The sequence below is a fragment of the Phytopseudomonas punonensis genome (assembly GCF_900142655.1).
In the GTDB taxonomy this organism is placed as follows: domain Bacteria; phylum Pseudomonadota; class Gammaproteobacteria; order Pseudomonadales; family Pseudomonadaceae; genus Aquipseudomonas; species Aquipseudomonas punonensis.
Genome location: NZ_FRBQ01000013.1, coordinates 1 through 56,291, shown reverse-complemented (window position 1 = coordinate 56,291; position 56,291 = coordinate 1). Strand labels below are relative to the sequence as shown.

Annotated in this window: 54 protein-coding genes, 1 other RNA gene and 1 pseudogene; 28 read left to right on the top strand and 28 right to left on the bottom strand. The window is 58.7% G+C overall.

Annotated features, from left to right (window positions below; genetic code table 11):
- The first annotated feature begins 30 nt into the window (after positions 1 to 30).
- From BUC40_RS21495 to cueR, 3 genes are all read left to right on the top strand, one after another.
- Positions 31 to 417, top strand: a complete 387-nt coding sequence (locus BUC40_RS21495; RefSeq protein WP_073268686.1) for a hypothetical protein — start codon at positions 31 to 33, stop codon at positions 415 to 417.
- An 83-nt stretch (positions 418 to 500) separates the two neighbouring features.
- Entirely contained in the window at positions 501 to 2,894 is a 2,394-nt protein-coding gene (locus tag BUC40_RS21490; RefSeq protein ID WP_073268684.1) for a heavy metal translocating P-type ATPase, read from the top strand.
- Between the two features lie 4 nt (positions 2,895 to 2,898).
- Positions 2,899 to 3,321, top strand: a complete 423-nt coding sequence (cueR, locus tag BUC40_RS21485) for a Cu(I)-responsive transcriptional regulator (protein WP_073268682.1) — start codon at positions 2,899 to 2,901, stop codon at positions 3,319 to 3,321.
- On the opposite strand, the gene BUC40_RS21480 is transcribed toward cueR, so the two are convergent.
- Together BUC40_RS21480 and tesB are read right to left on the bottom strand one after the other, a co-directional pair.
- On the bottom strand, positions 3,297 to 3,893 hold the full coding sequence (locus BUC40_RS21480; RefSeq protein WP_073268680.1) for an HAD family hydrolase: 597 nt from the start codon (positions 3,891 to 3,893) through the stop codon (positions 3,297 to 3,299). The two genes, cueR and BUC40_RS21480, sit on opposite strands and share 25 nt — an antisense overlap.
- A gap of 87 nt (positions 3,894 to 3,980) precedes the next feature.
- Positions 3,981 to 4,850, bottom strand: coding sequence for an acyl-CoA thioesterase II (gene tesB, locus BUC40_RS21475; protein ID WP_073268678.1), 870 nt, complete (start codon positions 4,848 to 4,850; stop codon positions 3,981 to 3,983).
- Between the two features lie 200 nt (positions 4,851 to 5,050).
- Here tesB and BUC40_RS21470 point away from each other — a divergent pair, with 200 nt between their 5' ends.
- Genes BUC40_RS21470 through BUC40_RS21460 form a run of 3 tightly spaced genes read left to right on the top strand, consistent with a single transcriptional unit; the run spans position 5,051 to position 7,628 of the window.
- The gene (locus BUC40_RS21470; RefSeq protein WP_073268676.1) at positions 5,051 to 5,971 is read left to right on the top strand and encodes a histone deacetylase family protein; all 921 of its coding nucleotides are present in this window, start codon (positions 5,051 to 5,053) and stop codon (positions 5,969 to 5,971) included.
- Between the two features lie 30 nt (positions 5,972 to 6,001).
- Positions 6,002 to 7,246 (top strand): TIGR03862 family flavoprotein, encoded by a 1,245-nt coding sequence (locus BUC40_RS21465; RefSeq protein WP_073268675.1) that lies wholly within the window; start codon positions 6,002 to 6,004, stop codon positions 7,244 to 7,246.
- Between the two features lie 19 nt (positions 7,247 to 7,265).
- Positions 7,266 to 7,628: a VOC family protein gene (locus tag BUC40_RS21460; RefSeq protein ID WP_073268673.1), complete on the top strand. Its 363-nt coding sequence runs from the start codon at positions 7,266 to 7,268 to the stop codon at positions 7,626 to 7,628.
- Positions 7,629 to 7,652: 24 nt separating this feature from the next.
- On the opposite strand, the gene rhlE1 is transcribed toward BUC40_RS21460, so the two are convergent.
- From rhlE1 to BUC40_RS21430, 6 genes are all read right to left on the bottom strand, one after another.
- The gene (rhlE1, locus tag BUC40_RS21455; RefSeq protein WP_073268671.1) at positions 7,653 to 8,981 is read right to left on the bottom strand and encodes an RNA helicase RhlE1; all 1,329 of its coding nucleotides are present in this window, start codon (positions 8,979 to 8,981) and stop codon (positions 7,653 to 7,655) included.
- A gap of 190 nt (positions 8,982 to 9,171) precedes the next feature.
- Positions 9,172 to 11,553, bottom strand: coding sequence for a TonB-dependent siderophore receptor (locus BUC40_RS21450; protein ID WP_073268669.1), 2,382 nt, complete (start codon positions 11,551 to 11,553; stop codon positions 9,172 to 9,174).
- A gap of 77 nt (positions 11,554 to 11,630) precedes the next feature.
- Complete coding sequence (locus BUC40_RS21445; RefSeq protein ID WP_073268667.1) at positions 11,631 to 12,548, bottom strand: FecR family protein; 918 nt, start codon at positions 12,546 to 12,548, stop codon at positions 11,631 to 11,633.
- Positions 12,545 to 13,057 (bottom strand): sigma-70 family RNA polymerase sigma factor, encoded by a 513-nt coding sequence (locus tag BUC40_RS21440; RefSeq protein WP_073268665.1) that lies wholly within the window; start codon positions 13,055 to 13,057, stop codon positions 12,545 to 12,547. Before BUC40_RS21440 ends, BUC40_RS21445 begins: the two co-directional genes overlap by 4 nt.
- 112 nt (positions 13,058 to 13,169) lie before the next feature.
- Positions 13,170 to 13,775: a 3'-5' exonuclease gene (locus BUC40_RS21435; RefSeq protein WP_073268662.1), complete on the bottom strand. Its 606-nt coding sequence runs from the start codon at positions 13,773 to 13,775 to the stop codon at positions 13,170 to 13,172.
- Positions 13,776 to 13,783: 8 nt separating this feature from the next.
- Complete coding sequence (locus BUC40_RS21430) at positions 13,784 to 14,263, bottom strand: NYN domain-containing protein (RefSeq protein WP_073268660.1); 480 nt, start codon at positions 14,261 to 14,263, stop codon at positions 13,784 to 13,786.
- 158 nt (positions 14,264 to 14,421) lie between these two features.
- On the opposite strand from BUC40_RS21430, the gene BUC40_RS21425 reads away from it, so the two are divergent.
- The 3 genes from BUC40_RS21425 to gudD all read left to right on the top strand — a co-directional run bounded on the left by BUC40_RS21425 (position 14,422) and on the right by gudD (position 17,973).
- Entirely contained in the window at positions 14,422 to 15,081 is a 660-nt protein-coding gene (locus BUC40_RS21425; RefSeq protein WP_073268655.1) for a YciC family protein, read from the top strand.
- 39 nt (positions 15,082 to 15,120) lie between these two features.
- On the top strand, positions 15,121 to 16,167 hold the full coding sequence (locus BUC40_RS21420) for a LacI family DNA-binding transcriptional regulator (RefSeq protein ID WP_073268649.1): 1,047 nt from the start codon (positions 15,121 to 15,123) through the stop codon (positions 16,165 to 16,167).
- 459 nt (positions 16,168 to 16,626) lie between these two features.
- Complete coding sequence (gene gudD / locus BUC40_RS21415) at positions 16,627 to 17,973, top strand: glucarate dehydratase (RefSeq protein ID WP_073268647.1); 1,347 nt, start codon at positions 16,627 to 16,629, stop codon at positions 17,971 to 17,973.
- A 128-nt stretch (positions 17,974 to 18,101) separates the two neighbouring features.
- Here gudD and hrpB read toward each other — a convergent pair whose 3' ends face one another.
- Positions 18,102 to 20,639, bottom strand: coding sequence for an ATP-dependent helicase HrpB (gene hrpB / locus BUC40_RS21410; RefSeq protein WP_073268645.1), 2,538 nt, complete (start codon positions 20,637 to 20,639; stop codon positions 18,102 to 18,104).
- A gap of 151 nt (positions 20,640 to 20,790) precedes the next feature.
- On the opposite strand from hrpB, the gene BUC40_RS21405 reads away from it, so the two are divergent.
- From BUC40_RS21405 to ssrA, 4 genes are all read left to right on the top strand, one after another.
- Positions 20,791 to 21,210, top strand: coding sequence for a polyribonucleotide nucleotidyltransferase (locus tag BUC40_RS21405; protein ID WP_073268643.1), 420 nt, complete (start codon positions 20,791 to 20,793; stop codon positions 21,208 to 21,210).
- 61 nt (positions 21,211 to 21,271) lie between these two features.
- Positions 21,272 to 22,189 (top strand): cation diffusion facilitator family transporter, encoded by a 918-nt coding sequence (locus BUC40_RS21400; protein WP_073268641.1) that lies wholly within the window; start codon positions 21,272 to 21,274, stop codon positions 22,187 to 22,189.
- A gap of 124 nt (positions 22,190 to 22,313) precedes the next feature.
- Complete coding sequence (locus BUC40_RS21395) at positions 22,314 to 22,589, top strand: hypothetical protein (protein WP_073268639.1); 276 nt, start codon at positions 22,314 to 22,316, stop codon at positions 22,587 to 22,589.
- Positions 22,590 to 22,694: 105 nt separating this feature from the next.
- Positions 22,695 to 23,086: a transfer-messenger RNA gene (gene ssrA / locus BUC40_RS21390) on the top strand.
- A 100-nt stretch (positions 23,087 to 23,186) separates the two neighbouring features.
- Here the strand turns inward: ssrA and BUC40_RS22970 are convergent.
- From BUC40_RS22970 to BUC40_RS21315, 15 genes and pseudogenes are all read right to left on the bottom strand, one after another.
- Complete coding sequence (locus tag BUC40_RS22970) at positions 23,187 to 24,014, bottom strand: hypothetical protein (RefSeq protein ID WP_167369189.1); 828 nt, start codon at positions 24,012 to 24,014, stop codon at positions 23,187 to 23,189.
- Between the two features lie 18 nt (positions 24,015 to 24,032).
- A complete protein-coding gene (locus BUC40_RS21380; RefSeq protein ID WP_073268635.1) occupies positions 24,033 to 25,031 on the bottom strand; it encodes a phage integrase in 999 nt (332 codons plus the stop codon).
- Positions 25,031 to 26,311, bottom strand: coding sequence for a hypothetical protein (locus BUC40_RS21375; protein WP_073268633.1), 1,281 nt, complete (start codon positions 26,309 to 26,311; stop codon positions 25,031 to 25,033). The genes BUC40_RS21380 and BUC40_RS21375 overlap by 1 nt, the downstream gene beginning before the upstream one ends.
- Before the next feature lie 132 nt (positions 26,312 to 26,443).
- Positions 26,444 to 27,751: a zonular occludens toxin domain-containing protein gene (locus BUC40_RS21370; RefSeq protein WP_073268631.1), complete on the bottom strand. Its 1,308-nt coding sequence runs from the start codon at positions 27,749 to 27,751 to the stop codon at positions 26,444 to 26,446.
- A gap of 2 nt (positions 27,752 to 27,753) precedes the next feature.
- The gene (locus tag BUC40_RS21365) at positions 27,754 to 28,113 is read right to left on the bottom strand and encodes a DUF2523 family protein (protein ID WP_073268629.1); all 360 of its coding nucleotides are present in this window, start codon (positions 28,111 to 28,113) and stop codon (positions 27,754 to 27,756) included.
- A 4-nt stretch (positions 28,114 to 28,117) separates the two neighbouring features.
- Positions 28,118 to 29,548, bottom strand: a complete 1,431-nt coding sequence (locus BUC40_RS22845) for a hypothetical protein (RefSeq protein ID WP_139272221.1) — start codon at positions 29,546 to 29,548, stop codon at positions 28,118 to 28,120.
- 83 nt (positions 29,549 to 29,631) lie between these two features.
- Entirely contained in the window at positions 29,632 to 29,865 is a 234-nt protein-coding gene (locus tag BUC40_RS21355; RefSeq protein ID WP_073268625.1) for a major capsid protein, read from the bottom strand.
- Between the two features lie 5 nt (positions 29,866 to 29,870).
- Entirely contained in the window at positions 29,871 to 30,116 is a 246-nt protein-coding gene (locus tag BUC40_RS21350; RefSeq protein ID WP_073268623.1) for a hypothetical protein, read from the bottom strand.
- Positions 30,117 to 30,126: 10 nt separating this feature from the next.
- The gene (locus BUC40_RS23275; protein WP_279627158.1) at positions 30,127 to 30,249 is read right to left on the bottom strand and encodes a hypothetical protein; all 123 of its coding nucleotides are present in this window, start codon (positions 30,247 to 30,249) and stop codon (positions 30,127 to 30,129) included.
- A gap of 19 nt (positions 30,250 to 30,268) precedes the next feature.
- Entirely contained in the window at positions 30,269 to 30,628 is a 360-nt protein-coding gene (locus BUC40_RS21345) for a hypothetical protein (protein WP_073268621.1), read from the bottom strand.
- Between the two features lie 464 nt (positions 30,629 to 31,092).
- Complete coding sequence (locus tag BUC40_RS21335; protein ID WP_073268619.1) at positions 31,093 to 31,290, bottom strand: hypothetical protein; 198 nt, start codon at positions 31,288 to 31,290, stop codon at positions 31,093 to 31,095.
- On the bottom strand, positions 31,290 to 31,484 hold the full coding sequence (locus BUC40_RS21330; RefSeq protein WP_073268617.1) for a hypothetical protein: 195 nt from the start codon (positions 31,482 to 31,484) through the stop codon (positions 31,290 to 31,292). The genes BUC40_RS21335 and BUC40_RS21330 overlap by 1 nt, the downstream gene beginning before the upstream one ends.
- Positions 31,436 to 31,805, bottom strand: a pseudogene (gene pflM, locus BUC40_RS21325) (lysogeny maintenance protein PflM). The gene BUC40_RS21330 and the pseudogene pflM overlap by 49 nt, the downstream one beginning before the upstream one ends.
- A gap of 3 nt (positions 31,806 to 31,808) precedes the next feature.
- Positions 31,809 to 32,033 carry a hypothetical protein gene (locus BUC40_RS21320; protein ID WP_073268613.1) on the bottom strand — a complete coding sequence of 75 codons (225 nt, stop codon included), beginning with the start codon at positions 32,031 to 32,033 and terminating at the stop codon, positions 31,809 to 31,811.
- Positions 32,033 to 32,197, bottom strand: coding sequence for a DNA-binding protein (locus BUC40_RS21315; RefSeq protein ID WP_172140312.1), 165 nt, complete (start codon positions 32,195 to 32,197; stop codon positions 32,033 to 32,035). The genes BUC40_RS21320 and BUC40_RS21315 overlap by 1 nt, the downstream gene beginning before the upstream one ends.
- Positions 32,198 to 32,394: 197 nt before the next feature.
- Here BUC40_RS21315 and BUC40_RS23195 point away from each other — a divergent pair, with 197 nt between their 5' ends.
- Together BUC40_RS23195 and BUC40_RS22835 are read left to right on the top strand one after the other, a co-directional pair.
- Complete coding sequence (locus BUC40_RS23195) at positions 32,395 to 32,667, top strand: hypothetical protein (protein ID WP_073268609.1); 273 nt, start codon at positions 32,395 to 32,397, stop codon at positions 32,665 to 32,667.
- 55 nt (positions 32,668 to 32,722) lie between these two features.
- The gene (locus BUC40_RS22835) at positions 32,723 to 33,271 is read left to right on the top strand and encodes a hypothetical protein (protein ID WP_073268607.1); all 549 of its coding nucleotides are present in this window, start codon (positions 32,723 to 32,725) and stop codon (positions 33,269 to 33,271) included.
- A 3-nt stretch (positions 33,272 to 33,274) separates the two neighbouring features.
- On the opposite strand, the gene BUC40_RS21300 is transcribed toward BUC40_RS22835, so the two are convergent.
- A complete protein-coding gene (locus tag BUC40_RS21300) occupies positions 33,275 to 33,499 on the bottom strand; it encodes a retron Se72 family effector protein (protein WP_208605797.1) in 225 nt (74 codons plus the stop codon).
- Positions 33,499 to 34,680, bottom strand: a complete 1,182-nt coding sequence (locus tag BUC40_RS21295; protein WP_073268605.1) for a reverse transcriptase family protein — start codon at positions 34,678 to 34,680, stop codon at positions 33,499 to 33,501. Before BUC40_RS21295 ends, BUC40_RS21300 begins: the two co-directional genes overlap by 1 nt.
- Before the next feature lie 961 nt (positions 34,681 to 35,641).
- On the opposite strand from BUC40_RS21295, the gene BUC40_RS21290 reads away from it, so the two are divergent.
- The 7 genes from BUC40_RS21290 (at position 35,642) to BUC40_RS21255 (ending at position 49,996) form a co-directional block, all read left to right on the top strand.
- Positions 35,642 to 35,890: a helix-turn-helix transcriptional regulator gene (locus BUC40_RS21290; RefSeq protein ID WP_073268603.1), complete on the top strand. Its 249-nt coding sequence runs from the start codon at positions 35,642 to 35,644 to the stop codon at positions 35,888 to 35,890.
- Complete coding sequence (locus BUC40_RS21285; RefSeq protein WP_073268601.1) at positions 35,887 to 37,392, top strand: YfjI family protein; 1,506 nt, start codon at positions 35,887 to 35,889, stop codon at positions 37,390 to 37,392. The genes BUC40_RS21290 and BUC40_RS21285 overlap by 4 nt, the downstream gene beginning before the upstream one ends.
- A 354-nt stretch (positions 37,393 to 37,746) precedes the next feature.
- Positions 37,747 to 40,647 (top strand): SNF2-related protein, encoded by a 2,901-nt coding sequence (locus tag BUC40_RS21280; protein WP_073268599.1) that lies wholly within the window; start codon positions 37,747 to 37,749, stop codon positions 40,645 to 40,647.
- A gap of 195 nt (positions 40,648 to 40,842) precedes the next feature.
- The gene (gene fic / locus BUC40_RS21275) at positions 40,843 to 41,964 is read left to right on the top strand and encodes a protein adenylyltransferase Fic (RefSeq protein ID WP_073268597.1); all 1,122 of its coding nucleotides are present in this window, start codon (positions 40,843 to 40,845) and stop codon (positions 41,962 to 41,964) included.
- A gap of 21 nt (positions 41,965 to 41,985) precedes the next feature.
- Positions 41,986 to 45,345: a site-specific DNA-methyltransferase gene (locus tag BUC40_RS21270; RefSeq protein WP_073268595.1), complete on the top strand. Its 3,360-nt coding sequence runs from the start codon at positions 41,986 to 41,988 to the stop codon at positions 45,343 to 45,345.
- A gap of 115 nt (positions 45,346 to 45,460) precedes the next feature.
- Positions 45,461 to 48,625: a DEAD/DEAH box helicase family protein gene (locus tag BUC40_RS21265; protein WP_244160680.1), complete on the top strand. Its 3,165-nt coding sequence runs from the start codon at positions 45,461 to 45,463 to the stop codon at positions 48,623 to 48,625.
- Between the two features lie 1,017 nt (positions 48,626 to 49,642).
- Entirely contained in the window at positions 49,643 to 49,996 is a 354-nt protein-coding gene (locus tag BUC40_RS21255; RefSeq protein ID WP_073268589.1) for a hypothetical protein, read from the top strand.
- A gap of 112 nt (positions 49,997 to 50,108) precedes the next feature.
- Here BUC40_RS21255 and BUC40_RS21250 read toward each other — a convergent pair whose 3' ends face one another.
- Entirely contained in the window at positions 50,109 to 50,726 is a 618-nt protein-coding gene (locus BUC40_RS21250) for a recombinase family protein (protein ID WP_073268587.1), read from the bottom strand.
- A 180-nt stretch (positions 50,727 to 50,906) separates the two neighbouring features.
- Positions 50,907 to 51,548 carry a hypothetical protein gene (locus BUC40_RS21245; RefSeq protein WP_073268585.1) on the bottom strand — a complete coding sequence of 214 codons (642 nt, stop codon included), beginning with the start codon at positions 51,546 to 51,548 and terminating at the stop codon, positions 50,907 to 50,909.
- 373 nt (positions 51,549 to 51,921) lie between these two features.
- Here BUC40_RS21245 and BUC40_RS21240 point away from each other — a divergent pair, with 373 nt between their 5' ends.
- The 6 genes from BUC40_RS21240 to BUC40_RS21220 all read left to right on the top strand — a co-directional run bounded on the left by BUC40_RS21240 (position 51,922) and on the right by BUC40_RS21220 (position 56,245).
- Positions 51,922 to 52,287 (top strand): hypothetical protein, encoded by a 366-nt coding sequence (locus BUC40_RS21240; RefSeq protein ID WP_073268722.1) that lies wholly within the window; start codon positions 51,922 to 51,924, stop codon positions 52,285 to 52,287.
- Positions 52,288 to 52,468: 181 nt separating this feature from the next.
- Positions 52,469 to 52,612 carry a hypothetical protein gene (locus BUC40_RS22965; RefSeq protein ID WP_167369188.1) on the top strand — a complete coding sequence of 48 codons (144 nt, stop codon included), beginning with the start codon at positions 52,469 to 52,471 and terminating at the stop codon, positions 52,610 to 52,612.
- A gap of 161 nt (positions 52,613 to 52,773) precedes the next feature.
- A complete protein-coding gene (locus tag BUC40_RS21235) occupies positions 52,774 to 53,949 on the top strand; it encodes a site-specific integrase (RefSeq protein ID WP_073268584.1) in 1,176 nt (391 codons plus the stop codon).
- A gap of 87 nt (positions 53,950 to 54,036) precedes the next feature.
- Positions 54,037 to 55,161 (top strand): hypothetical protein, encoded by a 1,125-nt coding sequence (locus BUC40_RS21230; RefSeq protein WP_139272219.1) that lies wholly within the window; start codon positions 54,037 to 54,039, stop codon positions 55,159 to 55,161.
- A 1-nt stretch (position 55,162) separates the two neighbouring features.
- Positions 55,163 to 55,561, top strand: coding sequence for a hypothetical protein (locus BUC40_RS21225; RefSeq protein WP_073268580.1), 399 nt, complete (start codon positions 55,163 to 55,165; stop codon positions 55,559 to 55,561).
- Between the two features lie 384 nt (positions 55,562 to 55,945).
- Positions 55,946 to 56,245, top strand: a complete 300-nt coding sequence (locus BUC40_RS21220; RefSeq protein WP_073268578.1) for a YajG family lipoprotein — start codon at positions 55,946 to 55,948, stop codon at positions 56,243 to 56,245.
- Positions 56,246 to 56,291 lie beyond the last annotated feature (46 nt).

The following is a 56,291-nucleotide window of genomic DNA, read 5'->3' as shown; positions in this document are numbered from 1 at the left end:
CAGCTCACTCAACCGTCATATGGTCTGACCATGACCCGCCTCCTGTTCTCATTGTTTCTTGCCCTGCCCTTGCCAGCACTCGCACAGGTGGTGCCCTCGCACGCCACCATGGGCGACGGTTACGCCGTGCTGATCATTTCTCGCGAGCGGCTGGAAGTGGCCTCGCCGTGCGAATTCGGCGTGTATCTGCAGGACCAGCTCGCCGCCCGGCTGTTCCAGGGCCAGTCGGTGTCGTTCAACCTGCCACCCGGCGACGTGTCGGTACGCCTAGGGATGATCGGCACAGAAAGCTGCCAGGCCGGCATCACTCCACTCGGCAGTCAGCAAGTGAACCTGATTGCCGGCGAGATCCGCCGTTACCGCATCGGCCTCAACCCTTCCGGCCCGTACCTGACACCGGCACCGTCCAGCCAATGACGTCAGCATGATGTGAGTGCTTGACCTTACCCATGGGTCAAGGTTGATCCTGTGCCGACAGGCCAGGATCACCGGAGCTCATCATGTCCACACCTCCCACCTTCGACCTGCCGATCAGCGGCATGACCTGCGCGAGCTGCGCCGGGCGGGTCGAGCGCGCCTTGCGGGGCGTATCTGGCGTCAGTACAGCCAGCGTCAATCTGGCCAGTGAGCGTGCCCGCGTAGAAGCGCAATCCGAACACCTGCCTGCGTTGGTGGCGGCAGTCGAGAAAGCGGGTTACGACGTACCACAGCAAACGCTGGATCTGGCCATTTCCGGCATGACCTGCGCCAGCTGTGTGGGTCGCGTAGAGCGCGTGCTGAGTAGGCAACCCGGCGTGCTGGCGGTCAGCGTCAACCTGGCGACCGAGCAGGCTCATGTGCAAGTGGTCACAGGTATCGATACCCAGGCGCTGCTCGCTGCCGTCTCGGCTGCAGGCTACTCAGCCAGCCCCGTAGCTGACCGCCAAGAAAACAACGATGCGGGTGATCGCCGCCTGCAGGCCGAGCGCTGGCGATTGGGGCTGGCCTTGCTGCTGGCTGCGCCGCTGGTACTTCCGATGCTGCTGACGCCCTTTGGCATGCACCTGATGCTGCCGGCCTGGGCGCAATTTCTGTTGGCCACGCCGGTGCAGTTCATCCTCGGCGCGCGCTTCTACCGCGCGGCCTGGAGCGCCCTGCGCAGCGGTGCCGGCAATATGGATCAGTTGGTCGCTCTGGGCACCAGCGCCGGTTATGGCCTGAGCCTCTATCAGTGGGCAATCACTCCGGTCGGGCACACGCCACACCTTTACTTCGAAGCCTCGGCGGTGATCATCGCGCTGATCCTGCTCGGCAAATACCTGGAAAGCCGCGCCAAGCGCCAGACCACAAGCGCCATCCGCGCCCTGCAGGCGTTGCGCCCCGATGAGGCGACCCGTCTGTGCGATGGCGTCGAACAGCGGGTAGCGGTCAGTGCGCTCAGCATGGGCGACCGGGTGCTGGTGAAACCAGGTGAGCGCTTTCCGGTCGACGGCAAGGTGCTCGAAGGCGATAGCCACGCCGATGAGGCGCTGATCAGCGGGGAAAGTCTGCCGCAAGCCAAGGCACTGGGCGATTCGGTTACCGCCGGTGCAATCAATGGCGAAGGCCGGCTACTGATCGAGACCACCGCCCTTGGCGCGGAGACTGTGTTGTCGCGGATCATCCGCCTGGTCGAGGACGCCCAGGCCGCAAAGGCGCCGATCCAGAAACTGGTGGATCGGGTCAGCCAGATCTTCGTGCCAGTGGTACTGGTAATCGCCCTACTGACGCTGATTGTCTGGCTGAGCCTGGATGCGGGCATGGAAACCGCGCTGCTCAATGCTGTAGCCGTGCTGGTTATCGCCTGCCCTTGTGCCCTTGGCCTGGCGACGCCGACCGCGATCATGGCCGGCACCGGCGTCGCGGCCCGCCACGGCATTCTGATCAAGGATGCCGAAGCCTTGGAGATCGCACATGAGGTGACGGTAGTGGCCTTCGACAAAACCGGCACCCTGACCTCTGGCGCTCCACGGATCGCTCACCTGCACCCGGTCGATATCGATTCGGATAAGGCGCTACGCCTGGCTGGAGCCCTGCAACAAGGCAGCGAACATCCACTGGCCAAGGCCGTGCTAGAAGCTTGCCGGGATGCCGCGCTCAGCCTTGCGCCCGTCAGCGCCAGCCAGGCATTGGCCGGCCGGGGCATTGCCGGTCAGGTCGAAGGCCAAGTGCTGCAACTAGGCAACCGCCGTCTGCTAGAAGAAAGTGGCGCCAGCGAGCCGGTTGAACTGGCGAAGGCGGCGCAGGCCTGGGAAGCCGAGGGGCGCACTTTGTCCTGGCTCATCGAGCAGAACTCCATGCCGCGAGTGCTCGCTCTGTTCGCCTTTGGCGACACCTTGAAGGACGGCGCCCGCGAGGCGATTAGCGAACTCGGCAGGCGGCATATCGTCAGCCACCTGATCAGCGGCGACAATCAGGGCAGCGCCACGGCAGTCGCCAGCCAGCTGGGCATCGACTCGGTGCACGCTCAGGTGCTGCCGGCGGACAAGGCCCGTATCGTCGGCGAACTGAAAGCTGCCGGAGTGGTAGCGATGGTCGGTGACGGCATCAACGACGCTCCAGCCCTGGCTGCAGCGGATGTCGGCATCGCCATGGACGGCGGCACCGATGTGGCGATGCAGGCAGCCAGCATCACCCTGATGCGTGGCGATCCGCGGTTGGTACCCGCCGCGTTGGATATCGCCCGACGCACCTACGCGAAGATCCGCCAGAATCTGTTCTGGGCGTTCATCTACAACCTGGTGGGCATTCCCCTGGCCGCTTTCGGCCTGCTCGACCCAATGCTCGCCGGCGCGGCCATGGCGCTGTCGAGCGTCAGCGTGGTGAGCAATGCCCTGCTGCTGAAAACCTGGCGCCCCCGCCCTATCGAGGAGTAACGCAATGAATATCGGCCAGGCCGCCAAGCACACCGGACTCAGCGCCAAGATGATCCGCTACTACGAGGCCATCGGACTGTTGCCCAGCGCCGGGCGCAGTGAAAGTGGCTATCGCGTGTACGCCGAGGACGACCTGCAACGCTTGCGTTTCATTCGCCGCGCCCGCGACCTGGGCTTTTCGCTCGCCGAGTCGGGCCGGCTGCTGGCGCTCTGGCACGACCGCGAGCGCGCCAGCGCGGATGTGAAGGCACTGGCGGTGGAACATATCGAGGCGCTCAACGGCAAGATCGCCGAACTCGAGGCGCTGCGCGATACCCTGCAGAACCTGGTCGATCATTGCCAGGGCGACCACCGCCCTGACTGCCCGATTCTCGAGGATCTGCAGGCTGGCAGCGGTTGCTGTCAGCCGGCCAGCGCCAAGCGCTGAAGTGCCGAACAATCGGCGACAAAGTGATCGGTCAATTCCGGCCAGGGGTTGCTCGGCAGATTGACCAGCACTGTGGCGGTACCCGCGGCACGGCCGGCAGCCAGATCATGGCTATGATCACCGACCATCACCATCTCCTGTGGCGAGACCTGCCAACGGTCGGCCAAGTGCAGAAGGCCACCGGGATCGGGTTTGGGCGGTGCTTCGTCGCGGCCAAGAATGTCGGCCGGCGCGAAGCAGTCATCCACACCGATGGCCTGCAGGGTCAGCAGCGCCAGCTCCCGGGCGTTACGGGTCAGGATGCCCAGGCGCAGCCCGCGGGCATGCAGGCCACGCACCAATGCCACGGCGCCGGCGGCCGGGCGTGAGGCGATGGCCAGTTCGCGCTCATGCTCCAGCAACCAGGCGTGCTTGGCCTTCGACACATCGGGCGGCAAGGCAGCCAGGTGGTGGAGGATGTCGTCTTCGGGCGGAATATCCAGCGCCACGCGGATGGCGGCGAAATCATGAACGGCAATCGTCAGGGTGCCGTCCATGTCGAAAACCCAGTGGTTGTAGCGCTGCAGGCTCATCGCCCCTCCGGCAAGAGTGGAATCGAGGCCGCAGCATACCTGCTCACTAGCGGATGTCACGACCGCACACGGTGCGCTCGGGGCGACTCAGCGCCAGTCTTCGCGCAGACGAATCAGCCCTTCCTGAGCCACCGAAGCGACCAATTGCCCCTGACGGTTGAACACGCTGCCGCGCGAGAAGCCTCGGGCATTTCCGGCCCACGGGCTGTCCATGGCATAGAGCAGCCAATCGTCCATACGCAGGTTGCCGTGGAACCACAGGGAATGGTCGAGGCTGGCGACCTGCATGAACTTCTGCCACACCGATACACCGTGGGGCAGCATCGAGGTGGTCAGCAGGTTGAAATCCGAGGCATAGCCCAGCAGATACTTGTGGATCGCCGGCGTGTCCGGCAGTTCGCCGTCAGCGCGGAACCACACGTACTTGACTGGCTCGCTGACCTGCGGGGCGAACGGGTTGTCGACGGTGACCGGGCGAATCTCGATGGGCTTATCGAACAGCACCCGCTCACGTACCCGCGGCGGCAGCGAGTCGGCCACCAGGCTGGCCAGCTCGGTTTCCGAGCGCAGGCCCTCAGGGCCCGGTACATCCGGCATCTGCGCCTGATGATGGAAGCCCTCTTCCTGATTCTGGAACGAGGCGCTGCAGGTGAAGATCGCCTTGCCCTTCTGCACCGCGGTTACGCGGCGCGTGCTGAAACTGCCGCCATCACGCACGCGGTCGACCTGATAGACCACCGGCAAGGCGGCGTCGCCCGGGCGCAGAAAGTAGCCATGCAGCGAATGCACATGGCGATCTACCTCAACCGTCTGGGTGGCCGCCGACACGCACTGGCCAAGGACCTGACCACCAAAGAGCTGACGAAAACCCAGATCCTGGCTGACGCCACGAAACAGGTTTTCCTCGATGGCCTCCAGACTCAGCAGTGCCACCAACTCTTTCAGGACTTGACTCATAAACGATCTCCATGGGCCCCACCCAGGGCAATGCTGCGACACGCGCGGGCTGCGCGGATGGTGAATGGTAATGCCTTTGTCGTCAGCCAGGAATCTTGGCATCACGACGCAGGTGACAGGTGCCCGCGACTCGGTCATTTAACGCCAGGCATTTCGCTTCTCATGCATACTGCCGTGGGTTCACCAAACGCCGCCATTGTATGCCCCTGCCGCTGATCTACCACGACGACTACAGCCCGCCGTCTCCCGACGGCCACCGCTTCCCGATGGAGAAATTTCGCTTGCTGCGTGACCACTTGGTCGCCAGCGGCCTGACCCGGGATGAGGACTTACTGCGCCCGGATATCTGCCCTGCAGATGTCCTCGCCCTCTGCCATTGCCCCGCCTATATCGAGCGCTACCTGAGCGGCGAGCTGAGCTATGAAGACGGGCGGCGTCTCGGCTTGCCATGGAGCCCGGCGCTGGCACAGCGCACCGTACGTGCCGTCGGCGGCTCGCTGCTGGCGGCCGAGCAGGCGTTGCAGCATGGCCTGGCCTGTCACCTGGCAGGCGGCACCCACCATGCGCACTACGACTACCCGGCGGGCTTCTGCATCTTCAACGACCTGGCGGTGATCGCTCGCTATCTGCTGGAAAGCGGCAAGGCGAGCTGCGTGTTGATCTTCGATTGCGACGTGCACCAGGGCGATGGCACCGCGCGCCTGCTCGAACAGGTGGATAACGCGGTCACCGTCTCCCTGCACTGCGAGCAGAACTACCCGGCGCGCAAGGCCAGCAGCGACTGGGACATCCCCCTGCCGCGCGGCATGGGCGATGCCGATTACCTGAAAGTGGTCGACGACACGCTCAATTACCTGCTGCCGCTGTACCAGCCGGATATCGTGCTCTACGACGCTGGCGTCGACGTGCACAAGGACGACGCCCTGGGTTACCTGCAACTCACCGATGCTGGCGTGGCCGCCCGTGACGAAGCGGTGCTGCAGCATTGCCTGGGCCGCGACATTCCCGTGGTAGGGGTGATCGGTGGTGGCTACAGCAAGGACCGCCATGCCCTCGCCCGCCGCCATGGCATTCTCCACCACAGCGCCGCGCGGGTATGGCGGGGGCGAGGGCTCGGGTAAACTTCGCCTCTTTGCCCAGCCGACGCCACCATGACCGATTTCTCCCCGCCCAACGCCCACTCGGTCGCCATCATCGGCGGCGGCCCGGCCGGCCTGATGGCCGCCGAGGTACTGGCAAACGCCGGTTTGCGCGTCGACCTGTTTGACGCCATGCCCTCGGTAGGCCGCAAGTTCCTGCTCGCTGGCGTCGGCGGGATGAACATCACCCACTCCGAGCCCTACCCGGCCTTCGTCGCACGCTACAACGAACGCCAAGGGCAGATCGACAGGCTGTTGCAAGGCTTCGACGCCGACGCGCTGCGTGAATGGATTCATGGCCTGGGTATCGAAACATTCGTCGGCACCTCGGGCCGGGTATTTCCTACCGACATGAAAGCCGCGCCGCTGCTACGATCCTGGCTCAAGCGCCTGCGCGAGGCCGGTGTGCAGCTGCACACCCGGCACCGCTGGATGGGCTGGAATAACGACGGCAGCCTGCGTATCGACACGCCCGACGGCGAGCGCGCGGTGCAGGCCGATGCCGTGCTGCTAGCCCTGGGCGGTGGCAGCTGGCCACGGCTCGGTTCCGACGGCAGCTGGGTGGCGCATCTGCAGCAGGCTGGCGTGCCCGTCGCGCCGCTGCAACCGAGCAATTGCGGATTCGATGTGGCCGCCTGGAGCCCGTTGCTGCGCGAAAAATTCGCCGGTGCACCGCTGAAGAACGTGGCGTTGGGTTTGCCGGATGAACCATCAAGATCGGGCGAGTTCGTGCTCACTGCTACTGGCATCGAGGGCAGCCTGGTGTACGCGTTGTCCGCCGGGATTCGCCAGCGCATCAATAGTGACGGCAGCTGTACGGTGCACCTCGACCTGCTGCCCCAGCGCAGTGAAGATGCGTTGATCAAGGCGCTGAGCAAGCCTCGCGGTTCGCACTCCATGGCCAAGCATCTGCATCGCCAGGCAGGAATGGACGGTGTGAAGGCGGCGCTGCTGCGTGAGCTGACGCCCGCCGAGCAGTTCGCCGATCCCCAGTGCCTGGCAGCCGCCATCAAGGCGCTACCGATCACCCTGCGCCAAGCGCGCCCGCTTCAAGAAGCGATCAGCAGCGCCGGTGGCGTGCCCTTCGAAGCCCTCGATAACAACCTGATGCTGAGCGCCCTGCCCGGCACCTTTTGCGCAGGCGAAATGCTCGACTGGGAGGCGCCCACCGGCGGCTACCTGCTCACCGCCTGCTTCGCCAGTGGCCGCGTGGCCGGTCAGGGCATCGCGCGCTGGCTAGAAGACAAACCTCGATAATCCACGGACAGGAAATCTCATGCTGAACAGCTTGCAACTCAAGACCTTCATCCCGGCCAAGGATTATCCGCTCAGCCAGGCCTTCTACACCGCACTGGGTTTCACGCCGGTCTGGCAGGCGGACGAGATGAGCTACTTCAGCAACGGTGAGCACTGCGCATTTCTGCTGCAGAACTTCTATGTGAAGGAGCAGGCCGAGAATTTCGTCATGCACCTGATGGTCGATGACGTGCAAGCCTGGTGGGCACATGTGCAGGCAGAAAACATCGGCGAGCGTTTTGGCGTGCGCACCATTGCCCCCGAAGACCAGCCCTGGGGCATTCGCGAATTTATCGTCTTCGACCCAAGCGGCGTGCTGTGGAAGATCGGCCAGGAAATCTGAGCCTGGCCGCCTCAAGCGCTGTTCCTAACGCCCGCCCTTCGGCTTGCCGCCGAAACTCGGCACCTTGCGGATGGCCTTGACTGGCGGCTCGGCCGGCTCGTCGCTTTCCATCCAGCGCCCTAGGCCACCGGCCTTGCCGCCGCCCACCACCTTGGGCTTTTTCGGTTTCTTGGGCTTTTTCACCACCAGGCCGCCTGCGACCGTCTGTGGCACGCGGTGATCGGGAATGAAGTCTGGTTCATCGACACGCTGCAGAATTTGCTGGATCAGCGCTTCGATGGCCGACAGCAGTTGCACCTCGTCAGCGCAGACCAGCGACACCGCCTGGCCAGTGGCGCCGGCACGGCCAGTACGGCCGATGCGGTGCACGTAGTCCTCGGCGACGATGGGTAGGTCGAAGTTGACCACCAGCGGCAGGTCGTCGATATCCAGGCCGCGGGCAGCAACGTCGGTGGCGACCAGCACATCGACCTCACCCGCCTTGAAGCGCTGCAGGGCGCGCAGGCGGGTCGGCTGTGGTTTATCGCCATGGATCGCGTCGGCACGAATACCGGCGGCCAGCAACACCTCCTCCAACTCGTCGACGCCCTTACGGGTTTTCACGAACACCAGCACCTGTGACCACTTCTTGCTGCGGTACAAATGCAGGAACAGCTCGGCCTTGCGCTTTTTGTCGACCGGAATCAGCCACTGCTTGACCGACTTGGCGGCGGCGTTGCGCGGGCTGACTTCGATGCTCAGCGGGTCGCGCAGCATCTCGCCTGCCAGGGTACGGATGGCCTCGGAGAAGGTCGCGGAAAACAGCAGGGTCTGGCGTTTCTTCGGCAGCGCGACGAACAGGTCATCAAGCTCACGAGAGAAACCCAGGTCGAGCATGCGGTCGGCTTCGTCGAGTACCAGCACCTGCAGCTGAGAAAACTTCACCGCATTCTGGCGGTATAGATCGAGCAGGCGACCAGGCGTGGCCACGAGCACATCGACACCTTTGCGCAGCGCCATCATCTGCGGGTTGATGCTCACTCCGCCGTACACCGCGTAGCTACGAAGCGGCAGAAATTGCGAGTAGGTTTGCACGCTCTGCTGCACCTGCTCGGCCAGCTCGCGAGTGGGCACCAGCACCAGAGCGCGCACCGAATTGCTGGCGACCACCGGGCCTTCCATCATCAGGCGCTGCAGGATCGGCAGGGTGAAGGCAGCAGTTTTGCCGGTGCCGGTCTGCGCCGCAGCCATGATGTCGCGGCCCTTGATGATCGGGCCGATGGCCTGGGTCTGCACGGGCGTCGGGGTCTTGTAGTCGAGGCCGTCGAGGCATCGCAGCAGGGGTTCGATCAGGCCGAGGGAAGCAAAGGTCATGGCGGGCAACGTGGTGGGCAATGGAGATGGCGCGCAGTTTAGCGCGTCCGGCTAGCGCCCGCCCAGCAACCGCAAGGCCCGCCGCGGTGAGCGTTATGCCCGTAGCCTGGGTCGAGCGCAGCGACACCCAGGAAATGCAAAACCTGGGTATCGCTGCGCTCAACACCAGGCTACGTGCTCCGGCTGCGGTTTAGAAATCGCCGCGCAGGGTCAGCATGTAGCTGCGCGGGTCGCCGTAGTAGTTGCCGCGCCGCAGCTCGCCTACGGACTTGTAGTACTTCTTGTCGAACAGGTTCTTGGCATCGAGGCCGATGGTCCAGTTCTGGTCGATTTTCCAGCTGGCTAGAGCGTCATAAACGGCGCGCCCCGAGTTGCTGACAGGCTGAATGTAGGTATCAGTGCTGTAACCGCTCTGCGCGGAAACGGCGCCGCCGACGGTCAGGCGATTGAGTGCGCCGGGCAACTGATACGTGGTCGAGGCGCGCAGCAGGTGCTTGGGCGTCTGGTAGTCGGTGGGGCCGCCACTGGCCTTGCTGGTCTGGTTGAAGGTGTAGCCGGCCGCCACTTGCCAACCGGACAGCAGCTCGCCGCTGGCTTCGAGCTCGTAGCCCTTGCTGCGCTGGATCTCGCTGTTGAGGTAACAGGACTGATCAATGTTATCTGGGCAAATTGCACCACTCGGGTCAGCGGCCGCTACGTCATCCTGCTTGATGTAGAACAGCGCGGCCGAGAGGTTCAGGCGGCCGTCATACAGCTCACCTTTGATCCCGGTCTCGTAGTTGACGCCCACTGCTGGGTCCAGCAGCGAGCCCGCTGCCGTACGGTAATCGCTCTGCGGCTGGAAGATATCGGCGTAACTGGCGTACCACGACCACTGCTCGTTGAGGTCGTAGATGACACCGACGAAGGGCGTGAATTGGTGATCCTGACGATTGGCTGCCTTGACCGCGCTGATGGTTTCCTCAGTCTCGTACTCGTACCAGCTCAATCGCCCACCGAGCACCACGCTCAGTGGCTCGCTGAGGTACAGCCGAGTGTTGGCATAAGCCCCATAACGCGTTTCGGTACTGTCGTTGATCGCTGTCCAACCGTTTCTTGTTGGTCTGGCCAGCGTCTGATGATCCGGATTGAACACATCGATGGCGCCAACACCCGTGGCGGTATTTATGTTGGCGTTCTTGCTGTACTGGTCTTCACGGGACCAGTTGGCGCCAACCATCAGCGTATGGCGCAGGCCAAAGGCTTCGAAGTTGCCGGAAAGGTTGCTGTCGATGCCGGTGTTGGTCACGTCATCGCTGCGATAAAGGGTTCGGAAAAGCCGCGATCCGGTGTTGGTCGCCGGGTTGATAGCACCTTGAGGCAACGCCACGCGCTGATCGAAACCACCCTCGGCGCGGGTAAGCGAGGTCTTACTAGTCCAGTCGTCGTTGAGGCGATATTCCAGGTCAGCAAACACTTCGGTCTGCTCGCTTTCGTGGCGGTTCCAGTCCTGCGCCAGCGAAGTGGAGCGAGACACGTCGAGGGCCTTGCCGTTGCTATAACGCGGCAAACCGAAGATCGAGTAACCGCTGGTAACGCCGGTCTGCCGGCGTAAGCCGACAGACAGCGTAGAAGTGTCGCTCAGATCGGCTTCGACGATGCCGTAGAACAGCGGCTTGCGGCTGGCTTCGAGGTCGTAGAAAAACTGCCGATCTTCATAGGCCACCAAGGCACGACCGCGAATCGTGCGGGACTCGTTCAGCGCGCCGCTGCCGTCCAGGTCCATGCGGTAGAAATCATTGGAGCCTGCACGGGTGGTCACCGAGAAATGCGGCTCGGCAGTCGGCCGTTTGCGTACCAGATTGACTGCACCGCCGGGGTTGCCATTGCCGACTAGCAGGCCGGCGGCGCCACGCAGAATTTCCACGCGGTCGTAAACGGCAGTGTCAGGCGTCATCCAGCCAGTGGGACTGTGGATCACACCGGGCATGCCATCGACCAGGTAAGCATCGGCGCCCAATTCGAAGCCACGCGAATTGTACTGGTGGTCGCCGAAATTGCGCGTTTGCAGGGTAATGCCCGGTGCGCTGTAGAGCACCTGATCCAGGGAGGTGAAATTGCGGTCATCCATCTGCTGGCGGGTGATCACACTGACTGATTGCGGCGTTTCACGCAGCGACTGCGCGCCCTTGCCCAGCGTCACGTTGCCAGTGGTGTAGGAGCCGGTGCCCTCGGTGGTGGTGCCGAGCAGCTCGCTGCTGATCGTCGTCGCTTGCAGATCGACGGCTGCCGAAGGCTCTCGTTCGATGATTAGCCACACATCGCCGCTGCGCTGCACCACCAGCCCCGAACCGGCCAACGAACGGGCCAGCGCATCGTCGATGGCGAAGGTGCCCTTCAACGCCGGTGCTGAACGGCGCGCGACTAGCCGATCATCGACGGCAAGCGTGACACCGGCCAGACCAGCCAACTGCTTGAGCGTGGCGGCCAGCGGCTGCGCTGGCAAGTCCAGCTCGATGGGCGCGGCCTGTACGCCAAGCGCCAGCGTCAGAGCGCTCGCGGTAAACAATGTTTTCAGGGATGTGCGCAGCATGGCTGGGTCTCGTATTGATCGCGGATACCCCTAGACGGAGCAGCTACCTAAAAGCCCAACCTGAAAATGCGAATAATTCAGCGCGGCAGCACCAAGGTGCTATCGGCACGTTCCTGCACGCGTATCCCGGCAAGCTGGGGCAGGGCCTGAACGAATGCCTCGACGTCGCTAATCTGCACGACAGCGGTGATGGTCTGCTGCGACGGCGGCAGCTCGAGGCGCAACGGCTTGTCGCGATAACGACTGAGCCCGGCCGCGACCTCACCTAGATCAGCCTGCTCGAATACCAGACTGCCAGTGCTGAAGCCGAAAGCGCCGGCAGCTTTACGATCGGAGCGAACCAGGCCACGACTCTCGCCATAAAGGCCGACCTGATCAGCTGTCAGCTCGATACGCTGCCCGCCTCCGGCCATTTCCACCCGTCCGCGGGCGACACTGACCTGCACGCGGCGGTCGAATCGCTCGACTACAAAGCGGGTACCCAGCACGCGCACCTGCGCCGCGCCAGCATCGACCACGAACGGGCGCTGCGGGTTATGTCGCACGTCAAAAATAGCCCGCCCGCGCAACAGCGTCAGATGGCGTACGCGCTCGTCGAACAGCACCTGAATTCGTGTGTCGGCATCCATCTGCACCTCGCTGCCATCGGCCAGCTTCATGCGCCGCAGTTGCCCAATGCCGGTAAACAGTTGCAGCTCCTGGCGCGCAGCATTGCGGACCAGCAGCAGGGAGCCCAGGCCGCCAAGCAGCAAGCCTCCGAGCATACCGTTGCGCAGCAAGCGCCGCCGCCCGACGTTTTCCATGGCGCCAGCCAAGGCTCGGGTTTGGTCGGTGCTGGAAAAGTCGCCCCACAAGCGTTTGAAACTGTGAAATTCCTGGGCGTTGCGCGGGTCGGCGGCCAGCCAGTTAGCGAATAACTGGCGCTCGGGATGTTCGTCCGGTAACTCCAGCAACCGCGCGAACCAGTGCGCCGCTTCGCGCCGGCGCGCACTCATGGCTGCAGCAGCTCGCGGGCCTCGTGCAGGTCGAGCAAGGCACGCACCAGGTGGCGCTCGACCATCGAGGTACTGATTTGCAACATGGCAGCGACCTCCACCTGGCGGTGACCTTCGATGCGAACCAACCAGAACACCTCGCGGCAGCGCGGCGGCAGGCAATCGAGAATGCGCTGCAGGGCATCGAGACGCTGCTGCAGATCGGCCAGGTGCTCGGCCGAGGGTACGAAAGCTTCGCCGTCGTCATGCTCCATGCGCGGCTCGCCGTCAGCATCGGGCAACGGCTGATAGCGCGAGGCGTCGCGGTAGTGGTCGATCAGAACGGAATGGGCGATGCGCCGCAGGTAGGCGTTGGGCTGTTCGATGACGCCACGCTGATTGGCGAGCACGAACCGGATAAAGGCGTCGTGCAGCACGTCATAGGCGCGCTGCACGCAATGAGTACGCCGACTCAGGCTCAGGAGCAGATCGGTGTAGGCCCAGCGCAAGTTGATTCCGCCCCACTCCATATCCACCTCGACCATCGTGCGACGGCGTCAACCATCAAAGGGCGGGCAGTATAGGGAGTGGCCAGGATTAAAGTAAATGAGAACTATTAGTACACATAGCTAGGTACGTTGCTCAGCCCGCTGCGGCGAGCAGAGCCCGCACCTTGGCAGCCGACATGCCTTGCAGCTGACGCAGGAAATCATGATCGACAGCGCTGCGCCCGTGCTGCTCACGCAGCACCTTGCACAGGTGCAGGGTCAGGTTAGCGGCCATTTCCGCATCGGCCAGCGCCCGGTGGGCCTTACCGGTATCGGGCAGGCACGCCCAGCGGTTGATGTTGCCAAGCTTGTGGCTCGGTGCGCCCGGTAACAACCGACGTGAGAGTAGCAGCGAGCAGGCGAAATGCTGCACCCGGGTGCGACCGATCAGGCCCAGCTCGGCGTCCCAGAACTTCTGGTCGAAGGACGCGTTGTGCGCCAGCATCGGAATGTCGCCTACGAACTCGGCGACTTCGTGCATCACTTCGGCCGCCGGCGGCGCGCTGCGCACCATGGCGTTGCTGATGCCGGTCAGTTGCTCGATGAACGGCGGCACCCAGGCCCCGCTGTTCATCAGGCTCTGGTAGCGGGCGGTGATCTGCCCGCCTTCGATGATCACCACGCCGATCTCGGTGGCGCGCGCCTGCTGGGCCGGCGACATGCCGGTGGTTTCGAAATCGATGACAGCGATGGGTTTCACGTAAAGCCTCAGTGTTTCAACAACAGATGGCCCTCGATGGGCACATAACGAGTGGCCGCGCGCACCAGTGACTGCGCGGTAAGCCCGGGAACGCCGTAAGCCACGGCCTCGACGCCATGGCGTTGGCGAATGCGTTCGAGCAGCAGGTCGAAATCGCCGTCACCGGAAGCCAGCACCACGCTGTCGACACCTGCCGCCGCGTCCATCACGTCGATGGTGATGCCCACATCCCAGTCGCCCTTGGCCGATCCGTCGCTGCGCTGGATGTAGGGTTTGAGTTTAACGGTGAAGCCGAGGTTACGCAGAATCTGCTGGAACTGCTGCTGCTTGGGGTCGCCGCGGTCGATGGCATAGGCGTACGCCTCGACGATCTCACCACCGGCGGCCAGCTCGTTCCACAACGCCGTGTAGTTGAAGTGGCAGCCATAGGCCTGGCGCACGGTGTAGTAGAGATTCTGTACGTCGGCGAACACGGCTATTTTCTTCACCGGACATCCTCAGGAGAGCTCGCGCGGAGTGCACGGGCGTCCAGTATGCCAGCCTCGCCCCCTTCAGGTCGAAAGCCGCGGCCAGGCGGTGGCCATCACTGGTCGCGCAACGGCGGCGCTCGTATGATGGCGGCCTGTTTTTCTGACCGCGACCCTCCATGAATCCCCTCGACGCCCTGCGTGACGCTTGGTTCTTCTTCCGGCAAAACCTGCTGCAGATCATCCTGCTGTGCCTGCCCTTCCTGCTGCTCGAAGCCTTTCTGAGCTTGCAGCTCGAAAACCTGGTGCCGGCGGCCAAGGTGCCGTTCTACGACATGCTGCTCGGTTTGTTCTTCTACCCGCTGTACAGCGCTGCGCTGATTCTGTTCATCGACGCCCGCAGCCGCGGCGAGCAGCCCGGCAGCGGTGGCCTGATTGCCATGAGCCTGAGCCTGTGGCCGCGCTTCGTGCTGCTGGCCGGCATCGGCACGCTGGCGATCATGCTCGGCGCCTCGCTGTTCATCCTGCCGGGGCTGTGGCTGATGGTGCGCCTGGTGTTCTCCGATTACCTGCTCGTGCTGCGCGGCCTCTCGCCGCTGCAGGCACTGCATGAAAGCCTGCAGCTGACCCACGGGCATTTCTGGCCGATCTTCACCTGTGTGATGCTAGTCATGGTGCCGCCATGGCTGGTGGGCTTCTGGGCCGGCGATATCGCCGCTGAGCCTGCCGGGCGCCTGCTGCTGGATCTGCTGCTTGGCCTGTTCCAGCTATTCACCACCGTGGTGGTGTTCCGCCTGTATATGCTGCGCACTGGCGACAACACCGCGTCTCATCCGTAACCTTCGGTCATTTACTGCATTCCCTATCGAGACGAGCCCGTGGCAAGAAAATCGCGCAGAGAACTGGCCAAAGACCGCGGTGACCTCAACGATTTGCCGGTGACGGTAAAGGATGTGGCGCTCAAGGCCGGCGTATCGCCGATCACTGTATCGCGCGCCATCCAGCGCCCGGAACTGGTCAGCGACGCCACCCGCGAACACGTGCTGGAAGTGGTGCGCGCCATGGGTTACGTGCCCAACCTGATGGCCGGCGGCCTGGCCACGAGCAAGAGCCGCCTGGTGGCCATCGTGCTGCCGACCATCGCCAACTCGATCTACGCAAGCGTGGTGCAGGCGATCATGGATCGCCTCGCTACAGCCGGCTACCACACCCTGGTCGGGCCGAGCGGCTACACCCCCGAGCATGAAGAAGCGCTGCTGGCCGCCATCCTTGGCCGCCGCCCCGACGGTATCGTGCTGACCGGCACCTTCCACACCCAGCCCAGCCGTGAACGGCTGGCCTCCGCCGGCATTCCGGTAGTCGAGGCGTGGGACCTGAGTGATGACGGCCTGGACATGCAGGTGGGTTTTTCCCATGAACAGGTCGGCGCCGCCGTGGCCGAACACTTCTTCGCCAAGGGCTATCGGCGCTGGGCGGTGGTCGGCGTCGACGACCCGCGGGCGCTGCGCCGCTGCAACGCGGTGATCGGCCGCCTCGCCGAGCTGGGTGTGGATAACGTGGCGGTGCAGACCCTACCGCTGCCCGCCACCTGGGAAGTCGGCCGCAAGGGCCTGGCCAACCTGCTCGATGCCGGCGAGAAGCCGGACTTCATCTTCTGCAGCTCGGACACCGTCGCCCTCGGCGTGCTGGCCGAAGCCTCGACTCGCGGGCTGAACGTTCCCGCCGATATCGCCGTGCTGGGCTTCGGCGACACCCTCAACGGCCAGTTCGCCAACCCGGCGCTGTCGACCGTCAGCGTCAATGCCACCGAGATGGGCCAGCAGGTCGCCGAAGCACTGCTGCGTCGTTTCGATGGCCAGAGCGCAGAGCCGAGAGTGGATACAGGCTTCACGATCGTTGAGCGCGGCAGCACGGCTCGAAACTAGATTCGTAGGCAATTGATGGGTTTCACCTACGCGGCCCGCCCCATCCACAAACTGGCCAACCGGCCGAGCCCCTTGTCGATACCCGATTCGCCATCATCGAGCGGGCCAGCACCGCCTAACGCAAAACCACCTCTCGTAGCCTGCGGTTGAGGGCAGCGATACCCAGGTTTGCGATGTTCGCGCCGCGATGCCCCCGGGCGTCGCTACGCTCGCCCCGGCTACGAACTGTGGGAACGGGCCATGCCCGCGAATGAACTGAGCCCCAATAAATCCCATCGGTGGGTTGCACCTAAGCGGCCCGACCCATCCTATCTTTCAAGACCACATGCGCATGCTTCGCACCCTAAATTTCCGCTTGAATGATAACGTTATCTGATTATGATGATAACGTTATCTTTAAATGCTGCCGGTGAGCAGCCAGACCCACCGCAACGCCCGTAACGGCACAGGAACCACGCGATGAACAATAACAACACCCATGCAGGTACCCCGGTCATCACCTCTTTGGAAGTCATCCCGGTCGCCGGGCACGACAGCTTCCTGCTCAACCTCAGCGGCGGCCATGCACCGTTCTTCACCCGCAACCTGCTGATCCTGCGTGACAACGCCGGCCACGTCGGTGTCGGTGAAGTGCCGGGCGGCGAAGCGATTCGCCAGACCCTGGAAGACGCTCGCCAACTGCTGGTCGGCCAGCCCATCGGCCAGTACCAGAAATTGCTCGGCCAGGTTCGCCAGGCCTTCGCTGATCGCGACTCCGGCGGCCGCGGCCTGCAGACCTTCGACCTGCGCATCACCATACATGCGGTCACCGCCGTCGAGGCTGCCCTGCTCGACCTGCTCGGCCAGTACCTGGACGTACCGGTCGCCGCCCTGCTTGGCGAAGGCCAGCAGCGTGATGCCGTGGAAATGCTCGGCTACCTGTTCTACATCGGCGACCGCAAGAAAACCGACCTGCCCTATCGCCAGGAAGCCGATGCCGACAACGCCTGGTTCCGCGTGCGCAATGAAGAAGCGCTGGACGCCAGAGGCGTGGTGCGCCTCGCCGAAGCCGCCTACGAGCGTTACGGCTTCAAGGACTTCAAACTCAAGGGCGGCGTGCTGCGCGGCGACGAGGAAATCGAAGCGGTCACCGCCCTGGCCGAACGCTTCCCGGAGGCACGCATCACCCTGGACCCGAACGGCGCCTGGTCGCTGGCCGAAGCCATCCGCCTGTGCCGCGACCAGCATCACGTGCTCGCCTATGCCGAAGACCCATGCGGCGCCGAAAACGGCTATTCGGGCCGAGAGGTGATGGCCGAGTTCCGCCGCGCTACCGGCCTGCCGACCGCCACCAACATGATCGCCACCGACTGGCGCCAGATGGGCCACGCGATTCAGCTGCAATCGGTGGACATTCCCCTGGCCGATCCGCACTTCTGGACCATGCAGGGTTCGGTGCGCGTGGCGCAGATGTGCAACGACTGGGGTCTGACCTGGGGCTCGCACTCCAACAACCACTTCGACGTGTCCCTGGCCATGTTTACCCACGTGGCAGCGGCCGCGCCGGGCAAGATCACCGCCATCGACACCCACTGGATCTGGCAGGACGGCCAGCACCTGACCAAGGAACCGCTGCGCATCGAAGGCGGCCTGGTACAGGTGCCGAAAAAACCGGGCCTCGGTGTGGAGCTGGACATGGACGCCGTGGCCAAGGCCCACGAGTGCTACAAGGGCATGGGCCTGGGCGCACGCAACGACGCGGTGGCCATGCAGTACCTGATCAGCGGTTGGACCTTCGATAACAAGAAGCCTTGCCTGGTGCGCTGAGCGACGCCATAGCGAGCTTGGCCCCTGTAGCCCGGGGTCGAGCGCAGCGATACCTGGGGCATTGCAATCCTGGGTATCGCTGCGCTCGACGCCAGGCTACGACTTGATGATTTCCACCCATGAAATTGCTAGGTCTTACGCGGCTTGGCCCGCGCGGTGGGCTCGGCGATCAATGGGTCGTCGGGCCAGTAGTGTTTCGGGTAGCGGCCCTTCAAATCCTTCTTCACCTCGGCATAGGTGGTGCGCCAGAAGTTGGCCAAGTCCTGGGTCACCTGCACCGGCCGCCGCGCCGGGGACAACAAGTGCAGCAGCACCTGTTGCCGGCCGTTGGCGATGCGCGGCGTTTCGGCCAGGCCGAACAGTTCCTGCAGGCGCACCGCCAATACCGGCGGGTGCTCGCTGTAATCCAGGCCGATGCGCGAGCCGGACGGCACTGGCAGGCTGCGCGGCGCCCATTCATCCAGGCGCTGAGGCAGCGGCCAGGGCAGCAGGGTTTGCAGCATCGCGTGCAGGTCGAGACTGGCGAAGTGGCTGAGCCGGGTGACCTTGCCCAGGTAAGGCGCCAGCCAGGTTTCCAGCGTGGCCAACAATGCGGCATCGGATACATCGGGCCATTCGCTGGCAGCCTGGCTTTGCAGATCGAGCCCGCGTAGCAGCATCACCCGCGCCTGCCACTGGCGCAGCTCCGGCGTCCACGGCAACAGCGCCAGCCCTTTGCGCCGCACCAGGCCGAGCAGCGCGGTGGTGCGCGCCTCGGCATCCAGCCCCGGCAATGCCTCGCTGCTCAGTACCAGATCGCCGACCTTGCGTTGCCGCTCTGCACGCAGCACGCCTTCGCGCTCGTCCCATTCGAGCAGATCCTGATTGCTCACCTGCTCGGCCAGCACCGAGTCGAACAGCGCCGGCTCCAGTTCGGCGGCGAGGTAGATGCGCTCCTCACGCTGGCCCTGGCGGCTGCCGAGGTCGGCGACCACCAGCCAGGTGTGCTTCATCAGCGCATCGGCCTCGGCGAACTGCGCGGCGCGGCCATTGGCCAGGCGGTATTCGGCGCCGCCTTCGCGGCGCTGGCGAGCGATGCGATCAGGGTAGGCGAAGGCCAGCAGTGCGCCCAGCCAGCGGCCATGCTCGGGATCATTTACCGGCTCGCTGACCGGCACGCGGCGCAAGTAACCCTGGAACTGCCGGGCCAGCTGCCGGGCGCGCTGCACACCGCCATTGGCGCCGCGCGCTGCCCGGCTCTCACCCGACAGCAGCGCCAGGCGACCGTGCAGATCGGCACCGCCGCCACGCTGGATGTCGCGTTCGCCCAGCAGGGCCGCCAGGTCACAGGCCAGCTCGCCGAGGCCAAGGGCCTGGCCGCGCAGCAGCAGGTGGGCGATACGCGGATGGGCCGGCAGCTCGGCCATGGCCTGGCCGTGGGAGGTCAGAACACCGCGTTCGTCGAGCGCACCGAGGCGCTGCAGCAGGTCACGTGCCTGGGCGTAGGCGGCCGCAGGCGGCGGGTCGAGCCAGACCAGCTCATCCACCTCGACGCCCCAGCGCGCCAATTGCAGTGCCAGGCCAGCGAGGTCGGCCTGGAGAATTTCCGCCGAGGAATAAGCCGGCAATTGCTCATGCTGGGCCTGCGACCACAGCCGGTAGCACGCGCCCGGCTGTAGGCGCCCCGCACGACCGGCGCGCTGGGTGGCCGATGCGCGGGAAATGCGCTGGGTGTCCAGGCGCGTCATGCCGCTGCCCGGGTCGAAACGCGGTACCCGCGCCAGGCCGGCGTCGACCACCACGCGCACGCCATCGATGGTCAGGCTGGTCTCGGCGATATTGGTGGCCAGCACCACCTTGCGCAGCCCGGCCGGCGCCGGCTCGATGGCCGCACGCTGGGCCGACAGCTCCAGCTCGCCGTGCAGCGGGCAGATGCGCACGTCCCCTCGCCCGGCCAGGGCCTCCTCCAACTGCTCGGCCACCCGGCGAATCTCCGCCTGGCCGGGCAAAAACACCAGCAGGCTGCCCCGCTCGTCGTCCAACGCCTGCACAACGGTTTGCAACACCCGCGGCTCCAGCCACTCACCAGCCTGCCAGGGCGCGCCCCAGCGGATATCCACCGGGTACATGCGCCCTTCGCTACGCAGCACCGGCGCATCATCGAGCAACCCGGCCAGGCGCTCGCCCTCCAGGGTTGCGGACATCAACAGCACCTTGAGCGGCGCCTCGCCACTGTCGGCACCGCGAAACATCGCCCGACCATTGAGGGTCAGCGCCAGGGCCAGGTCGGCATCCAGGCTGCGCTCGTGGAACTCGTCGAAGATCACCAGGCCGACGCCGTCCAGCGCCGGGTCGTCCTGCAGGCGGCGGGCGAGGATGCCCTCGGTAACCACCTCGATGCGCGTGTTCGGCCCCACCTTGCTGTCCAGGCGAATGCGATAGCCCACCGTCTCGCCGACCTTCTCACCCAGCTCGCTGGCCAGTCGCTCGGCGGCGGCGCGGGCGGCCAGGCGCCGCGGCTCGAGCATGATGATGCGCTGCCCGGCCAGCCACGGCTGATCGAGCACGGCCAACGGCACGCGGGTGGTCTTGCCGGCGCCGGGCGGCGCTTCGAGCACCACTTCATCACGCTCCGCAAGAGCGCGGCAGAGGTCGGGCAGCAGAGAATCGATCGGCAGGCTGTTCATCAGGGCTCCATTTCAGGCCGGCGATTATAACGGCGAACCGCAGCCACGCTCGCTCGGTCATATGCCGCTGAAAGCTGCGTATTGATGCGCCACAGCAGCTTTGCAATGCTGGCCTTGCTATAGTGGCGTCCACTTTTTCTGGAGGTGCTCGATGCGCACGAAATCCCGCGTTATCGGCGGCGTTCTCGCCGTTACATTGGTCACTCAACTCACTGCCTGCGGCACCATCTTCTTCCCTGATCGCCGTGGCCAGATCGAAGGCCGTGTCGACCCCCTCGTCGTCGGCCTGAACGCCATCGGCATTCTCTTCTACGTGATTCCCGGCCTGATCGCCTTTGGCATCGACTTCGCCACCGGCGCGATCTACCTGCCAGGCGGCCTGAACGCCCAGGTCGACCCGCAATCGCTCAAAGACGTGGTGGATGTTGACGGCAAGGTCGACAACGCCAAACTCAAAGCCCTGATCGAAACCCAGACTGGCCACAGCCTGCCACTCGACGACCCGCGCCTGATCCAGCACAGCGGCAGCAGCGAACAGCTGGCGGCCTATGGCCTGCGTCCTGCCGCCTGATTGACCCGCGCAGCCCGTCAGCGATGATGGGCTCACCCCCGCCACACCCCATGGATCGCCCATGACCCTCGACCGCCAGCACTCCCGCCTGATGCGCCAGGCCACTGCCGCCGCACTCTGCGTGGCGCTGACTCTGGTGGTGTGCAAGGCCGTCGCCTGGTGGGCCAGCGGTTCGGTCAGCCTGCTGGCCGGCCTTACCGATTCGTTACTCGATAGCGCCGCCTCACTGCTCAACCTGATCGCTGTGAACATCGCTCTGCGCCCCGCCGATGACGATCACCGTTACGGCCATGGCAAGGCCGAGGCGCTGGCCGGGATGGGCCAGGCACTGTTTATCGGTGCCAGTGCGATACTCGTCGCAGTGCAGGGCTTCGAGCGCCTGCATCAGCCGGAACCGCTGACTGCCCAGGCCCTGGGCATCGCGGTAATGCTGCTGTCGATGGTGCTGACAGTCGCCTTGCTGCTGTTCCAGCAACATGTGGTGCGCCAGACCAGCTCCACGGCGATCCACGCCGACTCGTTGCACTACCGCTCCGACTTGCTGCTCAACAGCGGCATCCTCCTTGCCCTGCTGCTCGCCTATCTGGGCTGGCAACAGGGCGATGCGCTATTCGCCATCGGCATAGCCGCTTACATCCTGTGGAGTGCGGTGAGCATCGCTCGCCAGTCGGTGGGCGTATTGATGGATCAGGAACTCGCACCTGACGTCAGCACGCGCATGAGCGAGCTGGCCCGCGCGGTGCCCGGCGTCATAGGCATACACGACCTGCGCACGCGCCTCTCCGGCACCCGCTGGTTCGTGCAGTTGCATGTCGACCTGCCTGGCAATCTCAGTCTCACCGACGCCCACGCACTTTGCGAACAGGTGGAGGACGCCATCCGCGGCGAATTCGCCCAGGCCGAAGTGCTGGTGCACGCCGACCCGGTCGACACCCGCGCCCCATTTGAGGCAGCCGTTAGGCAAGCAGAAAAACACTGAACCGCCATCGCGAAAGGCCAGTCAGCTTCAGTAAGCCCAAATGATTTGGGTTGGTCGCTCCCGGCTCTCCTAACCCTCAACAGGGGCGGCACCGGGGCTCAATTCGTGATGAGAGGATTACCACATGAAGCGCGTATCCATGTTCGTCATTGCCGCCGTTCTGGCTGCACCCGCATTCGCAGCCGATGACCTGTGCACCGTCAACCTGCAGAAGCTCGACAACGCCGTGGCCGCCAAAGCCACTCTGCCCGAGCCACTCAAGCAGCAGGTTCAAGAAGCCAAGAAAGAAGCCACCGACGCCCAGGCTGCTGGTGACCTGAAAGCTTGCGGCACCCACGCCGAGCGCGCTCTGCAACTGCTCGACGCACCGGGCGATGACGGCAGCGGCGCGACCAGCTGATCTCAAGTCAGGCCGGCCTCAACGCCGGCCTGATTGCAGCGCGCAGCGTACGTCCGGGTCGACGCCACGAACCCTTTTGACGTACACTGCACGTCTTGCAGTTTCGGGGCCGATTAGGATTCGACGCCGGTAGCGAAGCTCGAGGTGCATGCCGACTTGGTAACAGAAGTCGTAAATCCACTGTTGCAACTTTCTATAGTTGCCAATGACGAAAACTACGAGGGCTACGCTCTCGCTGCGTAAGCGGCGCGACTAGTCCTTCTGGTAGCTTCGGCTCCAGCGATCACTAGGGGATGCCTGTAAACCCGAAGTGATTGTCATGCAGAACAGGATCGCCGCGTAGTACGTTGTGGACGAAGTGGCTAAAACTTACACAACTCGCCCAAAGCACCCTGCCCGTCGGGCGGCTGAGGGTTAACTTAATAGACACGGCTAAGCATGTAGTACCGACAGTGGAGAACTGGCGGACGGGGGTTCAAATCCCCCCGGCTCCACCAAATAAACCCCTGATTTTCCTAGAGAAAGTCAGGGGTTTTTCTTTGAGTGTCGAAAAAGTGTCGAAAAAATGGCAGGCACAAAAAAGCCCCTTACGGGGCTTTAATAGAAAATTTCAGCTAAATCGCCTGCATCTATGAATTCACGCGACTCGCGTAGAATTTGCTCCAAAAGCTGGGATCTCGACTCGCTTTTTTGGCAAACCAAGGATCTGAGGAGTATGCATCTTTTAAGCGTACTGATCCCTGCGCGCGTCTTTCCGCTTCCTGCAAGGTGATCACTCCAGCTTCCCAAAACTGTTTCCAGTAACGGTCGGCCGTCAGGGTCGCAGAAGGCTTTGGCTGAAAAGTCGTAATAGACATCTTTGATCTCCGGGAGGTCGAACTCCATTGAGTCAACCGCAACGTGAATCATACTCTGAATATTGCTAACAGGATCACTACACCAGACCAAAGGGGGAACCCCAAGTTCCTTGGAGCCATCAAGCTGCCTTTGATGAGGAGCCAGATGGGAGGTGCCGCGATACTTGAGCGCAGATGATAGCATCGCATCAGTGCGCCGACGAAGCGCCATATCTGACAGACCTTGCGGGTCACCGATGAAAGTATATCGACATCCGTGAGCGAATGAGCCAACCGCTGCGTAGATGGCTGATCCACCTGAGCCGGGCTCAGACTCGGAGACATCAAGCCATACCTGAAACGTATTCCTGTAGACGTAAAAACTGGAGCCGCATCTGTCATAGCTATGGCACCAAGTCATTTTGTCTGGATCATCCTCAACACAGCCATCGAAAACAGCCTCAGGTGCCAGCACTAAACGACCGATTGCCTGATCGAGAGTGATCTCCTCTGTAAGGCGAGGATACTGAAAAATATCCTCCTCCCGCCTGGCGAGATGCATTAGCCATTCAGCAGCAAATCGTGACACCAGTGCCTCAGAATCGCATTAAAGGGCGGGTATGCTGGCTGAAATTGGACCAAATCGTAAAGCGTCCTGTAAATGATCGGGTGCCAGGTGTGCATACCGCATAGTCATCGCCAAGCTGGAATGCCCCAAGATGCGCTGCAGCGTGACGATGTTTCCGCCGTTTTGGATGAAATGGCTAGCGAAGGTATGGCGCAGTGCGTGTGCTGCCTGCCCCTTCGGTAGCTTGATGGTTGTACGGGCCAAGGCACGGCGGAATGCGGTAATGGCCGAGTTCGGCTGACCATGCTCACGCCAGTGACGAATGATCCTGGCCTCGAGCTCGGCAGAGATAGGCACCGATCGCACTTTGCCGCTTTTGGTGCCGCTGAAGGTGATCACCCGGTTACGCACCGAATGCTGCTTGAGCTTTTCAGCCTCAGACCATCGAGCACCAGTGGCCAAGCAGATCAGCACGATGACTTCGACGTGCGGGTTATCGCAGCCCGTCCGGATCGCCTCAAGCAGCTCGGCTATCTGCTCATTGGTCAGCCAGGACAGTTCACGTTCCTGGACACGCAACGGTTTCACCAACTCCAACGGGTTCGGATAGTCAATGACGCCAAGGCCACGTAGCTCGTTGTATACCGCACGCAGGTAGCCCAGCTCGTTGTTAAGCGTCTTGGGTGACGTGCCCGCTTCCATCCTCAAGCGCCGGTCATTGGCGTAGACGTGTGGGTCGAGTCGGATCGCAACAGGATCGCGCAGGCGCTTGGCCAGATACAGCAACTTTCTGAGTCGCCCGGCGGCATATCGCAGGGAGTGGCCGTGTAGGTCGTACCAGAGCTGCATAAGCTCAGAGAGCCGGCGTTTGTCCTTGGGCTTGGGTGACCAATCCTTGTTGTCGACCAGCTTGGCACGGCACGATGCCTCGAAGCGTTGAGCTTCGCCCTTGGTCTTGAAGATCTTGCGGAAGCGCTTGCCTTTGACGGGCTCAATATCGGCCTTCCAGCGACCGTCAGAAAGCTTTTCGATTGCCATCAGACAGCACGCCCCCATCGCACATGCCTTTCCGTCAGCAGATCCCTAATGTGTTTATAGAGATCGTCCTGGGTCATGTCCTTGGCGGCGTAGTGATCGCGGATGACCGGCCAGCAGTCCCATTGCTGCAAGGTCTTAAACGCCTTTTTTGCGCCCACCTTTTCCCTTGCCAGCAGGCTGACGAAGTTTCCCAGGAATAGCTCCACGTTCTTGCCGGAGAAGCCACGCGAGGTCTTGTAGTAACGCTTGTACTCGGTGTCATCGAGCAGGGAGTCCACCGGCAGATCGACGCGCACGTCTTCACGGATCAGCGTCCAGATGGGCTCGAAATAACCAGGGCGGCAGAGCAACTTGAATTGACGCAGGCCATAGCGCCACAGGCCGTCCAGATGCCCCGCGAAGGCGGCATAGGAACTGGTGTCGATAATCGCCCCTGTCTCGAGGTCGACAGAGCCGCTGGCGAATTGCTGGATAACGGAGTGGTGATAGCGCAGCTCTACGCGCCATACGTCAGCGTCAGGATCGTAGTTGTCCGGATCTTGCGGGTCGAAGCTGTCGCGGCGCTTCCAGACACTTTCCCAGTAGTCGAGCTTGTCGGTTGCGCGGGCTTGCTCGGTCTTGTTGTAGATCGCCAATTGCACGCCGCTGGCCGAACCGAACATGAAGGTTTCGCCACGCCCGTAGGTGCTGGATTTGGTCGTCCAGTTGATTTCGTTGATGCCGGAAATGTCACGCTGAGTGCGTGCACGACAGTGCATGCGGGCGACCAGATCCACGGGCGGTTTCCAGCCCTGCAGGTCTAGTGCGAGATGGACGGCGCACTGGTTGATTTCACGGTGGCTCAGAACAGCCGAGGCGTAATAGTCCATATGTTCCTGCAGGCGCTCGGGTGACAGGGCGTCGATGGCATGGGGCGAGACTTCGATTTTCAGGTGGGCGCCGATGGAGTCGATCTTCGCGTTGAAGTTCTTCACCAAGAGGATGATGCCGAGGTCAGCGTTCTGGAGTTTGTACTGGTAGCCAGAATCCTTGCTGACACGGCCCGAGTGCCAGATCTGGTCAGCGAATTCGACCATGGTGCCGGGCTTCTCGAACAGGCTCATGATGTCCGGTCGGATCATGCCCCGATACAACTGGCGCACGGTATCGACACCACAGCGCAGCAGGCGTACACCCGAAAGATCAGTCAGTGCTGCTGATGCAGCATCCATGAAGAGACGACCCGTCTTACTCTCAAAGCCGGTAGCTCGGTCAATCCGTCGCTGGTCTTTAACGCTCATCTGTTTTTTCCTTTATTGACCAGCAATGGCCACTTTCACTGAGTTTTATCTGACGTGTTACAGGGACGTCGCCGAAGGCGCGTGCCTCGCTCGCGCCTTCGTTCTGAACTGAACCACTCCGGCGCTCGCTCGTTAGCGCCACGGCCGTGACGCGTATTCGCCATCGGGAACCACGTTCACGCTCTGTCGTGCTGGGGCGATGCTTGCGGCTGATGCTGGTTGCGAGGGCGTTGCGGGCACTGGCGAGCCGTTATCGAAGCGGCGCGCGCTTTCTTCCCGCTGAACCGGCCGCCCAGGGCAGAACGCTTGCCCCTTGAAGCCCATAGGGTGGCTGATATCGACGATGCATTGGCCGCGTATGTGGATCTGGTAGCCGAGCTGCTGCAGGTCAGCGAGTGACTGCTGTAGCACAAGCCCCTGTTGGTCGATCAGGTCGAGCTGGCCGATCTGCCGAACCTTGCCGTCGGTGTTGGCGACCATCACCGCCCGGATGGCGAACGAGCGAGGGGCAAAGGGGTGGTTCAGCTCAGGAGGAGGTACAACAGCTTGTTGACGCCCCAAAAAAGGAACAGAAAGAGGATTGCCCGTATCAGCAGAAACTGGAGCACTTTCAGCAGCAGGCGCAGGATCTGCCGCAGGGGCTTTAGCAGCGGGGACAGGCTCTGTCTTAGGAGCCGTAGCAGGGCCGAAGTTGATTCCACCAAGAGAAAAAATAGACCCAATAAGAAGGGCCATAAATACCAGGAGAGCCAGAAGCTTAGGCGACCGGAGGAGGCTTTTGCCTGCCTTGGTGTCTTGGGCGATTCCGGTAGCGGTGGACTGGTAGAGCTTGAAGGTTTCAGGCTTGATCTTTCGGAACTCGACAACGGTTCCTTTCTCGGGTGGTCGGTTGAGCTGTGCATCATGCTGCGCCTCTTTGTAGCGGCCGCCGATGCCAATCACGGCCAGGTTCGAATGCTTGTACGCCATCTCGCAGGTCATGCGGATGTCGTCACGGATGTAGCTGATGTTCGGGGTGGTCAGAACGATGTCCCAGTTCCAGTGGCGATGGCGTGTCCAGCCATCGAGCCAGGAGATAGGCCGGTCTGCCTTCTGCGCTGCCTCGGAGCCGCCAGGGAAATCGAAGCGCTCGAGATCCTTCTCGCGCCATGCCTTGGGGAACACCAGCTGGGTTTCGTCGAAGATCAGAAACGCGCCCCGCGGTGCCCACTGAAACCACGTGCGCATGCGCTCCATGTCATCAAGCTTTTCGAGGTCGAGATTGATGATGTCCACGGAATCGGGAAGATCGGGCATCACCTGCAGCACACGCTCTAGGGTGAAGCCGCGTACGTTGGTGATGATCAGCCGACCCTCTTTGAGAGCACGCACGGCATCGTCCTGAATCGCGCCGCTGGTCTTGTAGGAGCCGTTCGGGCCGTGGTGGATCTTGATCGACATGGTTAGCGACCAATGAACGGCACGAACTTCAGGGCGAAGCGCGTAGATAGGGCGGAAAAGATGATGTTCAGGGCTTGGGGGATGCCGAAGAACGACAGAGTGCTAGCCACATCACCGGGCAGATCGCCGTAGCGCTTGCGGACAGCCTCAGCAACGCCAATATCAGCTATGACATCCTGAGCAGCCTCATACGCGACTTCCAGGGCAAGCAGCTGGATCTGAAACCATGAGTACATGGCGGCTTTGGTGAGCAGCACCAAGCCATCTTTGACGAAGGTGTAGATACCGACAGTGAGGAAATCCCACACCCACTGGAAGAAGACGATTATCTGGTCAAGGAAACCACCGAGCCATTCGAGCATTTGTTTAGCCTCGCAGGATGATGACGGCCGCCAGCGCAGCCGCACCGAGCAGCAGCGCATAGCGCAGGTAGGAAAGAGGGTCGGAGTAGTCGGCCAAGCAGAAGCGCAGCGTGGTCGAGGTGCTGCCGAAGGACACCGGGATGTTGTCGCAGGGCAGCGAGCCGCCACCTGTGCCGAGGTTGAGGTCAAACACGCCTTTGAACAGGTTGGAGTACTGGCCTAGCTTTTGATCGAGCTCGCCACGTACATCAGCGATGCGCTGATCCCACTCGGTGATGCCTTCGGAGAAGTTGCCCACCTCGCCCTTCTGCAGGGTGCCTTGTGGGCCGGCCGGGCCTTCGCCTTCTTCACCCTCACCTTCGCCGTCTCCATCGCCTTCGCCCTTGCCATCACCAGACCCAGTTGATCCGGTGCAATTGGAACCGGTGCAGGTAGAGGACTCGCTGCCCTTGGTGCCGTCGGCATTGGTGTTGTTGTGGTTTACGTTGGTGGTGGTGTTGGAGCTGCAAGCACCGGCACCGGAGCAGTTTTTCTGTTCGGTGGTCTTGGTGGTGGTTTCGCTTTTGGAGCCGTCCGGGTTGGTCTTGCTCTCTGTTTTGGTGTTGGTCTTTGTCTCGGTTGCCTTGGGGCCTTTATTGGACGCTACGCACTGCATAACGCCGTTGACGCTACCAACAGAGCCGCCCTTGGCAACACAGCCTTGGTTGTCTACTTCGGTTTCGGTTTCGGTACAGCTAGAAGTCTGAGTGCCGTCAGCGGAGGTGCTGGTCGGTGTGCAGTCGCGGTCGGATTTGGATTCAGTGGGCGCGGGTGGATTCGTGTCCGGGCCATTGGAGGTAGCGCACTCTTCACCCGAAAAAACGCCAGTGACCCACCAGTACGTTTTAGAGATATCGGCGGGCTTCTTATACGCAGTAATTGCATTGGGAGAGGAAGCATCTACAACAACAGTACAACCATCAGCGCAAGACTCCATTTGGCCCATATCAGTGCCAAAAGAATGGCTTTGGCCAATCTTTGATTCACAACGGTTAGATTCGGGAGGATCGCACTTTCCAGTTTGAGAGTTATATGTCGAGCCGGGCTGGCATGCATTACCGCCGCGGTTAGCGTTTACAAAAGAGGTGTCTGCACGAGGATACTGAGTGCTGTCCTGCTGCTTAACCCAGCAGTTAAAAATAATTTCAGTCGCACGTACGACATGTGAATGCGTTGTAGTCCAGCCAGTTCGAGATGAATAATCAGCAGCTTGGCAGGCCTGTTCAGGGCTTGAGAATTTACCGGGAACGGCAAACTGACCACTCAAGTACCAATAGTAATCCTCAGCAAAGACAAATTGCCCCCAGCCCAAAAGGGTGAGAGCCAGAACAAACCGATAAAAAGAAATTCCCATACGCCATAAAAGAAGGGGCTTATTAAGCCCCTTCGACCCCATCAGAAAAACTCGCCGATTCGGAAGCCGGTGATGAATGCCCCGGCTATGAACGCGCCGAGCATTACTGACCAGAGCATGTGGGGTTACGACTTGCGCAGCATGCCGAAGATGACGCCAGCGCAGGCCAGTACAGCGAGGCCCAGGGCGACATAACCGGCAACGGTGCCAGCGCTGGTAGCGCCTTCGTTGATCTGCGATTCGATACCGCTGATGTCGATTGGCACGGCGAAGGCAGCCGGGGCAGTGGCGACGGCAACGAAGCCACCGATAACGGCGTTACGGGCGATGGTGCGGGTGTTGCTGAACAGTTGTTTCATGGGTACTACCTCATACGTCTTAGGATGGTTGCGACCATTCCACCGGAAAGGCCGATTGCAAAAACCAGTAGCGTTCCGCCAAAACCAACGGCGAAGGCTTCCGGCGAAAATCCCCCTGACACCAGGATGTCTACATAGCCAGCGGCATCAGGAGGGATCAGGTAGGCCTGTTGCCAGCCAAGCTGGGTGCAGGTCATGGATGAGTCGGAGCTGACCCACTGCATGCACACTTGAACGGCAACGACCGACATTCAGATGCCCTCAGTACGGGGAGAACTGGCCGGCTACCGGGGCCATGCGCACGGCATAGGCAAACCCGTCAGCGTTGCCCCAGGCGTAACCGCCAACGAAGCCCAGTGCAGCGATGAACAGATAACGGCGCATGGCTCAGCCTCCCCGATGCTTAGGGCTTGGGTTGTTCAGTGGGTTTGGCGGCGTTGGCAGCGGGTGCGGCTGCAGCAGTGGCGGCAGGCTTGGCCTGGGCCTTGGCGGGCTCTACATGCAGGACGATGAACTTGCCCATGTTCTTGGAGCCGCGTTCGATTTCGGCGGTTACGCGGACGGTTTCGAGTACGTCGAGTTCTTTGCAGGCGGCCCACACTTCGTCGCGGACATCCTCGGAAACCTGCATGGAGAGCAACGAGATACCGAGGTCTTTTTCGCCGTCCGGCTCATCACCGAAATAGAGTTTGATCAGGTCGACGTTGTCGAACTTCACGCGCTCGGCGCTGATGAATTCCAGATCCATAGTTGTACGTGCCATGTGTGTTGCCTCGCTAAGTTGCGCGTTAAATGCGCTTTTCAGGTTTTTCAGGCCGAGCAGTCCCGTTAAGCCAACTTTGTGTTTTTTGGCTCTGTTCGTTACTGGTGCCTGGGTCGGTTGTTGCGGTTATCAGGTAGTGCGGTTGGTACGTTGAAGTCTGTTCACACCAAGGGCGTTGCCCTTGTCATCCCACTCTTGCCGCCGAGGGCTCAGGAGCGCGGGGCGGAGGAGCTGCCCCACACTCATGAGCGGAGGCTGGTTTGTCCGGGGGGCGTTCAATAGTTCGCTCTGCCCGTGCTTCCGTTCGACGGAACGAAGTAGCGTGTTCCGACGAGCCGGGAGCGCGGCTATTGACCGATCCAGAGCGGCGGAGGAAGCCCAGGCGGATAAGGCCGTACATGAAGAACGGGAGCAGCAGCACGGCGCCGAACAGCATGAGGCTCAATTCAATGAGGGCCGGGTATTTAGCTGACATAAACCACCCCATGAACGACCGGGCCTTGTAGGGCCATTACGATTTCCTGCCATTCCTGAACGTCCCAGCGTTCGGGAATGCCCTTTTGGTCGGCAGCGTCCTGTTGGATCTGCGCACGGCCTAGCTGTTGGCTGGCCAACGGCAACAGCTCAGCGGCTTGGGCGACGGTCAGGACGATGCCGGGCATTACTCAGCCACTCCGCAGGCCAGGACGACACGGCCCAGGGCATCGGCGAAGGCCTGATCCATCACCTGGGCGAGTTCGCTTAGCTGCCAGACGCTCAGGCCGGTGCCGATGGCAATGCCCATAACCAGCGGGATCGACCACTCGCCTAGCAGAGCCATGAACCAGCGGGCGCGGCGGATGCGATTAATCTGCATGGCTCAGTTCTCCAGCTCGAACAGATCCCAGCGCGGGACGTAGGGCGTTGGATTGCCGATGTTCTCCACCACGTACCAGTACCGAGGCGGGCGCGGGGTTGGTGAGTGCTGGGGACAGGTAAAGCCCGAGACCCAGCGGTAGGTACTGCTCACGTGCAGCCAGTGCCCGTTCACCAGCCGCATTTGGCCAACGACCGGAAAACAGCGAACGGGGCGGCATTGGGCGCAGCGTGGCGACAGGCTGATAGGCCCCTGTTTTTTGACATAGCAGACAGAGCAATCGCAGTCCGGACTGTGCGGACGGTGCAGGTACTTTTGCATTCATCACCGCCATTTCTCCGTAACGATCCGAATACCGATGCAAATAAAGGCAATGAACGCTGCCAGCATTGAGAAAGCCGCTTCGAACGTGGAATCCAGCAGCAACGCCCAAAGCTGTTTAAGCAGGTGGGTGAACAGCACGCAGAAGGCGGCGTAGGCCGAGAGCCAAAAGAGCCAGATACAGAGGTCTTTGAAGTGCTGGACGGAGAACAGAGCGCTAGCTTTCATCACTCCCACTCCTCTTCCATGAGCTGCTTGGTCAGCAGTGCAACGTTCACCAGAACGTATTTGCCGATCTTCTTGGACGGCAGGTAGCCGTTGCGAATCCAGCCCCGCACGGTGTCGTGCTCGTTCTCCATGCGAATCCAGTTAGCGAACTCGCGCCATGGCATCACGGGCGGGGCTCCAATCACACGGCTTAAAGTCAGGTCGGTTCCTTCCACAATCTTGCCCTTTGTTGCACTATGAAGGTCTTTATCGGGGCGATACTAAAACGCTGGCAGACCAGCGCTTTACGTAATCTACATTCGTAATATACAACGATAGTAGAGCCATTTGTATATTACAGACGTAAATTTTATAGACGATTATGGAATCAATAGACGACCGAGTTAGAACTCTTGTCGATAAGGCAGGAATGGACGAATTGGTCAAAAAGACTGAAATCGGGAGCACCCGATGGAGAACGGTTCGCTATGACAAGCGAACCAGGATCAGCACGCATGAAGTCGAAGCGCTGACCAAGCTCTACCCGCAATACGCACTGTGGCTAGCGTTGGGACAGATTGCGCCGGAAAGCGGCCAAACGAGCCCCGATTACGACGAGGCCAACCGAACCTTGACCGGTCAAAACGCGGGATAGCGATCACTCAGGAAGTAGCTAGGCGCTGGTACGCCCGAACGACAAGGATGAAGGAATGAAAGCTGACAGGGATGATGCACCCACTTACGCAAGGCAAAGCGCCCGCAGAAGCAACAGAACCACCTGGATCGTTGCTTCGTTCATGGGAAGCGCCGTCACAGTTGGGCTGCTGTACACGCTGAGCTCGCTTTATATGCAGGGCAAGGTTGATCGGCTTGCGAACACCCCTAAGCCAAAGCCAGCTCCCATTGCAGAAATCACCAGATCTGCGCCCGCCGAAAAAGACTGGGACAAGATCGTTGAAGACGTGGCTAGGCGTTCAAGAGAATCAGAACGCATACAAAATGGCACGCAAACTGAACTGAAAAAACAAACCGAATTCAATAGTGCAACTTATTTACCTGCGCATGCAGTTAATTCGATACCTAACACTCGCAGTTACGCGCAGCCTAAATCGACACCACAAAGAAAACAGCAAGAAATAGTGATTATAGGAAAAGCAGCACCAAAATTAAGTGACTATTGCCCATACAGTGAAGGAAGCATTCAAAGAAGGAATTGCAAAACAAACATCAATCTTTCGACACGCAACAATGGGAGATAAATCTCAGGAACCAGCCCGCCTGAGATTGTATGCTTTGGGCCCTCGTGATTCTATACGAACCTCAAACTCGACTATATCGCCCGGGATAAGCTCTTCCTGACCTTCAACGAGATCAGAGTAAAAGAAGAAAACATCTTTACCTTTTGACCTGCGGATAAATCCAAAGCCTTTAAATGCGTTGTAAACAGTGACAAAGCCGCGCTCCAGCTCCTGATTTTCAACTGCCATCAGATCCCCCAGTGATCGGCCTTGGACAGAACGCGAGGAAATTTCGCCCTGAGCGATTTCCTATAATGACGAGCCAAGTGCGCATCGGTTCTTGAAAGTATACCAATAGAATGAATTAACTTATGAAAACTCTTTGAAAAGCCCAACGTAGCAACATCTGCAACGGGACGGTTTATTAACTTCTTGTATTCAAAAGATAATTGTTTGATTCGCGCAGCACTATACTGCGGAAGAATTTTGGATAGGCGATCACGAAGCTGTCGAGCCTGAGCATGATCAAGCCGTGTCATTCTAGCTACATGGGCAGAGCTCTTATTCCAGAGCGCATGGTAGGCATCAGACGTATAATCTTTCAGATATTCTTTCGTACAAATATAAACAAGCTGGCGAGCGTAATCTCTGTCTTTACGCCGTATTTTTGGAACGCCGTGGCCAACCCAAACACCTGTTACCTCATAAGGGCTGCGGCTATCTGAAGATGACTCAATTTTCTTTTTATGGGGATGAACACGGAGGCCATGGCGCTTAAACATGCCGGCAACCTTTGATATCGCCTGCTCAAGTTTTTCAGGTGGAATAGGGTGAGATGACGACAGGGTAACATCATCTAAGAGGCGGCTATATTCAATCCCGAAACTTCTGAGGTAACTAACCACAGAATACTCGGTGTTATGAAAAATCAGATTGGCGACATAGCTAGAGGTACAACCGCCTTGGGGAACCTTGCCGCGCATTGTGACGACATTGGTAAGAAGAGTTGAGACCTCATCTGGAAATCTAAAGAAACTCTTAAAAATATCAAAAACACTGTCACGCTTTATGTTGTCATAAAAATTTTTAATATCGAGACTAACTAGAACTCGGGAGCCAGCATGAATGCGACTGTTATTTATATAATCTCGAGAATGACTGACATCGCGTATACCGCCATGCAGATATTGAGGGAATACAACATGCTCGAAAATACGAGAATTTATTCTTTTCTGTAATTTTTTTAAATTGTACTTAGGATCATAAACTGTACGATCTTTATTTTTTGAAGATACTGAAAACGCAGTATATGAATCATCCGCAGAGGATGAAAGCTTAGACATCACCTGAGGTGAAACGCCAAGACTCTTAGCAAGAACATCAAGCGTTGATATAGGTGCATGCGGATAAAACGGCTTATCCTTCGCCATAAACTCCATTCCATAGAAACAACAGAGAACCAGTTAGCTATTACTCATCACCGAAGAGGTAATGAAGCAGTTTACCAACCCAAGGTACGGCAGCTATAACAGCTACTTTCCACTTTGCACCTGAATTAACCCTTTTCGCTTCGGGGCGGTCTCCCACTTCCGGGCGAATGCTCTCTTTTTTACAACCAGTCACGTTGATGACGACATTGACAACTATCATCTTATTACCCTCTCGATATGCAAGTGACGATTGTCACCTGTCGCCAGACCAAGAGTTGAAGCACAAGGAACAATATTATTAACTCAGGTGGACTCTCTGTTTTTACGCCAGACAAAGGTCGCTAAGAACGGACGTTGCAATACAGCCCAGAGGCCAATCCGCGCACTAGGGAACCGGGGTGCCGGTCATGATCCCGAAGGATCGCCATGAAGCTAGCTTCAAGGCATCGCTTTCCTTGTAACGTGACTTTAAAGAGCAGGACAGGTGAGATACACCTGCGCAACCGAGGCTGCACGAAGACATTACAAAAATGGCCGTGATGATGTCAATACGACACCAAAAAATAGTGTCGAAAAAACGTCGTAAACGCTAGGCAGCAAAGGGCAGCCATGGGCAGGAGCGACAAGACGGATGGTGCGCATTTACTCACGTTGGTCGAAGATGGGCAGCTATAGGCAGTAGTTGAAACGGATTCAAATCCCCCCGGCTCCACCAAATAAGTTATACAAATCAGGCACTTAGCGATTATCGCAAGTGCCTTTTTTGTGCCTTTTGGGGCTGTTTTGGCTGGGTTATGCCAGCTTTATGACAGCCTCCTCTGCCCATGTCCCATCTGCAGGGCACGGCCGTCAACGCAACAACCGACAATACGTTTTCCGACGCTTTTCCGGTTTGAAATCGCGCCACAGCGGTCTGTCAGGGGTATTAAATCTGTGTCGGCTTACACACAGAGACCCACACATGCCGACACATGCCCCCAAGAAATACCTGATCAGCCACACCTCTCTGCAGCACTGCTTTGATAAAAGCCGTTCCGGCCTCGAAAAGCTGCGCGAAACCGATCCCAGCTTCCCTCGTCCCATCAAATTTGGGCCGAGCAAACAGGCTGGCGTCTACTTCGTCGTCGCGGAGGTGGAGGCCTGGCTGGAGAGCAAGATCAGCGAGCGTGATGGAGTCACTCAGGATCTCGCCGAGCGAGAAGACCAATGACCACACACGAGCAGATACCGTCGTTCTTGGCAGAGATGCCCGAGCCGGCCCTTGCCTCATACCTGAATCCAAGCATTGTGCCAAAGCCGCTCCCGAGCGGGTTGGCCAGGGTCATGCCCTGGCGTGGGGAGCTACTACCTGCTGCTCTTCAGGAATACGTTTGGGATGTCGCTGAGCGCACCCAGTGTCCGCCAGATTTTGTTGGAGTCGCGCTCGTGGTTGCTGTCAGCGCAGTGGTCGGGCGCAAATTTACCATCCATCCAAAACAGCACGATGATTGGACAGTCGTTCCCAACCAGTGGGGCGTCATCATCGGACGGCCGTCTGCGATGAAAACACCGGCGCTTAAACAAGCGCTACGTCCCTTGGACGCCTTGGAGACAAGAGAGCGAAAACAGCACAACATGGCGGTGGAGGAGTACAGGACCAACAGTGAGCTGCTGGATATCGAGCGCAAGGCCGCGAAGAGCAAGGCCACAAAACTTGTTGGCAGCGGCGACAAAATTGGAGCGCGGGAGGAACTCACTAAGGTTTCCGGCGACGTGCAGACTCCAGTCCAGCGCCGCTACACCGTCAACGACTCGACGGTCGAGAAGCTCGGCGAGCTACTCAACGAAAACCCGAACGGCCTGCTGCTCGTGCGTGACGAGCTGGGGGGCTGGCTCGCAACAATACAAAGCGAGGAAGGCTCAGTCGCGCGCGCCTTCTACCTGGAGTGCTTCGATGGCAACGGCTCATTTACCTACGACCGTATCGGCCGAGGCACCATATTCATCGAGTCATGTTGTTTATCGTTGATCGGCGGCATTCAACCCTCACGAATCGCATCCCTGGTGAGCGCCGCGATCAGCGGCGAACTGGATGACGGCCTGATTCAGCGCCTGCAACTCGCCGTTTACCCCGACGATGTCCGTGACTGGTGTCTGGTCGACCGCTGGCCGAACAAAGCCGCCGCTGAATGTGTGGAACGGATTATTGACCACCTCGATCGACTACCCGCCGAGCCTCGCACTGCACTCAGGTTCAGCCCGGAGGCACAGGAAATATTTAACGCCTGGTATACCGGCCACATGCAACAAAGTCGGAGCGAAAATCTTCACCCGGCATTGCAATCTCATTGTCTGAAAATGCCGAAAACCATTGCGGGCTTAGCCCTACTGTTCGAACTGATCGAAGGTGGGCTGAAAGCCGTGGGTGCAGAGTCCACTGCCCGCGCCATTGACTGGGCGGTCTACCTGATGAGCCATGCTCAGCGGCTGTACGGCGCAGCAATCAACGCCCCGCTACTGGGGGCACGGTTGATCCTGGAGCGTCAGCAGAAATTACCCGAGCCGTTTACCCCTCGTGAGATACGCCTGAAAGGCTGGACAGGGCTCGACTCTCTGGATGCGGTCAACAATGCACTCAACGTCCTGATCGAGCACAACTACATCGTCGGCTACGAGGTCGCCGGCGAGAAAGGTGGACGCCCGTCAACACGCTATGTCTGGCGCAAACAATAGTCTCAGCCTGGCGGATTATTTTCATAAACAGCGGTGAGGCCAGCCTACAAAACCTACGAAACCAGGTTCTGTAGGTTTTGTAGGCTGGCTTGGGGCGCTGTTTGTAAAAATGGCAACAGGCGAGCAGTAGGCTTCCGGAGCGATCCGGCCATAGCAGTGACAACGCCCCAACCAGGAGAAGCGCATCGTAATCCTCCCTTGGTTGGGATACGGCGGCCAGCGCAATAGAGCTACAAACCTACTCATCACATCGGTACAGTTGGGCAGCAGTCGCAGCTTAATTAAGCGACCCAACACAAACCCCGGATGCAGGATCTGCATCGTTCGGCTCATGGACATTACCGAGGGCAATTGATGCCGACGCTCAATCCCACAAGCAGCCTCACACCCCACCACGCCAAGTATTTCGCCTGGGAGCTGACGCGCCGCCGTGCAGCCAGCGAAGAAGACCGGCTTTCCCAGTCGCTGTTCGATGCCAGTGTCGATCTCAACCCACACCAGATTGATGCCGCCCTTTTTGCCCTACAAAACCCTCTGAGCAAAGGCGTGATACTGGCTGACGAAGTCGGCTTGGGTAAAACGATTGAAGCCGCCTTGGTTCTAGGCCAGCTCTGGGCCGAACGTCGCCGTCGTCTCTTGGTCATCTGCCCAGCGGCGCTGCGCAAACAATGGGCGCAGGAGCTTTCAGAAAAATTCAATTTGCCCACCCAGGTCTTGGATGCCCGCACCTGGAAACAGCTTCGCCAGGATGGCATCTACGACCCGCTGGATCGCGATGTTATCAGCATCATGTCGCTCCACTTTGCCGCACGTATGGAAGAGCAGCTGGGCAATATTCCCTGGGATTTAGTCGTCATCGACGAAGCTCACAAGCTGCGCAATGCCCATCGCAAAAGCAATGAAACCGGTCAATCGCTCAAACGCTCACTGGCTGGACGGCGCAAGCTCCTACTGACCGCTACACCGCTGCAGAATTCGCTGATGGAGCTGTATGGTCTCAGCTCGCTGATTGACGAGGATATCTTCGGCGATGAGCGCAGCTTTCGCGCTCAGTACAACAACACCGATGGTGACCTGGCAGCTTTGCGCCGCCGTTTGCAGGCCTTTATCAAGCGCACCCTGCGCAGGGATGTTCTGGAGTACGTGCCCTATACCCAGCGCCATGCGCTGACCACACCATTTACCCCGAGCGATGACGAGCAGCGGCTTTACGACCTCATCTCATCGTATCTGCACCGCGACTTCAGCTACGGCTTCCCACAGCGTCAGAAGCATCTCGTCGCGCTTATTCTGCGCAAGCTGCTGGCCTCGTCGACTGAAGCCGTTCTCGCCACCCTAGAGGCGATTAAAGCCCGCTTACAGAAGCTGCTGGATCGCCAGAGTATCGATGAGGAATGGTTCGAGCACCTGATTGAAGAAGACGACCTGGAGGAAGACCTTCTCGAAGCAGCGGAAGAGTCAGCCAACTACGAGGCCCATGACACAGCCAACAAAGTCGACTTTGAGCTGCTGAGTAAAGAAATCGCCGAGCTCGATGTTTATATCGAAATCGCTCACAGCATTCGTGAAGACCAAAAATCCTTCGCCCTTCTGAACGCGCTGGAACAAGGCTTTGCACGCATGTCCGGTATGGGCGCACCGCGTAAAGCAGTGATCTTTACCGAGTCACGCCGTACCCAGGAATACCTGGCTCGTTTTCTTGAGGCGCATGGACACGCCGGTAAGGTTGTCACCTTCAGCGGTGGCAATCAGGGTGAAGCCGCTACCGGCATCTATCAGCGCTGGCTGGCTCGTTACCATGGCAGCGACCGTGTCACCGGCTCCCCCGCCATCGACCGCCGCACCGCGCTGATCGACTATTTCCGCGATAAAGCTGAAATCCTTATCGCCACAGAGGCAGCCGCCGAAGGTGTGAACCTGCAGTTCTGCTCCCTGGTGGTGAACTACGACCTGCCCTGGAACCCCCAGCGTGTAGAGCAACGTATTGGTCGTTGCCATCGCTACGGCCAGCGCTTTGACGTGGTTGTGATCAACTTCCTCAACCAACGCAATGCCGCAGACCAGCGCGTATTGGAGCTACTGCAGGATAAGTTTCACCTGTTCGATGGCGTCTTTGGTGCGTCTGACCAAGTGCTCGGCAGGATTGAAGCCGGCATCGACTTCGAGAAACGCATTGCCGAAATCTACGACTGCTGCCGCACACCTCAAGAGATCGACGCCGCCTTCGCCAGCCTGCGCGCGGAACTGGATGCGGATATCCAGGCACGCATGCTGGAAACCGAAAAGCTCCTGCTGGAAAATTTCGATGCAGACATCCACAGCCTGCTCAAAACCCACAAAGAACGCGCTGAAAGCCAGCTAGACAGAATCACTCGCCTGTTTTGGCTGCTGACCCAGTACATCCTGGCAGAACAAGCCAGGTTCGACAGCAACCTACTGACCTTCGACCTCAGCCTACCGCCCCTACCCCAGATCGCAACTGGGCATTACCAGCTCATTCGCAAGGGCGAACTGGCAAAACAAGCTCAGATTGAAAACACCCGAATCTACCGCCTGACGCACCCACTGGGCGAATACGTACTCGATCAGGGACGTAATGTTCCTGCCCCCACAGCCACTCTGCGCTTCAGTTATGCGCAATGGCTCGAAGCCCGCAACCCACGCATCAGCGTCATCGAGCAACTGGTCGGTCAGCAAGGCTGGCTTCAGCTCAACCTGCTGGAGCTCGATAGCTTTCAACGTGAAGAGCACTTGGTATTCACCGCGATGGCCGATAGCGGCGAGCTCCTCGACCAGGAAACCTGCGAGAAACTCTTCCAGCTCTGTGCAACTGCAGAGCCAACTCACAGCGCCCCACCGGATGATCTGCATGGTAATGCCCGTCGCCAGATCGATGCCGCATTGAGCCAAGCGTTGGAGCAGAACGACAAATTCTTCCAGCAAGAGCGCGAAAAACTCGATGCCTGGGCAGAAGACCGCATCCTCGCCGCCGAGCAAGCCCTGCAAGATACCAAGCTCAAGCTAAAGGGTCTGAAGCGGCAAGCCCGCACCGCTCAGAGCATGGACGAGGCACGCCGACTGCAGGATGACATCCGCAAGGTAGAAGGCGAACAACGTCGGCAACGCCAAGAAATATTCTCCGTGGAGGACGAAATCGAAGCCCGTCGAGATGCCCTTATCGATGCCCTGGAGAAACGCCTGCATCGTGCCAGCCGTACTCAAACGCTGTTCACTGTGCGCTGGAGCGTGAGCTAACACGTCGCTAAAAGTTAATTTCAAGTACACGTCATGTGCACATGTCGTCGCCAGCGACACGAGCGCAATACATGTCGCCGAAACCAAAAAATAGCGACACGTTATGCGCACATGTTTACACTGACGCCACGATTAGGGCGCTCACAAGAGCTCCCTTGCCTTTAGGTGGATACCCCAAGGATCAGGATCGCATCCATGACTGCCCCCCCCCTCCCCTGGCAGGCCGACAAGCCCTACAACCAGCTGCCGCCCTTGCCGCCCACAGCAGAGCTGGAGACCCGTGCAGTGCTCAAGCGCTGTATCGAGGCCCGCACAGCCCTGGCTGAATTAAAACAAGCCGCCGAGCTGATCCCCAACCAGACGGTGCTGATCAACACTATCCCGTTGCTGGAGGCCAAGGACAGCTCCGAGATCGAAAGCATCGTCACCACCACGGACCTGCTCTTTCAGCACGCCCAGGATGGGGACAACCATGCTGACCCCGCGACCAAGGAAGCCCTGCGCTACCGCAAGGCCCTACACAACGGCTACCAGTCGCTGGCCGAACGCCCACTCTCCACAGGCACTGCAGTCGAGATCTGCCGCACGCTCAAGGGCGTCAACATGGACATCCGCCGAGTGCCAGGCACTCAGCTTGCCAATGACCGCACCGGCGAAATCATCTACACCCCACCAGAGGGTGACGACCGTTTGCGCGATCTACTCGCCAACTGGGAACGCTTCCTGCACAACGAGACCGACCTAGACCCGCTGGTACGCATGGCCGTTGGGCATTACCAGTTCGAAGCCATTCACCCGTTCACCGATGGTAATGGCCGCACCGGGCGCGTGCTCAACACCCTATACCTGATTCAGGAAGGTCTGCTGAGCCTGCCGATTCTCTACCTCAGCCGTTACATCATCGCCAACCGAGCCGATTACTACCGCCTACTGCTCGATGTAACCCGCGAACAAGCCTGGGAGCCCTGGCTGCTGTACATGCTCAGTGCTGTCGAAGAAACCGCTCGCTGGACCACTGCCAAAATTGCCGCCATTCGCTGCCTCTCCGAACACACCACCCAGTTTGTTCGCGAACAGCTGCCGAAAACCTACTCCCGCGAGCTGGTGGACGTAATTTTCGAGCAGCCCTATTGCCGTATTAGCAACGTCGTCGATAAACAGATTGCCCAGCGTCAGGCCGCCTCTCGCTACCTCAAAGAGCTTGTCGTCATCGGCGTACTACAAGAGGTACAGGTCGGTAAGGAAAAGCTCTTTATCCACCCCAAGCTGATGCAACTACTGATTCGCGACAGCAACGAATTCAAGCCCTACGCCTGACACATTTTTGAGACGCGCATAATGAGTAAGCAAAAAGACCAATTTATCGCCCTGCTGGGTGATCTATTCCAACTCAACCAGCCTGAGCTGGACTTCGGTCTGTACCGCATCCTTCACGCCCGTAGCGCACAGATCAAAGCCTTTATCGACACCGAGCTGGGTAGCGAGATTGATGCCCACTTTGCCGGCCAATCGCAAAGCAACGCGCATGACGCGTTAGAAGCAGCACGGGTAAAGGTCGCCGAAACGCTCGGGGAAGATGCCTTCCTGCCCACGGGTGAGCTGAAGTCCGAATATCGCGGTACCAAGGTCGGCAAAGAGTTCGAGCTAGCACAGCAGCATGCACGCGATGGCGGCGGAGTACTGGCTGACGATGCCCAGGTGTATGAACACCTGTACCGCTTCTTCAGTCGCTACTACGACAAGGGCGACTTCATGTCGAAGCGCTACTTCGTCGCAGAAAACGACAGCCGCGCCGCCCCCTATGCCGTGCCCTATGATGGCCGCGAAGTCATGCTGCACTGGGCTAACAAAGACCAGTACTACATCAAATCGAGCGAAGCTCTCAGCAACTTCACCTTCGACCTCACCGCAGCCCAGGCCAAGGAACAAGGCCCGCAGAGCGGCTTCGAATTCCAGCCAACAGCCACAACCCCGCTGAAGGTGCATTTCCGCCTGGTCTCAGCCGCAGAGGGTGAGCACAACAACGTTAAAGAAGGCCAGGAGCGCTTCTTTATCATCCACGCGGCAGAACCGCTGAAGCTAGAAACCAACGAGAAAGGACTGCCGGAACTCGTCGTGCAGTTCGACTACCGCCCCGACAGCACGAAATCCGGCCAGGCCGGCACCTGGCAGCAGAAACGTCTGGCGGAGGCAGAGCAAGTCGTAGGCGAACAGCTGGCTAACCTGGTGTTTACTCACCCAGAGTTACGCGCCTTCGAGCAGCCGCTGTTTGCTCCAGCCCCTACCGACAAGCAGCCCAACCGCACGCTGCTGGGTAAATACCTGGGGCAGTTCACCGCCCGCAACACCATGGACTACTTCATCCATAAAAACCTCGGTGGTTTCCTTCGTCGCGAGCTGGATTTCTATATCAAGAACGAGATCATCCGCCTCGACGATATCGAGGCCGCCGATGCTCCGCGTGTGGATGAATACCTGAAAAAGCTGCGCGTGCTGCGCAAAATCGCCCGGCGCATTGTCGACTTTCTCGCCCAGCTTGAAGACTTCCAAAAGAAGCTGTGGCTCAAAAAGAAATTCGTTGTCGAGACCCAGTACTGCATCACTCTGGATCGTATCCCGGAAAGTTTCTATGCAGAAATTGCTGCCAATGCACAGCAGCGTGAGGAGTGGGTAAAACTGTTTGCTATTGATGAGATCAAGGCAGATATGGCCCAACCTGGATATAGCGAACCGCTGACCGTAGACTTTCTGAAAGCCAACCCATTCTTAAGTATTGATACCCGCCTTTTCGAAGAACGCACAAAGGACCAGCTACTAGCGAGCCAAGAAAATCTTGATAAATCCAGCAGCGGCATTTTATTGCACGGTGACAACTTCCAAGCTCTAAATCTTGTGCAGAACCGTCTCAACAAGCAAGTTAAAGCCGTGTACATCGATCCCCCCTACAACACGGACGCTGGGCCTATCGCATACAAGAACGGTTATCGGAGCTCTTCTTGGTGCTCTCTGATGGCGGATCGTCTAGCCATCACACCAAACCTAATGAGCGTTGACGGTATTTTGTGCGCCACGATTGATGATTATCAGCAACGTGAGTTGAGCTATCTGATCGAACAGCAATTTGGACAAGATAATTTGCTTGGCACCATTGTGGTTCGCATCAACCCGTCAGGCCGACCAGTGCCGAGTGGTTTAGCGCAAGCACACGAGTACGCCATCTTCGCAAGACATACTTCAGTTGGCGAACTGGAAAAGCTGCCGCGCACTGAAAAACAATCGGCTCGTTATAAGCAGGAAGATGAAAATGGAAATTTCATGTGGGAGCTCTTCAGAAAAAGGGGATCAAACTCGGAGCGAAAAGATCGTCCATCTCTTTTCTACCCTCTATATGTAAAAGGCGAGTCAATTCGTGCGCCTAGCATGAGCTGGGATGAAGATAAACGATTGTGGACTGATATAGAGCCTACGAAGCGCGATGAAATAGCTGTCTATCCACTTGACGACTCTGGCAGTGAAAGAACGTGGAGAGGAAAGCCCAGCAATGTTGAAGCTCAGCCAGGAAACTACCGAGCAAAAGTTAACGATGACGGAAGCATAACTATTTACTATAAGTTCCGCCCTGGATCAGATGGCGTACTTCCTCCAACCAACTGGATTGATGCAAAGTACTCGGCAACCGAACATGGTACTGGCGTACTGAAGCACTTCTTCACGGGCGCATCCCCATTTACCTACCCCAAATCAATATACGCAGTAGAAGACTGCCTTCGCATATCTGGCTTGGGAGACTCACAATACGCTCTGGACTATTTCGGAGGGTCAGGCACTACCGGTCATGCAGTAATTAATCTCAATCGTGAAGATGATGGAGATCGAAAATATGTTCTGGTTGAGATGGGAGCTTACTTCGATACAGTACTCAAGCCGCGCATTCAGAAAGCGGTCTACTCCAAAGACTGGAGCGAAGGAAAACCCGTATCTCGGGAAGGTATTAGCCATTGCCTAAAATATATTCGTTTAGAGTCTTTCGAGGACACGCTAAACAATCTGCAACTGCCAGACACTCCTCGTCTGAACACCGGCACTCCTGAGTCTGTAGAGATGAATCGGGACTATATGCTCAAATACTGGCTGGAGTTCGAAACCGCCGGCAGCCCAAGCCTGCTCAATGTGCGTGAGTTTACCGACCCCACGTCCTACAAACTCAAGGTCAAGCAGGCCGGCAGCGATGCCCAGGTGGAGAAAACCATCGATCTGGTGGAAACCTTCAACTGGTTGATTGGCCTGCATGTCGCCCACCTCGACCAGCCGCGCCGCTATGCCATTGAGCTGGTGCGTGAGGCCGATCCCGAGCTACCCAAAGACCAGGATACACGCTGGCGCTCCACCGCCATCAAGGAGCGTGACGATGGCGAGTTCTGGTTCCGTGCTGTGGAAGGCCACATCCTCAGTGTGCCGGGCGACGAGTTATCGCGTGAACGTGTTCTGGTTATATGGCGCAAGCTGACCGGCGACTCCGGGCGCGATCAAGCCGCCCTCGAAGCCTGGTTAAACAAGCGCGGCATCAACCCGCGAGAAAGCGAATTCGCCACCCTCTACGTCAACGGCAACCATGCCCTGCCCAGCGATGGCGATGCCGCCACACGCGTGCGCCTGATCGAAGAGACCTTCGCCCAGCGCATGTGGGAGGACGCTTGAGATGGCCCGCGCCCCACGTAAAAGCAAAGTTCAGCCAGTACTGGTAGCGAGTCACTTTCAGGATGCATTGGTACTTAATCAGTACCTTATAAGCTTGTTTGGCATCGACCCCTTGGTGACTCACAAAGACGAAGGTCGCACCGTGCGACCGCTGGAGATCATCGCCAAGTCACTGCGCAGCGCCGAACCGGGCATCGGTCCGGATGGCAAGCATCGCTTTCTGGCCAAGCTGATCTCGCACTTGCCTGTCAATGCGACACTGACCCCAATTGAACTCGAGCGTTACGACGCCAACCTGGTGGCCCATACACGGGCTATCAATGCTCGGCGCAAGAACAAGGGGGAGATCGCCTGGAAGTACTTCCAGTGGCTGACGCTGCTGTTTGTCGAGATTTACCTCGACCGCTACTTCAACGACCGCCAGGGTCTATGCGCAGCGCTCAACGAATTTATCGAGCGTTTCAACCAGCACCATCTAGGTCAGGGGCGCGAAACCGGCATTGGCGTTTATGCCGTTGAAGACCTCAACAAGATCTGCCTGCAAAATGCCACGGGCAGCGGCAAGACGCTGCTCATGCATGTGAATTTGCTGCAGTTTGCTCAGCATGCGCGGGCAACCGGGCAGGCTGATGCTTACAGCCGAGTCATTGTGCTGTCGCCGAACGAGCGCCTGTCCGAGCAGCACGAACGAGAGCTGCGCGAAAACGGCTTTTACCCGGAGCCACTGCGCCAGGAAAGCGACCTGATCTCACGCGGGCAGAATGCCCTCGATGTACCGCTGCTGACCGAAATCACCAAGCTGGCGGACGAACAGAAGGTCAAGCAGATGGCCGTCGACAGTTTTGGCGATGGCAACCTGCTGCTGGTCGACGAAGGTCACCGTGGCATGAGCGGCAGTGACTGGAAAAGTAAGCGCGACAAGCTGGCGGCCAAGGGCTTCACCTTCGAGTACTCGGCCACCTTCAAACAGGCCGTCAAGGCAGCCAACGACCGCGTGCTGGCCGAGAGCTACGCCAAAGCCGTGCTGTTCGATTACAGCTACCGCTACTTCTATGCCGATGGCTACGGTAAGGACTACCGCATCTTCAACCTGCCTCGGGATGAGCTGGCACACAAGGACACCTACCTGACCGCTGCCCTGTTGGGGTTTTACCAGCAGTTGCGCATGTTCACCGAGGCGGGCAAGCGCTACACCGGCTACAACCTGGAAAAGCCGTTGTGGGTCTTTGTCGGTGCCAGCGTTACCGGGCGCAAGGTCGATGAGGAAAGCGTATCGCCATCCGATGTGGCGCAGATTCTCGACTTCCTGGCGCGCTTCCTCGCCCACCGTGAAGCCTTTACCACGCTCATTCATGCGGTGCTCAACGGCAACAGCCAGCAGACAGGCCTGCTCGATGCACAAGGCCACGACATCTTCGTGCAGTCCTTCCCCTACCTGAAGGGCTTGAAACAAAGCGCGGCACAATTCTATGCCGACATCTGCCAGCGCCTGTTCCATGCCCCTGGTGGCGGTCACTTAGTGATCGAGCGCGTGAAAGGCGACAGCGGCGAGCTGCTGCTGAAGGTCGGCGAAGCCGACCAACCCTTTGGCGTCATCAACGTCGGCGATGCAGCGGCGCTGGCCAAGCATGTACAGGGCGAACTGGAAGACAAACATTCCCTGGCCGAGGTGCGACCCAGCGAATTTGGCGAGCCGGTGTTTGGCGACGTGCACAAACCCACCTCGCCCATTCACATGCTGGTCGGCTCGAAGAAGTTCATCGAAGGCTGGGACTGCTGGCGGGTATCCAGCCTGGGCCTGATGCGCATGGGCCAGAGCGAAGGCGCACAGATCATCCAGTTGTTCGGGCGCGGCGTGCGCCTGAAAGGCAAAGACATAAGCCTGATGCGTACCAGCCGCTATCAGCCGGTGAACCCACCGCGCGATATTCACTTCCTGGAGACGCTGAACGTGTTCGGTGTGCAAGCTGACTTTATGGCAACCTTTCGCGACTTCCTCGAAAGCGAAGGCCTACCGCCGAACGATGCGCCGCATGTTGAGGAAATCACCCTCAACGTCACCCACGATTTTGGCCAGAAGCTGAAGATCCTCCGCTCCAAATTCCGCAAGGACACCCAGGAGCAGTACGACTTCCGTAAGCATGGCCCCATCGTGGATCTCAGTATCGGAGCCCTCCCGCCTGGCTTGACCAAGGGGGGCGTGCCCTTGGTGGTTGATCGATTCCCACGCCTGCAAATGATCCAGGCCAAAGAGGTCATGGGCCAGGCCCCTGAGGCAGCCGATAACCCGCCACGCCACTTCGATGCCCTGCGCCTGTCGATGCTCGACTGGGACAAGCTGTGGTTCGATCTGGAACGCTTTCGTCGCCAGCGACACCTGGACAACGTCATCGTTAAAGCAGAAGTGCTACGCCCACTGCTGGAGACCCCAGACTGGTATCGCGTCCTGGTGCCCGCGCACTGGTGGGCACCTTCGATGGCCAACCTGCGTCACTGGCAATCGATAGCCTTCGAACTACTCTGCGGTGCCCTGGAGCGCTGCTTCAATCACCAAAAACGCAAATACCTCGATCCGCGCATGGAACTGGTGCTGCTCACCCGCGAGAACGAAAACCTGCCGGGTGACGACATCAACTACCAGTTGATCGTCGAGGCGACCGAGCAATACCTGATCGACGACATCAAAGCGCTGAAGGAAGAGCTCGCTCAGGTGGGCTGGCGTGATCACGGCCACGTTCAAGGCCTAAGGCTGGATGCTCACCTCTATGAGCCACTGCTTTCCAGCGAGAAGGTGAAGATCCAGCCTGTCGGTCTCAACAAGTCAGAGTTTCAATTCGTCGAAGACTTGCGTCTTTGGCTGGCGGCCAACGAAACGAATCTTGCTGAACGTGGAGAGCGCATCTTCCTGCTGCGAAACCTGGCCAAACAGGGCGTCGGTTTCTTTGAGGCCGGCAATTTTTATCCAGACTTCATCCTCTGGTGCCTGAAGTCGGATGGCAGTCAGCGCATCTGCTTTATCGACCCGCACGGACTGGAACACGAAGGCCCCGGCAGCGACAAGATCCAGCTCTCGCAAAACATCAAGGATCTGCAGGCTCGCCTGAATGATCCTGGGGTCACGCTGGAGTCGGTCATCCTGTCACCGAGTACGAACCGCATGCGCATCCAGCACCTGTGGAGTCAGCAAGGCCTGCCCACCCCAGATCTGAATGCGCTGCATGTTTTCTTTATCGGAGAGCCGGACTACATCAGCAAGGTGATGGGGCTCGTGCTGCCGTAACTTCCTACAAAACCCAGGCTTCTTCAGGGCGGTTTACCCTGCCCTAAAGACCACCTTACAGACGCTGCCCCAGCCAGCAGCATGCGCGTCGTCATTTGCCGACCATCCGCTGTCACGGCGTGCACCTGACGAATTTCCCTGACGCTCAGTCGTCATCTGCCGTCGATCTGCCGTTGCCATCACGGATCATGGGATAATTCAGTCAGAAACGCAGCAACCATGCGGGTTACAGCCACGACACCCCTTCACGACACCCCTTACCTAGACGACAACACCCCTATACAACACCCCTTGGTTTCACCCCTTCACCCCTTCCCCCATGGCTTCACCTCTTCACTACACCCTTTACCCGAAGAGGTGAAACGGCTTAAAGCCTTTAAGAACGGAGCTTTCAGACACTTCCACCCCTTCACTTCACCCCTTGATTCCGCCTCCTCGGCCCATGACTTCACCTCTTCACTACAGCCGCTGCCCTGTAACCGAAGAGGTGAAACGGCTCCAAGCCTTTAAAGACGACGCATTCAGCCACTTTCACCCCTTAACTTCACCCCTTAGGCAGAATCGACTGATTTCCTCTATGTGAGGTGAACCGTCAGACTCCCATAAGCAAGAGAGGTGGTGTGAGCATGCTTTTTTGAAACGTGTCGCGAAGCGGATATAAGCGGTGCGCTGGTCGCTTTGGAATTCAGTCACCCAAGAGCCGACGGAAAAGGGACTTCAGGAGGATGAAGTCCTTGGGATTGGCACAGCAGATGAGAAGCTGGATTCAGTGCAAGTTTTCAGCCCAGAAGGAGCAAGACATGGACTCGATTGAGCTACTGGTTTACGCGGTCATCGGCGTGGTCGGCACGTTGGGAGTGGTAGCGGTGATTGGCTATAAGGTCGCGGATCATCTCGACAAGAAAAATCACACCGAGTGATTTTGCAGCACACCGGCAGACCCGCATGACGGTCGCTTGGGATTCGCCAGGGCTTGGATAAGGTTCTGGCATGTGCCAAGTCCAGCAGGTTCACGTCATGAGCAAAGTTGAGTGCCAGTGCTGCAAGAAGATGATGGTTCCGAAGGTGATCACCAGCGCGCCGTTCTACATCAGCGGAATACCCGTGGGCGGCCGTGCCCCGGAGTCGTCCGTATGCCCTTTCTGCCTATCGCCGAAGTGGATGCTGACCGAGCATCAGGCTCTGGCTGCCGGCAAGGCCAATGCCGAGTTCTACGGCCTTATGGTTCTCGCCCTGGTGAACATCGTTGCGTTCGTCCGTTTCGGCGAACTGGTGGGCGGTATAGCGCTTGCGGTGTCAGTCGCAACCGTTCTCATGCGCGCCAGGATGATTCGAGCGCTGCGCCGTCGCCTGGGCCGTAAGGCGAGCTAGTTCACGCCAGGTGGTCAGAGTTCTCCCCAGGCGGCGGATACGGTCTGCTTCGCAGCCTGGGTAAGTTTCATGCGAATCTCACTGCTGCCCGACAACACGTCAAATCGCGTCGTCACTCGGTTATTTGATCGCGGATTTTAAGCACCGTGGTGGTACTGCACCCTGCATGGCGAGCGGTCGCCCGAATCCCCAGACCAGCGCCGAGCAGCTCACCAACGCGCTGATGCAGCCCCTTGTCAGCAGGCCGACCTTTGTAAGCGCCGGAAGCTTTTGCCCTCTGAATGCCCTGCGCCTGGCGCTCCCGACGCTGCTCATAGTCCTTCCGCGCAATAGCCGCCATCATCTCGATCATCATGCCGTTGATAGCTGCCAGCATTCGGTCAGTGAACTCATCACCTGCCGTTTCTCTCATGCCTTGGTGGCTGGTCGGCAGATCCAAGGCGACGATGCGCAGTCCCTTGGAATCAATCGCAGCCTTAAGCGCCTGCCAATCAGCCACCGGCAGCCGTGAGAGCCGGTCAATACTCTCAAGCAGTAACACGTCACCTCTATGGGCATCAGCTAGCAGCCTCAACAGCTCCGGCCGGTCAGCCCTGGCCCCACTGGCGTTCTCGATGTACTGCGCGGCAATGGCCTTGCCATGGCCAGCAGCGAACTGCTGCAGAGAGTTACGGGCACGACTGGCGTCTTGCTCCGCAGTGGATGCACGAAGGTAGGCGCGAACGAACATGAGATTTCCTTTCGTGTATCAGTTTGGGTGGTGATTTTTAAACGTATCACTTAGACCGTTATTTATAAAAGTAAACACCAGAAAAACATTGCCCTCGGACGTATCAGCTAAGGCATACCCAAGGTGGACGGATGAATTGTATGCATAAAAAACCCCGCGGGTGACGGGGTTGCGCGATGGTTAAGCTTTCTGCTTGAGCTGCTTGTGGAGGTCGGCTAGCAGCGTTTCTCCATCAGTTAGGTACGTAAGGGTTTGTACGAATTTGATGTTCCGCTCGAGAACACGGCAGATGTCTTTGGGGGACAGTGGTTTTTCCAGTTTTTTGAATCCGTTCAGCTTCTGGAAATGTGTCTTATCTGGCTTCCCATAATGAGGCGCTTTCTGGGTAACACCATCAGCCGTACCAAAGGCAACGATGCCTTTCCCAGACTCATACAGGAAAATTGTGTCGCCAGTTTTAAAGCGGTTGATCTTCTCCTTGTAGCCATCCTCAAAGGCAGCAGCCACACCGTCTCTCAGCATGTAATCGTGGTCAGCGACGTCATGCACCTTGTTGGTGTTCAAGACGTAGTAGTGCTGCTTGTCCTGTGCATGTTGAGGCGGAACAACGTCAACAGATGTGCTTTCGCTCTCCAGTTGCTTCCACGCGGGCAGCAAATACTCAGTGATCAGGTCATGGATCAGATCTTGCCTAGTGCATTCATAAAAATTCGCCAGCTCCTTGATGGCAGCATCCTCTTCAGCGGTCACGCGGATAGTCATCGTTTCCGTGGCTGAGGTCTTCTTGTGTTTCGCTTCAAGCTTCTTAAGGAAATCGCTCATTGTGTTGTCCTCTAGGGTGTGTGCCGATCACATGGCGTCACGCCGGCCTCTAGAAACAACTCTATATATTTTCTTTTAAGAATCAATTTATTTTCTTTTTAATCATCTCCATAGCCCTTGCTGGGGCTCCTTATGTGTACACCTCAAAAGAACGACCGCTGCGGAAGCTGCACGACCGTAACCTGCCTGTGGTGTGCCAGAACACCCAACCAGAAGAGCTACAGCTGCCGCCAGCAAACCGATGCGGGTAATTTCCACACCTTACTAACGCCCCCAGGAAGCCCAATGGCATAAGCCTGCGATATGGGCCGGCTTGGGTTTTCCAGCCCCTGACATAGGGTGTTATGCAACCTCATGCATGCGGAGCGCCACCATGGAATTTCGTCACCTCGGCAACGGACAGACGTTCCCCCCTGTAGCACCGAACGGCCGGATATACGCCGTACCTGTCACACAGGGCAACCAAGTAGAAATTTTCTGCCTGACATCTGAAGGACTCGTTGGAAGCGGCGTTACGGCCAAGTGGGCTGAGATCACGGGCTTCTATTACGACGACGAATCCTGGGAAATCATCCTGCGCAATTACATCGGGAGGGGAATGCGTTTCCGGCGGGGAGTGCCCTGCGGAATCGTCGAAGACGGCTGCGAAACCCTCAAAACAAATATCCAAGGGTTTGCAATTCCAGTTTGCGTAATGAACCGCATCGCCTACGAGCAGAAAAGGCTGCATCAAACCTGAGGTTGTCCTTGGGTTTCAGAGAGCAAGCAGCAATCTGACTGCGTCAGCCCGCATGGCCTCGTCCATCCCCCTGACAGGGAATTACCAGACTTTTAATTTCCGTCGCTTTTGTTGCTTGAAAGCGAAACACACGCGGGGCAGCCGCCCATAGGCTAGCCGTGTAGTTGAAGGGGACTCGGAAATGACCAAAACCAAAGTTAACCGCTGCCTGCACAAGCAGGAACTCGCGAAAAAGCCGGAAGCCAACACTTTTCCAGCAAGCCGGAGTCAACGGGCAGATACGCCACCTTGCGCGCAATCACAAATCCTGATCAGTCAGGAATAACGACATATGCGCTACGTAACCATCAGAAAGTTTGCCAGCGCGTCTGGCTACTCCGAAGACGCTATCCGCTCAAAGCTTCGCGACGGAATTTGGCGGCTCGGAGAAATATGGATCAAGGCCCCAGATGGCCGGGTTTTAATCGATGTAGAGGGATATGAATCATGGGTAGAGATGGGCGGGGAGTTCGGGCAGTCTCGGACTCGAGTATCGAAGTCACGTTCATGTACCGTGGGGTTAGGTGCCGTGAGCGCCTCTCGCTCAAGCCCACCGCCACTAATCTAAAACTCGCCGAACGGCACAAAATTGCTATTGAGCATGCCATCGCCACAGGCATCTTTGATTATTCAGCTACCTTCCCAGGCTCCCCGCGTGCAGCAAGGTTCGCGCCAGAGGCTTGCCGGGAAAACGTGGCTGGCTTCCTAACCCGCTGGCTGACCAGCAAGAAGCAGCACGTTTCCAGCAGCACCTACGAGGGTTATAGGAAGATTGTAGAACTGCGCCTGGTGCCAGCCCTTGGTACCGTCATGGTGATCGACCTAAAACGTAAGACGGTGCGCGATTGGCTCGATACCCTGCATGTCAGCAACAAGACCTTGAGCAATATACAGAGCTGCCTGCGGTCGGCACTGAACGATGCGGTGGACGAAGAGCTGGTGGAGACCAACCCGCTGGCAGGCTGGACATATGCGCGCAAGGGTCTGGTGAAGGATGACGACGTCGACCCGTTCTCTCCAGAGGAGCAGCGAACCATTCTGGCAGCGCTCGAAGGTCAGGCCTGCAACCTGGTGCAGTTCGCTTTTTGGACAGGCATGCGCACCAGCGAGTTAGTGGCGCTTGACTGGGGAGATGTCGACTGGCTACGCGGGGAGGTGCATGTCTCACGGGCAATGACACAGGCTTCCAGCGGAAAGGCCGAAGTGACCAAGACGGTGGCAGGAAAGCGGAGCATCAAGCTGCTTGCACCAGCTCTTGCTGCACTCAAAGCGCAGAAGGCCTACACCTATCTGGCCTATGCTGAGGTTTTCCAGAACCCTCGCACTTGTCAGCGCTGGGCGGGTGACCAGCCCATAAGGAAGACGATGTGGACCCACGCACTGAAGAAGGCAGGTGTTCGCTACCGACGCCCCTATCAGACCCGGCACACCTTCGCCTCGATGATGCTGTCGGCGGGAGAACACCCTATGTGGGTGGCCAAGCAGTTGGGGCACAGTGATTGGACTATGATTGCACGGGTATACGGTCGATGGATGCCAAGTGCCGATAACACTGCGGGGACCCGAGCAGAGCACCAATTCAGCGAAGGGTTGGGTCTTAAAGGAGCTGAAAAAAATTCTTGAACTCGGGCAGTTTCGCGGGCACTGTGCGACGGAATTGTTGAAGCATGAAGCTCCAATTACTTAGGGATAGACCATCAGGTGTCACCAATGGATGACTCTAAAGATTTTCAGCTCAGGTATGTTGGCAAAAGATTCGATGGGACACGCCTTCCAGTCGACATTCTTGCAGATCTTCCTGCCTTCCGAGACTTGCTCGTTGCGTTTGCAAAAGACGAATGGCGGAAGCTGAATTCTAACTATGTTAGAGTGCCACGCGGTTTCGATAAGAGCCTAAGCTTCGACTTAGTCGCCTTGGAGCCAGGCAGCGCTATGCCTAAGCTAAACTGGCGAAAAGAAAGTACTCAGGTCAATCTACCTGGATTCTCTGACCAGATTGAAACGATAGTCCAAGACTCTTATATGGACATCGTCAAACTTATTGACAATGCTGCCAATAGTATATTCCCCGAATCTCTATCATCCGAGCACATCCGAGCACTAAATAAATTTGGATCTCGATTAAAAGATGGGGAAAGGATTGAGTTTCTGGGTTCATCTGACACCAACGGTAATGTTGTTTACTTTGACGCACCTAGACGCAAAGATCTCATCACACATGTACGTGAAACATATGAAGCAAAATTTGAGGGGGTAGGGAAACTTCTAGGATCTCAGGTTGCCGATTCGGTTGGATCTATAACAATAAGAACAGAGCAGCATGGTGATATATCCTTAAACCTAGACCCCGAAAGAATAATTTCCGAATTTGACGGAAACATTAACTCGGATGTTCAGTTTGATCTAACAATAGAACTAGATCACAACAACAAACTCCGAAGCGTGATTGAAATTTTTGACGTTGAGTTGATCGATAGTATCTCCCCGGCGCAGCGTAAATTGCTGGACCGCCTTGAGCATTTAGCAAGTCTAGAAAAAGGGTGGATGGATGGCATGGGAGAAAGGCTATCTGCCACGGCGATTGAAACTGCGGGTTACTTCATCACAATCACTCCCCTAACAGCAGACGCATATAAAATTTACCCGTCCGAAACCGGCGGAATCCTAATAGAACTCGAATGGGATGACTGGGATTACTCTGTAGAGATACAACCTGATGGATCGGTAGAAATGTACGGAATTTCATTGAGCGACACTCAAGAAATAACCCCGATGAGCTTCGAATCTATCGACAGCAGTTTTCTACAGGAATTTTCGTCACGGACGAGGACTTAAAATGACAAAGCTTTCTGATGAAGCGGAAGTTTTATACCGGCAGATTCACCCGGAATATTTTACTGACGGAGAACCATCTAGCGATCGGTTTAAGCCTTATCCGAGAGATAATGGGATGATGTCGCTGGATAGATCGTCGCTCACATCTGCGCAAGACTCCCACGCGCTCTACGTGGAGCAGGGAAGGCTGTCAGCTGCGGTTTTTGGATTGAGCGTAATGGAGTTTAAAAGCGAAAGCATTGAATGTGTGGCAAGTCCAATCGCACAAACACCGACGACGCCAGCTAATCCAGCGCACGCGTCTGCTGATTTCACACCCCACGCAGCAAAGAACCACAAAAATATAGCGAAACGGCTTAAGAGGCATGCCGTGGCTCGGGGATGTCTGTTCACGAAATGACAGCTATATGACAGCCTCCTAGCTATACGTCACAAGATTAGGGGACAGGACGCGGGTTCAAATCCCCCCGGCTCCACCAAATCAAAACCCCTGATTTCTTCGCGGACGTCAGGGGTTTTTCTTTGGGGTTTTGAAAACTCTGTAGCTTGGAAGTCCGCGGCCTATCAGGGTGCCAAGCCATAGATCTAAGCATCAAAGCCTGTCGCATTGCGGGTCCGTCAGTAAGCCTATTATTAACCGGGTGCGACAGAGAGCAGGGAACGCTGCTTCGTGCCTTGCTAATCTTTCCCGCCCGGCGAGCACAACCGCGTAAACGCCATGCGATTGTTGCTAAAGCCTCAAGGCTGATCGGGCTATGCACTCAATATACGTAAAGGGACTTTCATGATTCGAATCCAGCTTTGCATCATTTCTTTGGCCTTGCTCGCCGGCTGCGCGAGCCAGTCATCAACTGCGCCTTATGCCTCAGCCAAGCCTGGTTGCCAGAGCGAGAATCGGCAGGTGAACGGACAGTCGGTCAAAACCGATTTCTGCATTCGCAGCATCCCCTTCAAGCCCTCTGAATATCTGGTGAAGGTCAATGGAGAGGACGCATTCAAAGGCAATGATTTCAAACGCGTCGCCTTTCAGAGAAAGCTTTCGGCAGGCATGGTCAGCGGCGGCTGCAATGTAGTGGTCTACTGATCCCGGACACCCATTTAGGGCGAGAATACTCGCCATAGAGAGGTGT

Excerpts from the sequence above, each read along its gene's own strand:
- BUC40_RS21495 (WP_073268686.1), top strand. The coding sequence starts at position 31 with ATGACCCGCCTCCTGTTCTCATTGTTTCTTGCCCTGCCCTTGCCAGCA.
- BUC40_RS21490 (WP_073268684.1), top strand. The coding sequence starts at position 501 with ATGTCCACACCTCCCACCTTCGACCTGCCGATCAGCGGCATGACCTGC.
- cueR (WP_073268682.1), top strand. The coding sequence starts at position 2,899 with ATGAATATCGGCCAGGCCGCCAAGCACACCGGACTCAGCGCCAAGATG.
- BUC40_RS21480 (WP_073268680.1), bottom strand. The coding sequence starts at position 3,893 with ATGAGCCTGCAGCGCTACAACCACTGGGTTTTCGACATGGACGGCACC.
- tesB (WP_073268678.1), bottom strand. The coding sequence starts at position 4,850 with ATGAGTCAAGTCCTGAAAGAGTTGGTGGCACTGCTGAGTCTGGAGGCC.
- BUC40_RS21470 (WP_073268676.1), top strand. The coding sequence starts at position 5,051 with ATGCCCCTGCCGCTGATCTACCACGACGACTACAGCCCGCCGTCTCCC.
- BUC40_RS21465 (WP_073268675.1), top strand. The coding sequence starts at position 6,002 with ATGACCGATTTCTCCCCGCCCAACGCCCACTCGGTCGCCATCATCGGC.
- BUC40_RS21460 (WP_073268673.1), top strand. The coding sequence starts at position 7,266 with ATGCTGAACAGCTTGCAACTCAAGACCTTCATCCCGGCCAAGGATTAT.
- rhlE1 (WP_073268671.1), bottom strand. The coding sequence starts at position 8,981 with ATGACCTTTGCTTCCCTCGGCCTGATCGAACCCCTGCTGCGATGCCTC.
- BUC40_RS21450 (WP_073268669.1), bottom strand. The coding sequence starts at position 11,553 with ATGCTGCGCACATCCCTGAAAACATTGTTTACCGCGAGCGCTCTGACG.
- BUC40_RS21445 (WP_073268667.1), bottom strand. The coding sequence starts at position 12,548 with ATGAGTGCGCGCCGGCGCGAAGCGGCGCACTGGTTCGCGCGGTTGCTG.
- BUC40_RS21440 (WP_073268665.1), bottom strand. The coding sequence starts at position 13,057 with ATGGAGTGGGGCGGAATCAACTTGCGCTGGGCCTACACCGATCTGCTC.
- BUC40_RS21425 (WP_073268655.1), top strand. The coding sequence starts at position 14,422 with ATGAATCCCCTCGACGCCCTGCGTGACGCTTGGTTCTTCTTCCGGCAA.
- gudD (WP_073268647.1), top strand. The coding sequence starts at position 16,627 with ATGAACAATAACAACACCCATGCAGGTACCCCGGTCATCACCTCTTTG.
- hrpB (WP_073268645.1), bottom strand. The coding sequence starts at position 20,639 with ATGAACAGCCTGCCGATCGATTCTCTGCTGCCCGACCTCTGCCGCGCT.
- BUC40_RS21405 (WP_073268643.1), top strand. The coding sequence starts at position 20,791 with ATGCGCACGAAATCCCGCGTTATCGGCGGCGTTCTCGCCGTTACATTG.
- BUC40_RS21400 (WP_073268641.1), top strand. The coding sequence starts at position 21,272 with ATGACCCTCGACCGCCAGCACTCCCGCCTGATGCGCCAGGCCACTGCC.
- BUC40_RS21395 (WP_073268639.1), top strand. The coding sequence starts at position 22,314 with ATGAAGCGCGTATCCATGTTCGTCATTGCCGCCGTTCTGGCTGCACCC.
- BUC40_RS21380 (WP_073268635.1), bottom strand. The coding sequence starts at position 25,031 with ATGGCAATCGAAAAGCTTTCTGACGGTCGCTGGAAGGCCGATATTGAG.
- BUC40_RS21375 (WP_073268633.1), bottom strand. The coding sequence starts at position 26,311 with ATGAGCGTTAAAGACCAGCGACGGATTGACCGAGCTACCGGCTTTGAG.
- BUC40_RS21370 (WP_073268631.1), bottom strand. The coding sequence starts at position 27,751 with ATGTCGATCAAGATCCACCACGGCCCGAACGGCTCCTACAAGACCAGC.
- BUC40_RS21365 (WP_073268629.1), bottom strand. The coding sequence starts at position 28,113 with ATGCTCGAATGGCTCGGTGGTTTCCTTGACCAGATAATCGTCTTCTTC.
- BUC40_RS22845 (WP_139272221.1), bottom strand. The coding sequence starts at position 29,548 with ATGGGGTCGAAGGGGCTTAATAAGCCCCTTCTTTTATGGCGTATGGGA.
- BUC40_RS21355 (WP_073268625.1), bottom strand. The coding sequence starts at position 29,865 with ATGAAACAACTGTTCAGCAACACCCGCACCATCGCCCGTAACGCCGTT.
- BUC40_RS21350 (WP_073268623.1), bottom strand. The coding sequence starts at position 30,116 with ATGTCGGTCGTTGCCGTTCAAGTGTGCATGCAGTGGGTCAGCTCCGAC.
- BUC40_RS23275 (WP_279627158.1), bottom strand. The coding sequence starts at position 30,249 with ATGCGCCGTTATCTGTTCATCGCTGCACTGGGCTTCGTTGGCGGTTAC.
- BUC40_RS21345 (WP_073268621.1), bottom strand. The coding sequence starts at position 30,628 with ATGGCACGTACAACTATGGATCTGGAATTCATCAGCGCCGAGCGCGTG.
- BUC40_RS21335 (WP_073268619.1), bottom strand. The coding sequence starts at position 31,290 with ATGCCCGGCATCGTCCTGACCGTCGCCCAAGCCGCTGAGCTGTTGCCG.
- BUC40_RS21330 (WP_073268617.1), bottom strand. The coding sequence starts at position 31,484 with ATGCAGATTAATCGCATCCGCCGCGCCCGCTGGTTCATGGCTCTGCTA.
- BUC40_RS21320 (WP_073268613.1), bottom strand. The coding sequence starts at position 32,033 with ATGAAAGCTAGCGCTCTGTTCTCCGTCCAGCACTTCAAAGACCTCTGT.
- BUC40_RS21315 (WP_172140312.1), bottom strand. The coding sequence starts at position 32,197 with ATGCCATGGCGCGAGTTCGCTAACTGGATTCGCATGGAGAACGAGCAC.
- BUC40_RS23195 (WP_073268609.1), top strand. The coding sequence starts at position 32,395 with ATGGAATCAATAGACGACCGAGTTAGAACTCTTGTCGATAAGGCAGGA.
- BUC40_RS22835 (WP_073268607.1), top strand. The coding sequence starts at position 32,723 with ATGAAAGCTGACAGGGATGATGCACCCACTTACGCAAGGCAAAGCGCC.
- BUC40_RS21300 (WP_208605797.1), bottom strand. The coding sequence starts at position 33,499 with ATGGCAGTTGAAAATCAGGAGCTGGAGCGCGGCTTTGTCACTGTTTAC.
- BUC40_RS21295 (WP_073268605.1), bottom strand. The coding sequence starts at position 34,680 with ATGGCGAAGGATAAGCCGTTTTATCCGCATGCACCTATATCAACGCTT.
- BUC40_RS21290 (WP_073268603.1), top strand. The coding sequence starts at position 35,642 with ATGCCGACACATGCCCCCAAGAAATACCTGATCAGCCACACCTCTCTG.
- BUC40_RS21285 (WP_073268601.1), top strand. The coding sequence starts at position 35,887 with ATGACCACACACGAGCAGATACCGTCGTTCTTGGCAGAGATGCCCGAG.
- BUC40_RS21280 (WP_073268599.1), top strand. The coding sequence starts at position 37,747 with ATGCCGACGCTCAATCCCACAAGCAGCCTCACACCCCACCACGCCAAG.
- fic (WP_073268597.1), top strand. The coding sequence starts at position 40,843 with ATGACTGCCCCCCCCCTCCCCTGGCAGGCCGACAAGCCCTACAACCAG.
- BUC40_RS21270 (WP_073268595.1), top strand. The coding sequence starts at position 41,986 with ATGAGTAAGCAAAAAGACCAATTTATCGCCCTGCTGGGTGATCTATTC.
- BUC40_RS21255 (WP_073268589.1), top strand. The coding sequence starts at position 49,643 with ATGAGCAAAGTTGAGTGCCAGTGCTGCAAGAAGATGATGGTTCCGAAG.
- BUC40_RS21250 (WP_073268587.1), bottom strand. The coding sequence starts at position 50,726 with ATGTTCGTTCGCGCCTACCTTCGTGCATCCACTGCGGAGCAAGACGCC.
- BUC40_RS21245 (WP_073268585.1), bottom strand. The coding sequence starts at position 51,548 with ATGAGCGATTTCCTTAAGAAGCTTGAAGCGAAACACAAGAAGACCTCA.
- BUC40_RS21240 (WP_073268722.1), top strand. The coding sequence starts at position 51,922 with ATGGAATTTCGTCACCTCGGCAACGGACAGACGTTCCCCCCTGTAGCA.
- BUC40_RS22965 (WP_167369188.1), top strand. The coding sequence starts at position 52,469 with ATGACCAAAACCAAAGTTAACCGCTGCCTGCACAAGCAGGAACTCGCG.
- BUC40_RS21235 (WP_073268584.1), top strand. The coding sequence starts at position 52,774 with ATGGGTAGAGATGGGCGGGGAGTTCGGGCAGTCTCGGACTCGAGTATC.
- BUC40_RS21230 (WP_139272219.1), top strand. The coding sequence starts at position 54,037 with ATGGATGACTCTAAAGATTTTCAGCTCAGGTATGTTGGCAAAAGATTC.
- BUC40_RS21225 (WP_073268580.1), top strand. The coding sequence starts at position 55,163 with ATGACAAAGCTTTCTGATGAAGCGGAAGTTTTATACCGGCAGATTCAC.
- BUC40_RS21220 (WP_073268578.1), top strand. The coding sequence starts at position 55,946 with ATGATTCGAATCCAGCTTTGCATCATTTCTTTGGCCTTGCTCGCCGGC.